50 protein-coding genes and 5 tRNA genes (1 of these 55 running past the window's edge) are annotated in these 57,671 nt (G+C 37.9%); 43 read left to right on the top strand and 12 right to left on the bottom strand.

Features of this window, described 5'->3' with window-relative positions; genetic code table 11:
* The 12 genes from Aru01_RS08080 to Aru01_RS08025 all read left to right on the top strand — a co-directional run.
* A protein-coding gene (locus Aru01_RS08080) for an MBL fold metallo-hydrolase (RefSeq protein WP_040331145.1) crosses the window boundary here: on the top strand, positions 1-655 show its 3' portion. The gene continues 620 nt to the left of window position 1, outside the view; only the last 655 of its 1,275 coding nucleotides appear in the window; the start codon falls outside the window, past its left edge; the stop codon is at positions 653-655.
* 420 nt (positions 656-1,075) lie between these two features.
* Positions 1,076-2,230 (top strand): porin, encoded by a 1,155-nt coding sequence (locus Aru01_RS08075; protein ID WP_016655587.1) that lies wholly within the window; start codon positions 1,076-1,078, stop codon positions 2,228-2,230.
* A 417-nt stretch (positions 2,231-2,647) separates the two neighbouring features.
* A complete protein-coding gene (locus Aru01_RS08070; RefSeq protein WP_016655588.1) occupies positions 2,648-2,836 on the top strand; it encodes a hypothetical protein in 189 nt (62 codons plus the stop codon).
* 152 nt (positions 2,837-2,988) lie between these two features.
* Positions 2,989-3,750, top strand: a complete 762-nt coding sequence (locus tag Aru01_RS08065) for an N-acetylmuramoyl-L-alanine amidase (RefSeq protein WP_016655589.1) — start codon at positions 2,989-2,991, stop codon at positions 3,748-3,750.
* A gap of 112 nt (positions 3,751-3,862) precedes the next feature.
* Positions 3,863-3,939, top strand: a tRNA-Met gene (locus Aru01_RS08060).
* Positions 3,940-4,072: 133 nt separating this feature from the next.
* Entirely contained in the window at positions 4,073-4,282 is a 210-nt protein-coding gene (locus tag Aru01_RS08055) for a cold-shock protein (protein WP_016655590.1), read from the top strand.
* A 453-nt stretch (positions 4,283-4,735) separates the two neighbouring features.
* Complete coding sequence (locus Aru01_RS18855) at positions 4,736-4,963, top strand: RHS repeat-associated core domain-containing protein (protein ID WP_081407227.1); 228 nt, start codon at positions 4,736-4,738, stop codon at positions 4,961-4,963.
* A gap of 262 nt (positions 4,964-5,225) precedes the next feature.
* The gene (locus Aru01_RS08045; protein ID WP_016655591.1) at positions 5,226-6,065 is read left to right on the top strand and encodes a tetratricopeptide repeat protein; all 840 of its coding nucleotides are present in this window, start codon (positions 5,226-5,228) and stop codon (positions 6,063-6,065) included.
* 500 nt (positions 6,066-6,565) lie between these two features.
* Entirely contained in the window at positions 6,566-7,024 is a 459-nt protein-coding gene (locus tag Aru01_RS08040) for a hypothetical protein (protein ID WP_155757935.1), read from the top strand.
* Positions 7,025-7,477: 453 nt separating this feature from the next.
* The gene (locus Aru01_RS08035; protein WP_016655593.1) at positions 7,478-8,218 is read left to right on the top strand and encodes a tetratricopeptide repeat protein; all 741 of its coding nucleotides are present in this window, start codon (positions 7,478-7,480) and stop codon (positions 8,216-8,218) included.
* A 293-nt stretch (positions 8,219-8,511) separates the two neighbouring features.
* A complete protein-coding gene (locus Aru01_RS08030; RefSeq protein ID WP_016655594.1) occupies positions 8,512-9,387 on the top strand; it encodes a tetratricopeptide repeat protein in 876 nt (291 codons plus the stop codon).
* Between the two features lie 840 nt (positions 9,388-10,227).
* Complete coding sequence (locus Aru01_RS08025) at positions 10,228-10,944, top strand: tetratricopeptide repeat protein (protein WP_016655595.1); 717 nt, start codon at positions 10,228-10,230, stop codon at positions 10,942-10,944.
* Between the two features lie 320 nt (positions 10,945-11,264).
* On the opposite strand, the gene Aru01_RS08020 is transcribed toward Aru01_RS08025, so the two are convergent.
* A tRNA-Val gene (locus Aru01_RS08020) sits at positions 11,265-11,341 on the bottom strand.
* A 250-nt stretch (positions 11,342-11,591) separates the two neighbouring features.
* Between Aru01_RS08020 and Aru01_RS08015 the strand changes: the two genes are divergently transcribed.
* The 4 genes from Aru01_RS08015 to Aru01_RS08000 all read left to right on the top strand — a co-directional run bounded on the left by Aru01_RS08015 (position 11,592) and on the right by Aru01_RS08000 (position 15,682).
* The gene (locus Aru01_RS08015) at positions 11,592-12,128 is read left to right on the top strand and encodes a hypothetical protein (RefSeq protein ID WP_016655596.1); all 537 of its coding nucleotides are present in this window, start codon (positions 11,592-11,594) and stop codon (positions 12,126-12,128) included.
* Between the two features lie 143 nt (positions 12,129-12,271).
* Entirely contained in the window at positions 12,272-12,805 is a 534-nt protein-coding gene (locus Aru01_RS08010) for a hypothetical protein (protein ID WP_040331096.1), read from the top strand.
* Between the two features lie 456 nt (positions 12,806-13,261).
* Positions 13,262-14,581 (top strand): NCS2 family permease, encoded by a 1,320-nt coding sequence (locus Aru01_RS08005; RefSeq protein WP_016655598.1) that lies wholly within the window; start codon positions 13,262-13,264, stop codon positions 14,579-14,581.
* Positions 14,582-14,683: 102 nt separating this feature from the next.
* Complete coding sequence (locus Aru01_RS08000) at positions 14,684-15,682, top strand: adenosine deaminase (RefSeq protein ID WP_016655599.1); 999 nt, start codon at positions 14,684-14,686, stop codon at positions 15,680-15,682.
* 281 nt (positions 15,683-15,963) lie between these two features.
* On the opposite strand, the gene Aru01_RS07995 is transcribed toward Aru01_RS08000, so the two are convergent.
* Positions 15,964-16,518, bottom strand: a complete 555-nt coding sequence (locus Aru01_RS07995; protein ID WP_016655600.1) for a cytochrome b — start codon at positions 16,516-16,518, stop codon at positions 15,964-15,966.
* Between the two features lie 228 nt (positions 16,519-16,746).
* Between Aru01_RS07995 and rnhB the strand changes: the two genes are divergently transcribed.
* Positions 16,747-17,355 (top strand): ribonuclease HII, encoded by a 609-nt coding sequence (gene rnhB, locus Aru01_RS07990; protein WP_303621051.1) that lies wholly within the window; start codon positions 16,747-16,749, stop codon positions 17,353-17,355.
* A 73-nt stretch (positions 17,356-17,428) separates the two neighbouring features.
* On the opposite strand, the gene csrA is transcribed toward rnhB, so the two are convergent.
* From csrA to alaS, 3 genes are all read right to left on the bottom strand, one after another.
* Entirely contained in the window at positions 17,429-17,683 is a 255-nt protein-coding gene (csrA, locus tag Aru01_RS07985) for a carbon storage regulator CsrA (protein ID WP_004989721.1), read from the bottom strand.
* 240 nt (positions 17,684-17,923) lie between these two features.
* The gene (locus tag Aru01_RS07980) at positions 17,924-19,204 is read right to left on the bottom strand and encodes an aspartate kinase (RefSeq protein WP_016655602.1); all 1,281 of its coding nucleotides are present in this window, start codon (positions 19,202-19,204) and stop codon (positions 17,924-17,926) included.
* A gap of 63 nt (positions 19,205-19,267) precedes the next feature.
* Positions 19,268-21,961 (bottom strand): alanine--tRNA ligase, encoded by a 2,694-nt coding sequence (gene alaS, locus Aru01_RS07975; RefSeq protein WP_171068160.1) that lies wholly within the window; start codon positions 21,959-21,961, stop codon positions 19,268-19,270.
* 348 nt (positions 21,962-22,309) lie between these two features.
* Between alaS and Aru01_RS07970 the strand changes: the two genes are divergently transcribed.
* The 3 genes from Aru01_RS07970 to Aru01_RS07960 all read left to right on the top strand — a co-directional run bounded on the left by Aru01_RS07970 (position 22,310) and on the right by Aru01_RS07960 (position 26,315).
* Positions 22,310-23,353: a type I glyceraldehyde-3-phosphate dehydrogenase gene (locus tag Aru01_RS07970; protein WP_016655604.1), complete on the top strand. Its 1,044-nt coding sequence runs from the start codon at positions 22,310-22,312 to the stop codon at positions 23,351-23,353.
* Between the two features lie 24 nt (positions 23,354-23,377).
* On the top strand, positions 23,378-23,965 hold the full coding sequence (locus tag Aru01_RS07965; RefSeq protein WP_016655605.1) for a hypothetical protein: 588 nt from the start codon (positions 23,378-23,380) through the stop codon (positions 23,963-23,965).
* A gap of 133 nt (positions 23,966-24,098) precedes the next feature.
* Positions 24,099-26,315 carry a TonB-dependent siderophore receptor gene (locus Aru01_RS07960; RefSeq protein ID WP_016655606.1) on the top strand — a complete coding sequence of 739 codons (2,217 nt, stop codon included), beginning with the start codon at positions 24,099-24,101 and terminating at the stop codon, positions 26,313-26,315.
* Between the two features lie 81 nt (positions 26,316-26,396).
* On the opposite strand, the gene Aru01_RS07955 is transcribed toward Aru01_RS07960, so the two are convergent.
* Positions 26,397-26,918, bottom strand: coding sequence for a MarR family winged helix-turn-helix transcriptional regulator (locus Aru01_RS07955; RefSeq protein ID WP_016655607.1), 522 nt, complete (start codon positions 26,916-26,918; stop codon positions 26,397-26,399).
* Between the two features lie 63 nt (positions 26,919-26,981).
* On the opposite strand from Aru01_RS07955, the gene Aru01_RS07950 reads away from it, so the two are divergent.
* On the top strand, positions 26,982-27,851 hold the full coding sequence (locus Aru01_RS07950) for an EamA family transporter (RefSeq protein WP_016655608.1): 870 nt from the start codon (positions 26,982-26,984) through the stop codon (positions 27,849-27,851).
* Between the two features lie 24 nt (positions 27,852-27,875).
* Here Aru01_RS07950 and Aru01_RS07945 read toward each other — a convergent pair whose 3' ends face one another.
* Entirely contained in the window at positions 27,876-28,298 is a 423-nt protein-coding gene (locus Aru01_RS07945) for an Lrp/AsnC family transcriptional regulator (RefSeq protein WP_016655609.1), read from the bottom strand.
* A gap of 122 nt (positions 28,299-28,420) precedes the next feature.
* Between Aru01_RS07945 and Aru01_RS07940 the strand changes: the two genes are divergently transcribed.
* Positions 28,421-28,984, top strand: coding sequence for a cysteine hydrolase family protein (locus Aru01_RS07940; protein ID WP_016655610.1), 564 nt, complete (start codon positions 28,421-28,423; stop codon positions 28,982-28,984).
* A 57-nt stretch (positions 28,985-29,041) separates the two neighbouring features.
* Here Aru01_RS07940 and Aru01_RS07935 read toward each other — a convergent pair whose 3' ends face one another.
* The gene (locus tag Aru01_RS07935) at positions 29,042-29,833 is read right to left on the bottom strand and encodes a class I SAM-dependent methyltransferase (protein ID WP_016655611.1); all 792 of its coding nucleotides are present in this window, start codon (positions 29,831-29,833) and stop codon (positions 29,042-29,044) included.
* 160 nt (positions 29,834-29,993) lie between these two features.
* On the opposite strand from Aru01_RS07935, the gene Aru01_RS07930 reads away from it, so the two are divergent.
* From Aru01_RS07930 to Aru01_RS07915, 4 genes are all read left to right on the top strand, one after another.
* Positions 29,994-31,160 (top strand): ATP phosphoribosyltransferase regulatory subunit, encoded by a 1,167-nt coding sequence (locus Aru01_RS07930; protein ID WP_016655612.1) that lies wholly within the window; start codon positions 29,994-29,996, stop codon positions 31,158-31,160.
* Positions 31,161-31,223: 63 nt separating this feature from the next.
* A complete protein-coding gene (locus Aru01_RS07925) occupies positions 31,224-32,543 on the top strand; it encodes an adenylosuccinate synthase (protein WP_016655613.1) in 1,320 nt (439 codons plus the stop codon).
* A 191-nt stretch (positions 32,544-32,734) separates the two neighbouring features.
* Positions 32,735-33,052: a hypothetical protein gene (locus Aru01_RS07920; RefSeq protein WP_016655614.1), complete on the top strand. Its 318-nt coding sequence runs from the start codon at positions 32,735-32,737 to the stop codon at positions 33,050-33,052.
* 115 nt (positions 33,053-33,167) lie between these two features.
* On the top strand, positions 33,168-33,953 hold the full coding sequence (locus Aru01_RS07915) for a M48 family metallopeptidase (RefSeq protein WP_016655615.1): 786 nt from the start codon (positions 33,168-33,170) through the stop codon (positions 33,951-33,953).
* A 64-nt stretch (positions 33,954-34,017) separates the two neighbouring features.
* Here the strand turns inward: Aru01_RS07915 and Aru01_RS07910 are convergent, their stop codons facing one another.
* Positions 34,018-35,145 carry a DUF6670 family protein gene (locus Aru01_RS07910; protein WP_040331097.1) on the bottom strand — a complete coding sequence of 376 codons (1,128 nt, stop codon included), beginning with the start codon at positions 35,143-35,145 and terminating at the stop codon, positions 34,018-34,020.
* Positions 35,146-35,242: 97 nt separating this feature from the next.
* Positions 35,243-36,124 carry an ATP-binding protein gene (locus tag Aru01_RS07905; protein WP_016655617.1) on the bottom strand — a complete coding sequence of 294 codons (882 nt, stop codon included), beginning with the start codon at positions 36,122-36,124 and terminating at the stop codon, positions 35,243-35,245.
* A 172-nt stretch (positions 36,125-36,296) separates the two neighbouring features.
* On the opposite strand from Aru01_RS07905, the gene Aru01_RS07900 reads away from it, so the two are divergent.
* The 5 genes from Aru01_RS07900 (at position 36,297) to Aru01_RS07880 (ending at position 39,056) form a co-directional block, all read left to right on the top strand.
* Entirely contained in the window at positions 36,297-37,805 is a 1,509-nt protein-coding gene (locus Aru01_RS07900; protein WP_016655618.1) for a DUF3336 domain-containing protein, read from the top strand.
* A complete protein-coding gene (locus Aru01_RS07895; RefSeq protein WP_016655619.1) occupies positions 37,798-38,622 on the top strand; it encodes a protein kinase domain-containing protein in 825 nt (274 codons plus the stop codon). Before Aru01_RS07900 ends, Aru01_RS07895 begins: the two co-directional genes overlap by 8 nt.
* Before the next feature lie 107 nt (positions 38,623-38,729).
* Positions 38,730-38,814, top strand: a tRNA-Leu gene (locus tag Aru01_RS07890).
* A gap of 44 nt (positions 38,815-38,858) precedes the next feature.
* Positions 38,859-38,932, top strand: a tRNA-Trp gene (locus tag Aru01_RS07885).
* A gap of 39 nt (positions 38,933-38,971) precedes the next feature.
* Positions 38,972-39,056: transfer RNA gene (locus Aru01_RS07880), tRNA-Leu, on the top strand.
* 260 nt (positions 39,057-39,316) lie between these two features.
* Here the strand turns inward: Aru01_RS07880 and Aru01_RS07875 are convergent.
* Together Aru01_RS07875 and gloB are read right to left on the bottom strand one after the other, a co-directional pair.
* Positions 39,317-39,520, bottom strand: a complete 204-nt coding sequence (locus Aru01_RS07875) for a hypothetical protein (protein WP_016655620.1) — start codon at positions 39,518-39,520, stop codon at positions 39,317-39,319.
* 451 nt (positions 39,521-39,971) lie between these two features.
* Positions 39,972-40,703: a hydroxyacylglutathione hydrolase gene (gene gloB, locus Aru01_RS07870; protein WP_016655621.1), complete on the bottom strand. Its 732-nt coding sequence runs from the start codon at positions 40,701-40,703 to the stop codon at positions 39,972-39,974.
* Positions 40,704-40,842: 139 nt separating this feature from the next.
* Here gloB and hutC point away from each other — a divergent pair, with 139 nt between their 5' ends.
* The 12 genes from hutC to Aru01_RS07810 form a co-directional block, all read left to right on the top strand.
* Complete coding sequence (gene hutC / locus Aru01_RS07865; RefSeq protein WP_016655622.1) at positions 40,843-41,592, top strand: histidine utilization transcriptional repressor HutC; 750 nt, start codon at positions 40,843-40,845, stop codon at positions 41,590-41,592.
* A complete protein-coding gene (locus Aru01_RS07860) occupies positions 41,589-42,176 on the top strand; it encodes a HutD/Ves family protein (protein ID WP_016655623.1) in 588 nt (195 codons plus the stop codon). Before hutC ends, Aru01_RS07860 begins: the two co-directional genes overlap by 4 nt.
* A 235-nt stretch (positions 42,177-42,411) precedes the next feature.
* Positions 42,412-44,088 carry a urocanate hydratase gene (gene hutU / locus Aru01_RS07855; protein ID WP_016655624.1) on the top strand — a complete coding sequence of 559 codons (1,677 nt, stop codon included), beginning with the start codon at positions 42,412-42,414 and terminating at the stop codon, positions 44,086-44,088.
* Positions 44,089-44,176: 88 nt separating this feature from the next.
* The gene (hutH, locus tag Aru01_RS07850) at positions 44,177-45,706 is read left to right on the top strand and encodes a histidine ammonia-lyase (protein WP_016655625.1); all 1,530 of its coding nucleotides are present in this window, start codon (positions 44,177-44,179) and stop codon (positions 45,704-45,706) included.
* A 62-nt stretch (positions 45,707-45,768) separates the two neighbouring features.
* Positions 45,769-47,178: an amino acid permease gene (locus tag Aru01_RS07845; protein ID WP_016655626.1), complete on the top strand. Its 1,410-nt coding sequence runs from the start codon at positions 45,769-45,771 to the stop codon at positions 47,176-47,178.
* 132 nt (positions 47,179-47,310) lie between these two features.
* Positions 47,311-48,525 (top strand): imidazolonepropionase, encoded by a 1,215-nt coding sequence (gene hutI, locus Aru01_RS07840; protein WP_016655627.1) that lies wholly within the window; start codon positions 47,311-47,313, stop codon positions 48,523-48,525.
* An 80-nt stretch (positions 48,526-48,605) separates the two neighbouring features.
* On the top strand, positions 48,606-49,541 hold the full coding sequence (gene hutG / locus Aru01_RS07835) for a formimidoylglutamase (protein ID WP_016655628.1): 936 nt from the start codon (positions 48,606-48,608) through the stop codon (positions 49,539-49,541).
* A 36-nt stretch (positions 49,542-49,577) separates the two neighbouring features.
* Positions 49,578-50,846 (top strand): Glu/Leu/Phe/Val family dehydrogenase, encoded by a 1,269-nt coding sequence (locus Aru01_RS07830; RefSeq protein ID WP_016655629.1) that lies wholly within the window; start codon positions 49,578-49,580, stop codon positions 50,844-50,846.
* Positions 50,847-51,371: 525 nt separating this feature from the next.
* Positions 51,372-52,931, top strand: coding sequence for a TolC family protein (locus Aru01_RS07825; protein WP_051145763.1), 1,560 nt, complete (start codon positions 51,372-51,374; stop codon positions 52,929-52,931).
* On the top strand, positions 52,928-55,069 hold the full coding sequence (locus tag Aru01_RS07820; RefSeq protein WP_016655631.1) for a type I secretion system permease/ATPase: 2,142 nt from the start codon (positions 52,928-52,930) through the stop codon (positions 55,067-55,069). The genes Aru01_RS07825 and Aru01_RS07820 overlap by 4 nt, the downstream gene beginning before the upstream one ends.
* On the top strand, positions 55,066-56,256 hold the full coding sequence (locus Aru01_RS07815) for an HlyD family type I secretion periplasmic adaptor subunit (protein WP_016655632.1): 1,191 nt from the start codon (positions 55,066-55,068) through the stop codon (positions 56,254-56,256). Before Aru01_RS07820 ends, Aru01_RS07815 begins: the two co-directional genes overlap by 4 nt.
* A gap of 930 nt (positions 56,257-57,186) precedes the next feature.
* Positions 57,187-57,671, top strand: a 485-nt coding sequence (locus Aru01_RS07810) for a BapA/Bap/LapF family prefix-like domain-containing protein (RefSeq protein ID WP_042111263.1), incomplete at its 3' end; no start/stop codon positions are given.

Genomic DNA, 57,671 nt, shown 5'->3' with positions numbered 1-57,671 from the left:
AATACATACGGTACGCCGTTCTGATGATCATCCAAGAGATTTAACAGGAACAAATGGTCCTGGGATGCTAAACATTATGGCTTTATCTGCGCCCAAAAGTGCGAGTCCTAGCAACATGTCACCTAAAATGAATCCAATACCAGTCTATCAGGATGATTATGTAAAAGTGACTGCTGTTTTGGCGCAACACCCGATGGTTTATCCGGCTTGGTCTTATCGGTTTGATACGAAATACGGATCTGTCACATTTAGTGGGGATACAGCACCCAATAATAATTTACTTCGTTTAGGTCATAACACTGATATTTTGATTAATGAAGTGATGGATGTAAAAGCCGCTTTAGCTGTGTTTGCAGGAACAGCGATAGAGAAAACAATGACGACACAAATTTTAGATGGCCATACTGCAATAACTTCGGGTATAGATCCTCGTAATCATCAGAACACTTTAGGTGTTGGTGCTTTTGCTGCGAAAATGGGAGCGAAGGGGTTAGTACTTCATCATATTTGGCCTGATAATGAAAAAATTACAAGTGACTATTTGCAGACAACAGCAGGACGTGAGTTTAAAGGCCCTGTACATGCGAGTGAAGATCTTGATGTGATAAATGTATCTGAGTTTATCAAGGATAAATCAAATAATCATAAAAAATAGAGTTTATTCAAGATGTTAATATAAAAAACCGAGATGTATCATCATCTCGGTTTTTTATATTTAACTGTTTGAGTTGAAAAGTATAATTCATCAAATGGAGCCATATTTATTTTTAATATAGAATTCTAATTTTGATTGAAAATTTAATATTAGATTCTAATTGTATCGAATACAGCTTTAATTATCGAATAATTAGTTAAAAACACTATGATAAAATTTTAAATATTAAAAAGCGGGAGTGTTAATGAATATTTTTAAATGAAAACTATCATGATTATTTTGAGTCATTAGATTATTTTTAAAATTTAATTATATTTTTATATTATATTGAATTTTATAAATCATGGAAATTTATCATAAACGTTATAAGACTTAGAAAGGATTATCTAAGGCTTAAATCTTAAATACATGGATGTCAAAATGTTAAAAAAAACATTAGTAATCGGGTTTTTTACGATTTTAACTTTAAAAACCACATCAGTATATGCTGAAGTTGTACTTCTACAACAAGACAAAATTTTTTCTGATCAAGATAGTCTAACACTTAAAACTCATGGAAGTATGAGATTACAAGCTTTAAATTTTGATCAGTATAATTCAAGTAATGAGAGTCAAAAATATCGTAGAGATGGTTATAGTGCTGGAAGTCGTATGTATTTTAATCTCAATTATAAATTGAATGAAAATACACAATTAATAGCAGAATATCAAAATTATTTTAATTTACCTAAAATTTTTGATTGGGAAGGTCACTATGCTAAGAGTGATGAGAATTTTACAACAATTCAGGCTTATGCGGGTATTGAGAACAGTCAATATGGAACTCTAAAGTTTGGCAAAATGTATAGCATATACCATGATGTTGTTGGAGCAAAAACAGATCTCTGGGATTACGATATGTTAGGTCAAGTATCGACTTGGAGCCCATTTTCATTTTTTGATGGCACTTTGCTCTCAAGTAGAACTTTACGTTATGAAAAGAAAAATAAGTATGTTGATTTTTATGCAGCATATTTGTTTGGAGATGAAACATCGAAAAATAATTTGCAATATAAGTTGAAATCAGGTGAGGAGTTAGCAGCCGATATTCATTTAAGTAAAAACTTATCTTTAGGTGTTTCTTATAAACATAATGATGTGAGTTTATTTGATTCAAACAATCGTCATGATCTTTCTCAAGAGGCAATTGCTACGGCCTTATATTATTTTAATGGAGAGTGGATGTGGGGATTAGGGGCGGGATGGTATAAAAATCTTGTACCTAATAATTCAGCTCTACAGCAGCCAACTCCAGATAGCTTAAAACTTTATTTGGACACAGAGGCGTATGGCCTTGAATACTATCTTGGATATAAGTTTAAAATTCATAATCATGCTATTCAATCCGTGCAGCCATATGTAATGGGTGATTATATTAAATATACTCAAGGTGATGATTTCTCAAGGAAAGACTACGGTGTAGGTGTGGCATTTCGTTTTGACTATGGTATGGGTTTTGATTATGAACGGTTGTATACCAGTGACAACAAGGGAACACCTAATTTGCACCTATTTAGGCTCAGATACCAATGGTAGTTGCTAATATTCAATATTAAGTTGAATAGTTTTAGTTTTAAAATCTCATTAGAGTTGTTATCAAAGGTCATTCTCTTGTGAGCTTGACCTTTTAAAAAATTGTTAAACCGTGCAATCACACTCTCTATCAGTTTAATCTAAAATCAGGAAAGTCGTATGGTTCAGCAACAGATAGATGAGGTGCTTGAAATAGCGATATAGGTTCTAAAACTAAAAATAGTTATAGACCTATATGGGGGGCTTCAACTATTTAAATTAAGCCCAGCCATGAAGTCTAGGACGTGTCGATCTGGGGGTTTTCTAACTTCGTGAGCAGAGCTTTGTGGAAAGTGATTGCTTGTCTGTAAACGTTATGGCAGAGTAAATGAGCTTATCGTAATTCACTTGAACCCCATTTTAAGTTATTTGCAAACTAATATGACTGAACCTGACCTTGATTTGACTGAAGAATTGAATCAGCCTGAAAAGAAAGAATCTTTTACAGCAGAAGTGCTTTCAGATGCGACGGGCAGGCTTATTCTTGATACACTGATCGAATCAGGCAGCCAAGTGATAGAGGCTGGCAGAGAAATTGTTTCAAGTATTGTGGATAACATAGATATTTAATTTCTTAAAATAATTTATTAGCTCGCATGAATGTGAGCATTTTTTGTAGTTGAAAAAAGTAGTCGCCGAAAAACAATTATTCAAATCACTCAATCATCATTCGCTGCTTTACAAAGCCGATGAATGATTAACTAAAATAAGAAGGAAAAATTATGTTTAATATAGATTATAACTCTTATCGTTCCATCAAAGGATTTAACTATCGGCAACGGTTTTTAGTGTTGCACTATACTGCAGTTGATTTTGCAACATCAATCAATCTGTTAAGTGGTAATGGTAATGTAAGTGCTCACTATCTCATTCCAGATCCAACAGATGAAACCTATAAGTCAGCAGGTTTTAAAGAGCTTCGAATTTTTAATCTTGTCGATGAGCAAGCTCGAGCATGGCATGCTGGTACGAGTAATTGGGCAGGGCGAAGTAATTTAAATGATACTTCTATTGGTATTGAAATCGTGAATAAAGCGAATGAGACAACATATCCACCCTTCAATGCCGAACAGATTAATGCTGTAAAACAATTAGCACTCAATATTCTTCAGCGTTATCCCGATATAACTCCAACTCAGGTCATTGGACATTCTGATATCGCAGTAGGTCGTAAATTTGATCCTGGCGTAGCCTTTCCTTGGCAAGAGTTATACGACGCAGGGATAGGCGCTTGGTATGATGAAGGTGCGAAAAAAAAGTTTGTAAATAGTTTCACACAGTTAGGTCTTCCAACAAATGCTGAAATTACCAATAAATTATCTCATTATGGGTACGATGTTTCAGAAGCAAGTTCAATGGCTGGCTTTACAAAACTGATTAGGGCATTTCAGTACCATTTTAGGGCATCAAAATATGATGGAGTCGCTGATATCGAAACAGCTGCGATTATCTATGCTTTAGTGGAAAAATACTTTTCTACTTGATCAGGTTCAACCTAAATCATGTTAGAAGGACGATCTTTAAGCGAGTTTTTGCATTTAATTAAAATAAACATTGTTTTTATGTCAAATTACACGTATAAAGTCATTTCGTTGATGCGGGATGGAGCAGTCTGGTAGCTCGTCGGGCTCATAACCCGAAGGTCGTTGGTTCAAATCCAGCTCCCGCTACCAACGGAAAGATTTGAAGTTAACAGCCTAGTTTACTCCATGTATTCTAGGTTTTTTTATTTAGTTAGATTTTATAATTATTAATATAGTTTCTATTTTTTAGTTATTATCATTATTAATTTTTTGAGAAGTTTATATGTCAGATATTAGCACTGGTACAGTTAAGTGGTTTAATGAAACTAAAGGTTTTGGTTTTATTGCAACTGATGAAGGCCAAGACGTTTTTGCACATTATAGTGAAATTCAAACAAGTGGTTTCAAGGTTCTTCTTGAAGGCCAACGTGTTCAATTCACAATTACTGCTGGAAAAAAAGGTGCGCAAGCTAGCGGCATCACAATTATCTAAGCAATTGCTTAGATATAAACAAAGAGCTCATCGAAAGATGGGCTTTTTTGTTGCGGGTAGCTTTAGCTGGCTTGGCGACTCAATTTTGGTATATTGATCATGACCAAATTGAATCAAAATGATGAGAGATCATATACTCATGTTAAGTGAATAAATTAAAGGTTGAAGTGAAAGCAAAGTTACACTGACTGAACAACAATGATCTGAACCATTGTTAAATGTATAGTGAAAAAATAATATGTTTAATCCCATTAATTACGTCATTATAGGGTGACTAAAACTATATATCATGGTTGGGATAGTGATACTTTAGCTTATGAAAGCACCTCTTTACACACCAAATATGATCTGTATGAGCCGAATAGTTTTGAGCCTCTAGTATAAACGGGGTATAGCGGCTTCATTGAACTATTTGATACTCTTTACTATTATCAGTATCAAACATAAGCTTATATACAAGATCAAATCCATTCTGAAAAACACATACTTGTTATAAACGCATGGAAATCGAAAGGGCGGTATTTAGCTAAAGAAACAGGCCTATACTATAATCGCTATCGTTATTATGAACCGCATATTGCATGGGATATCGGCAAAGACTGGATTGGTTTAGATGGTGGGATGAATACTTCAGCTCATGTGAGTAATCCGAATGCTTGGGTCGATCCAATGAGGTTATGAAGCCGTAGACAAAGCTATAGTTCTGCTTTTCACCCATATTCAAGATATAGCCTTGTATTTCCAAGTACACCGAATATTAATGCAAAGACACTTTTAAGTTTTAATAGTTTATATAATCACGGCCGAGTAGGAGTAGGTGTACATCCAAATTTCAGACTATTGAATCCTTAAAGAGAATTGGTTTCAATGTGTATTCCACAAGGAAATTTAAAAAGATGACAGCCGTCTTGTTATTAGAGTCCTTTTATACGGATTAAGTGAGATGATTAAAAATTTAAAATATATGTTTTTATTTTTTATGGTTGGTGGGTGTGTTAATAATGTACATAAAAGTCAAATACCTCTTGAAAACGGGTGTGTCATGAATCTATATTTTGCAAATAATATTGCTGAGTCAGTAGATTATGCATTTAGTTGTGGTAATACTTTTGAAGCATTTGAAATTATAGATAAAAATAAAAATAATGAAAATAGTGTATTTAATGCTGAACTGGGTCAAATATTATTTCATTATGGTTATACTGATCAAGCTGTAGTATATTTTAATAAAGCTATTAAGCTTAATGAGGCTCAAGGATATTATGGTTTGGCGAGTATTTACAATTTGAGTGGGAGTTACAAAGATATTGGGAGAGTGATTGAACTGCTTAATCGGTCGATTGATTTAGGGTATGATGATGCATACTATAATCTAGGTATGGTGTACTTGGATGAGGAAGAATTTAAAGATATTGAAAAGGCAGAAAATTATTTAAATGAATCGCTAAGAACTGGAAACCCAAGAGCATTTTATGGTTTGGGAGAGGTTTCTATAGAAAATAAAGATTTTAATAATGCTGAAATGTATTTTAAAAAGGCGGTAGAGTATCAGGTTTTCTTAGAGGGTTATCAAGGTTTAATGTTTTTATATGGATTTTATCCAGAATATCTAGGTTATGATTTGGATAAGTCTTTTTATTATATGAATAAAACTCTTGAACTTACAGATGATGAATTTGTGTATCAATCAGCTAGTGAGTTTTACGAGCTTGAAGGGAAATATAAAGATAGTAAAAAATCAGCATATTATGCGAAATTAGCAAAGGAAAAGGCTGTTAATTAATATGAGGAAAAATTAAAAGCACATATAGGTATTCGACTGCCATATTTTGTCTTCTCTACTGTTATTAACATATATCAATATTATTACTATACTTAATTCTAAGCTTTTACCAAGGAATAAAAGTTAAATCCATGAATAGAATTTATGATCACTCATTAACTTAAAAAATCAGAAAGGATTTGAGTTGCAATGTATATTATCAATGAAAATGATCCATAAATTAGAAGTGATGAAATAGTTAGCCTATTGAAATTAAAAAATTAGAAAAAATATTGATATAAATACTGGCAAAAAGAGATGGATGAATGTAAAAGTAAGGGTAGAAATTTTGAGGTTGAAAGGTTATGCTCTCTTAGATGGGATCCAACTAGTAGGATAAGTGGACTAATAATATTAGGTGAAAAGAAATATAATGGCAGGAAAAATACTTTATGAAATATTTTAGAAAGTATACTTTATTGGTCTTATCTGTGATTTTTATTTATGGGTATGATAATAAAATGTCTAAAGCAGAACAGATAAATATAGTTACATCAGATAATAGACTAGAAGATGAAGATAAAAAGATATTGAACGAAATTGATGAAATTACAAACCTAATTTTTGGTAAAAAAACCAAGCTTAATGATCCAGATTTAAGGAATACATATGAAAAAATATCAGTTAATTTTGATATTAATATGGATCAGTTTAATGAAAAATTTCTTTTAGATGCCCAGAATGTTATTCATACTAAGCTAAATGGTAAACTTCTGAAAGACAATAAAAAAGGAGCTTTTATTTATTGTTTAGGTAATAACAAAACTTTTGAAATACACAAGCCACTAGTTATTAGTAAGCAAATTTATGATATGAATGATCTTAATGAAAATGTTAGAGTCTTTAAAATTACTCAATTGGAAAATAGATGGGATGTTAGTATCACTGTTTATAAAACACGCTATGATGAATGTAGCTAACACCACTAATTAGAATAATGTTTGTTGAGTAAAGATTTAACTGAAAGTAAGAAAGTTTTATTATGGAAAATAGATAAATACTCATTATAAACAATGAGAAATCGAAAGGGCTATCTTTTATCATTGTGACAAAGTTTGTATATCACAAAAATTGAGATTGAGATGTGAAATAGTCTAGATACACGCCTAAATACATGAGAGTAAGCACAGGGAATAAGGTCAGTAATTATCTAGTGGAACAAGCCATTATTCATTTTAAATGTTTGCGTTAGACTAGACCCACCTTCAACTCTGAGAGTATGTGACTCTGTAGAGAGAGCTACTATAATTGGAGATAATACTAAATCTTAAACTTAAGTAGCAAATGTTGCAGTTAGAGGAACCATTGGTGCCTCAGGATTTACCTGTTACGCTGTAAACTATTGTAGATAATTCAAATGCTGGATTAAAAAAGTGAAGTTAAAATGTGCGTTACTGTCAGTATTTTTTCTAATAAATTGTACAGGTAGTGGAAAAGATTTGGTCAATGCAGAATCTCTTGAATCTGAGTGTGAGATTGCCGGTTTAGGAAGTAAGCAGTGTCAAATTAATGAATTAAAAGATTATACTTTGGATGAAAAAGAAGCTTTGTTAGGTTGGTTATACATGAATGGCGCGGAAAGCTTTTCACCAAATTATGAAAAAGCTGAATTTTGGTTAAAGAAAGCATCAGAAAATAATAATCCAGAAGCTTTTAATTCTTTGGGTATGATGTACTTCTTAGGTTTAGGGCAAGCAATAAACTATCATCAGGCAGAAAAGTATTTTTTATTAGCAAATCAATATGGAGAGAAAAAAGAAGCTAAAGTTAATTTAGCAGAATTATATCGCAGTAGTCCTGCATTTGGTATATCACTTGATTTTGAAAAGACAAAACAGTGGTATATTTTAGCTGAATCAGAAAATCCATCAAGAGCTTACGAAGGATTATCTAAATTATATTTAACTCAAAATAATTATAAGGAAGTCTATAACTATGCATCAAAAGCAGCAGTTCTGGGCAACCAAGAATCACAATATAATTTAGGTGTTTTGTATGAAAAAGGGATTTATGTAAAAAAAGATAAAAAACAAGCTGAGTATTGGTACACTCAGGCCGCAGAACAAGGTCATGCTAATGCAATTCATAATTTGAAAGGGCTCAAGCAAGAATGAAAAATATTTTATAAAATTATAAATAGCTCCGCAAATAATTTTGTGTAAGTTAAGATAGAGATAAATATCTATAGATCGATAAGAATATAAAATATTCAACTATAAGTTTGAGCATCTCTGTAGCTTGGTGCTCAATTAATATGACTTCGTTAGTTTTTAGAGTGATGACTTGCATCTGCCTTTGAAAATTCAAGTAAGAAGTTTATTATCTGTGAAACATTAGTTTGCAAGGTTGATGCATCGCATCTTGGTTTCAACAATACCTAGACAATGTAGAACATTTGGAAATTTAAATGACCCATAAAATTTTTATCTTATTTTTGTTACCCTTACTTTTAGCTTGTTCAAAGCATAATGAAATTAATTTGGATGTATTAAAAACCTGTAAGGATGATAGTGAGAAGTATATATTAAATGGTTATCTTTTAAATGATCTATTTAGATGTAAAAGAGATAAGGATGCCCTTACCTTAATAAAAGAAAATGAAAAAGTATTTAAAATTCAAGATTACTCTGTAACTGGTGGCGTTTTATTAATGAATAATTACATTGAGGAGGCTATTTATTATCTAAATATTGCAATTGATGGTGACGATCCTATAGCTTACGAGAGGCTAGGTGAGATCTATACTTATAATTATCATTACAAAAACTTAGAGAAAGCAATCGAGCTTTTAAATAAAAGTTTGGATAAAGGCAATTATTATGCTGCATCTTTATTGTCTTATATCTATTTATTTGAAGATAAGTATATAGATTTAAGTAAATCAATATACTATTCAGACTATGCAATTAAACATGGTCATAATTTGGGTTATTACTATAAAAGTATAGCTTTGGCAGAACAAGGTTATTATGAGTCGGCAATGGATAATTTAAATAGAATAGATGATAAAGAATATAGTGAGTATAAAGATTTGGCACTAAGTAAGCTATATGCATATTATAAAAATTATAATGGTTATAATTCAAAACGGTCTAAAGATATTTTAGAAAATTTGGTTGATACATCATCAAACAAAGATCGTTTTTCTTGGCTGGCTGATTTTTATATGTTGGATAATGAATTTAAAGATGAGAAAAAGGCATATGAATTATATAAAAAAGGTGCAGATGCAGGTGATTGGTATAGTGAGAGGGTTTTAATAAATTGGCCTAATAAAAGTTAATATTGTTAATTATTTAGATTAATTTATAGCGGCTTTTATGTACATAGACTTAAACGTCAAAGATTTTCTACACTATTTAACTTCAAGATATAACTTGGGCATTGAGATTATTCATTCCTGTAAGTTAATTTTGAACCACCACGCATGAATCTTATTTAATAGATTCAGAAAGTTTCTGGAACAAAGCTTGTCGACTAATAGTTTGATGCATTATATCTTAAGCATTATTAAAAACAGTAGAAGGAGTATGGTTATAGGTGGTAATTCTCAAACATATAACATGGTGGATTGTAGATATATTAATTGAGATGGATTACGAACAGGTACTATGGAAGCTGTTTATGATTTATGGAGTGTGAGATGGCTAATTCTGCAAACATAACACATAGAGAGGTATCGTTAAAAAATATATTATAAATTTTTTGCAGGTTTTTTTGGCAATGATTCAATGTTATTTTAGAAATAGAAAGCTGTTACTTTCACAAATCCTATTGTTTTAGTCCTTTCATTTATAACAAATTTGATAAAATCCATATTCTTTATGATTTGTGCATGATTAGACCTACAAATGCATAATAAAACATAATATTTTGAATTTTAAAAGAGATTTTGATTCACCAATATTTAATTAAATATTGGTGAGTTAATTGTGATGATAATCAAAATATACATGATGATCTTCAGGTTTTTCGCAGTCAAATAAGGCAGTTGAGTTGAATGTTTAATAAGATAGAAAGTCAGTAAGAGATTTCAAAGAACCTATGAAAGGAGTGTCATCTGAGGTATTCTTAAGATTTGGATACTATTATTATCATTTACTGAACCAAGGGTTATAAAATTATGAAAAAAATATTAATTTCAATTTTATTATTAAATAGTTTATGGTTATCATTATGCTCAGAATCATCACAAATAAATGATAGTACTCCAAACATAGACGTAATTGAGAAAGAAGCATCAAACGGTCATGTTCTTTCGCAGTATAATTTGGGCATTTTATATCTTCAAGGTATTGGTGTAGCTAAAGATATAAATAAAGCTATTTACTGGATTACTAAGGCAGCGGAGGCTGGTGATTCTGATGCACAATATAATTTAGGTGTCATTTACTCTGAAAAAGAATATGAGAGTTTTAATAATTTTGAAAAATCTTATTATTGGTATAAAAAATCAACTGAAAAAAATAATAAAATGGCATTAAATAACCTCGCTAATTTTTATAGAGAAGGCACTGGCAATATACAAAGAAATTATAGTGAAGCTGTGAGGTTATATAAGCTGTCTGCAGATCAGGGGTATGCTCCAGCACAAGTAAATTTAGGTAGTATGTACTTAAATGGTTATGGGGTTTCTGTAAGTATTACTAAAGCATTGGAGTTATATAATATGGCGGCTCAACAAGGTGATGCCGATGGACAGTATCTATTAGGGAGTGTGTATGCAGAGGGTATAGGGGTGAAAAAGGATATTGAGAAAGCAAAATTTTGGTTTCAGAAATCGAATAATCAAGGGAATGTCGCTGCTCAGGAAAGACTAAATTTATTGAGACAAAATTAAGAGATCTTATAAATTGTTATGTTTCGTGGTTTAAATAAATTAATATAAAACATTGTGTTAATTTATTTTAGCAGACGTAATCTCCACCAAAATTGAGTAGCATGGTTAATTTATATCGATTAATTTTAATTTAAGAAAAATATTGGGTAGGTTACCACAAGAGGGCCAGTGGATAGATTCTTTATCGGTCATTAAACTCATACCTACCACTATATCAACATATAGGAGCGACTTAATTTCCTGAATAAACCCCAAAATACCCCTAATAAAAAAGCCCACTTTAAAAGTGAGCTTTGATATGTTGATTGAACAACAAAATTTGGTAGGCATGACCAGATTCGAACTGGTGACCTCTACGATGTCAACGTAGCGCTCTAACCAACTGAGCTACACGCCTAAGTGGGATGCATAATAGTGAGTTTTTAATGGGTTGACAAGAGCTTTTAAAAAAAATGAAGTTATACGCTGATTCTTTAAACAAAAATGAGTGTGCTTCTAAAACTCAGTCAGTTTATTGGTGGATTTTTGAGCAGGATTTGATTTAATGGACTTTTGATCTGACTGTTAAAGTGCAATGGGATATTTCATCTTGCATAAATTACAACTTAAACTAAACTCTTGATAACCAATAAATTAGTTTATGTATTATGTCATATGAAGATATATTTACGCTGATCGTTGACCTTTGTACAATTGCAGCATTTATTGTTGCTTTTGTCGCATGGAAAAACTGGAAAAAACAACAGAACTATACACTGATCTTAGACCAGATTTTTGAGTTTGAGGTTGCACTCAATGCTTATTTTAGTTTAGAGCTGGCATTGATTGAAATTGAAATGGAGCATGTAAAGCAATATCAAGCCAAGAATAAATTTCTACGTTGGCCATTTTTATTGTATTTGGATCGTTTTAAAAACAAGTTCCGATATAAGTCAATTGAAAATAAAATTCATAGCTATAACGATGCATTGTCGACATTGCAAATTTTAGATATCCAATATGATACTTCTAAAATACAAAATGCTGCACATTATGAACATCGCATTTCACGTTTATATCAGGAACTAGACCGCTTAAGCTCCATAAATGAAATATACGCAAAATGTGATGAAATTCATCAATACATTTTGCAAAATATGCAAATTGCTTTAAATGAAGTTAAGGCGATACGCAAGGCTGTTTAAAATGGCTTAAATTTAATAGGATTTGTGCTTGGTTCAATTTGAGAATAGATCGAATGTCATTGGATTGACTCAATCATATTGAACAAATTTGTCAAAGAGGGATTGCTGTGCATTTTAAGACAATCTTGATGGGGTGTATCTTGATGATTGCATCGAGCCTTAGTTATGCACAACCCTTACGTTGTAAACAAGATTTTAATAAAATCCAAGAAATAGTTTTAAAAGAGAAAGAGATATTTGATCATGGTACTTTTGAAGAGTTGATTGTTCACACTAAGCAATTTGAATATGACGAGTTATTTAAGCGTAGTCATCCTCAGCAAAAATATATGGACGGTCGATGGAGTGATGAGGATGAATATTACTCAAGGTTAAAAGAGAGTTTTGATTTTTTTCATGGACAGCAGTTTAAATTTGAATTGGTAATAAAAAATACGGATCAGAACTTTCGTTTGGGCCAGAAAGAATTATGTATTTTTAATGTCCAATTTGTGCCCAATAAGAAAATCAATGGTGAAGGCTTTGAAAGCACATATATTGCTATAAGGCTACTTACCAATCAGAATTGGCGCTTATTTTTAGTTAATGAAAAAATGAGTGAAAAAGATTTGAATGAATTTTTTCCAAACTTTCCCAAAAATGTAATCATTAAAGCACTCGATTATACTCATAAATAGTGAGCATAAATTGAGAAGATCGTTATATAGTTTATGTATGCGCATCTATAAAAAATAATTTTAGTGATCAGTAGAATAAAGCGTACTTAATCTTTCTGAATGAATTAAACAGACTCATTGGTACGTCAAGAGGTGAGTGAACCGTGGTTCTAGTTTTAAGCAGGTAGGTAACTGACTGAGCAATCAAGATTGACGGTAGGCCAGATAGATTTATTTTATAGTGTACTGTGCTATAATTATCGCGTTTTAAAATCGAAGCCGTGCACAGTCTTTAACGCAAGATTTAAGGTTATATATGAAAAAGCTGCCTAAATAAGCAGCTTTTTTTAGTTTCATCTTAAGTTGGAAAATTGAATGTCCTAGTACGTTTTGTGTATATAAAACAATTTAATAGCAACGTGTTTTATGTTGTTTAGATTTTCTATTTTATAGCTCAACGTTCACAGGAGCTCAGCCATGGCACATCCAAATTCAGCACCGAATTTGTTAGAACGCTTATTTAAACTCAGTGAGAATAATACTAATTTTAAAACTGAACTACTTGCTGGTTTTACTACATTTTTAACCATGTGTTATATCGTCATCGTCAATCCGAGTATTTTGTCGTTGACACAAATGGACTTTGGTGCAGTATTCGTCGCAACGTGTTTGGCTGCTGCCATTGGTTGTTTTGTGATGGGGCTCATTGCAAACTATCCAATCGCGCTAGCACCTGGTATGGGCTTAAATGCTTATTTTACCTTTAGTGTCTGTCAAGGAATGGGTGTTCCTTGGCAAACTGCTTTAGCTGCGGTATTTGTTTCAGGTGTGATTTTTATCAGCATCAGTATGTTCAAAATCCGTGAAGCGATCGTTAATGCGATTCCTATGTCGTTGAAGTTTGCGATTGGCGGTGGTATTGGATTATTTCTAGCACTGGTTGGTTTAAAAAATGCTGGGATCATTGTGCATAAGGAAGCGACTATTGTCGGTTTAGGCGACATTACTCAACCATCAGTTTGGTTGGTCGTTTTGGGCTTTTTTATGATCGTTGTATTGCATCATTTTAAAGTGCGTGGTGCGATTATTATCAGTATCTTGGCCTTGACCGTAATTGCTACACTCATGGGGATTAATGAGTTTAAAGGGATCTTTGGTGAAGTTCCATCTCTTGCTCCTACCTTTATGCAAATGGACTTTGCTGGCTTATTTGAAGCCAGTATGATCGGGGTCATCTTTGTTTTTTTCTTAGTTGATTTATTCGACTCAACAGGTACTTTAGTGGGTGTTTCACACCGCGCTGGATTATTAAAAGATGGTAAATTACCACGTTTGAAAAAAGCACTCTTTGCAGATTCTACAGCAATTGTTGCAGGTGCAGCTTTAGGTACATCTTCGACTACACCTTATATTGAGTCATCTTCTGGTGTGGCGGCTGGTGGACGTACAGGCTTAACTGCTGTGTTTGTTGGACTGTTTTTCTTACTTTGTTTATTCCTTGCTCCCTTGGCCCAATCTGTACCAGCATTTGCTACAGCACCAGCGCTGATGTTTATTGGTGTGTTGATGATTCAGGGGATTACCAATATTGATTGGGATGATATTACAGAAGCAGCCCCTGCATTTTTAACGATCGTATTCATGCCATTTACCTATTCTATTGCAGATGGTATTGCAATGGGTTTTATCAGTTATGCAGCGATTAAGTTGTGTACAGGTAAAGCGTCAACTGTACCTTATATGGTGTGGATTATTGCGGTACTTTGGATTATAAAATTCATCGCATTTGGTGGTTAAACATATTTCTATGGGTAGATATAATCTGATTTATATCTGCCCAATTCGTACTATTTTCTAGTTTTAATATTTTGATTCATTTAGTTATTTTTCGGAGTTTGCATGCAGCAACTTGAGCTTATTCGTGCCATACCCAAGGCGGAGTTACATGTCCATATCGAGGGCACATTTGAACCCGAGTTGATGTTTGAAATTGCGCAGCGCAATCAGATTGCTATTCCTTATAAAAGCATTGAGGAAATTAGAGAAGCATATAATTTTCATAACTTACAGTCTTTCCTTGATATTTATTACGCTGGTGCTGCGGTACTTATTCATGAGCAAGACTTTTATGATTTAGCTTGGGCGTATTTTAAAAAATGTCATGAAGATCAGGTGGTCCATACTGAAATTTTCTTTGATCCACAAACGCATACAGAGCGTGGTGTTGCGTTTGCGACATTCTTCAATGGTTTTATGCGTGCTTGTGCAGATGCAAAGACTCAGTTCGGTATAAGCTCACATTTGATTATGTGTTTCTTAAGACACTTAAGCGAAGAAGCTGCATTTGAAACTTTGGCTCAGGCTCAGGCATTTAAAGACGATATTATTGCCGTTGGTTTGGATTCGAGTGAATTAGGCCACCCACCTGAAAAGTTTGAACGTGTCTTTGCAGAAGCAGCACAGCAAGGTTATTTATTGGTTGCCCATGCTGGTGAAGAAGGCCCAGCAGAATATGTTTGGCAGGCTTTGGATGTGTTAAAAGTGAATCGAATCGATCACGGTGTGCGTTCAGAAGAAGATCCTGTGTTACTTGAACGTTTACGTGCTGAGGCGATGCCTTTAACTGTATGTCCTTTAAGTAATCTGAAATTATGTGTGGTTGATGATATGCAGCAACATAATATTCAGCGTTTATTACAACAGGGCTTATGCGTAATGGTCAACTCTGATGATCCATCCTATTTTGGTGGGTATATGAATGACAACTTTATTGCGATTGCTGAGGCACTCAATCTGTCAAATGAGGAAATTAAACAGTTGGCAATTAACTCATTTAATGCATCGTTCATCGATAGTGATCAGAAGACAAAATGGATTGAGAAGATTCAACAGTTGTAAAATATTTTATTTTTTCTGTCTTCGCTGGCCATAGCCAGTGAGCGAAACTTAGCTTTGCTAAACACACAAGCAAAGTATGTGGTTATTTAAAGCTCCATTTGATCAAATCAATACTTTTATAACTACAGATCACACTGCAAGTTGAATATAAAAAATCCCTCCCTTGGATAAGGTGAGGGATTTTTTATATTCAATTAAAATACTGACGTTTTGGATAAGTTTTTAAGCTATAACTAGCTGGTTACTCGAGATGTATGAATATTCATGGTTGAGTAAATTTATTATTGATCACGTCCAATCATACTTTTTAATACATGGTCTTTATCAATAAAATGATGTTTTAATGCAACCAATACATGTCCAGCAATCAATAGACCCGCAAACCAAGAAAGATATACATGTAGTGGGCGTACAATTGCAACGATTTCAGGGTTTTCTTGTAGTAGACGAGGAAATTCTGTCAAATAGATAATCGGCACAGGATGTCCTGCACTCCAGCTAAATAGTGCGCCACTGATTGGTAAGGCAAGTAACATCAGATAAAGCATAAGATGTCCTAAATGCGCTAATTTTTGCATTAAAGGTGACATTGTCGCTGGTAGGTCTGGAGCAGGATGGGTGTATCGCCAAAAAATACGTACAACGACTAAAAAGATAATCAGTACAGCAACGTTTTTGTGCAGGGTAATCACTTCACCTTTAAAACTACCATCAGTGTCGTAACTCAGAAAGTTACCACTATAAAACCCAATTACCCAAGCGGCGATAAAAATAATCGCCATAATCCAGTGCAGGAATTGGGCTGTACGGGTGTAATATTGCGTTTTTGTATTCATTCTTTTGAGGTCCATATGATGAATAATTGCATTTGTCGCATCTTAAAGAATGTTGCGGTATTGAAAAAGAAGCAAATCGTTAACGATGAGACTCATTTTTGCAACGATGATATTATTTTTTCAGCAACTACGAAGTCTAAGTAGATCTCCACGTCTTTAGCCTAGATTTTCTCAAGGTTTTTTAGCCATGTTCGTTGGTGCTTCGTGTTAAAATACCTCGCTTAAAATATGGTGAGATATAAATTAAACATGAAGCAAATCTATATTGCAGGGGTGGATGAGGCTGGACGTGGTCCACTGATTGGATCAGTCGTTGCAGCTGCTGTTATTTTAGATCCTTTGCAACCAATCGAAGGTTTGACAGATTCTAAGAAATTGACCGCAAAAAAACGTGAAAAATTATTTATTGAAATTCAAGAAAAAGCTTTAGCTTGGTCAATTGCTGAAGCGACGCATACAGAGATTGATGAGCATAATATTTTACAAGCAACTTTTCTTGCGATGCGCCGTGCAGTTGAGGGGTTAAGTATTCAGCCGAACAAAGTTATTGTGGATGGTAATCAAATTCCCAAGGGCATAAGTATTGACTGTGAAGCTATCGTTGGAGGGGATTTGAGTCATGCAGAGATCAGTGCTGCCAGTATATTGGCCAAAGTAACACGCGATCAACAAATGGTTGAACTTGATCAGTTATATCCAGATTATGGATTTGCTAAACATAAGGGTTACCCAACTAAAGCGCATTTTGAAGCGATTGCTGAGCATGGTGTGATTGCTGAGCATCGTCGTAGCTATGCACCTGTGCGTAAAGCCCTAGAGGCTGAAAAAGGGCAGTAAGTTCAACAGAGTGATCTTTAAAAAAGTTTAAAGCGGCTATAAAGCCGCTTTAATCGTGGAGAACATTGAATTCTTAGCGATTGAAATTGTTCTGTGAGAAATTATCGTCTTCAAAAGAAGGTTGATAATCCTGATCAAGGTGCTGTAGGTGCTCATGCATCGCACGCTCGTGTTGAATTCGTTGATAGATTTCTTCACGGTGTACAGAAACTTCTTTTGGTGCATTCACACCAATACGAACTTGATTACCCTTAACACCAAGCACAGTTACACTGACTTGATCCCCAATCATTAATGTTTCTCCGACACGACGGGTCAGAATCAGCATGTTTATCTCCTTGCTTAAGCGCTAAACCTGCGATAGTTTTTTTCTAAATTGAAAATAACAACCTCGGTATCAGACGAAATTCTAACAGTTTATTGTGACGAATTACTCGATTTTTCAATGACTGTTGGAACTTTCTAAAACTACGCGTTCTAATATATCAGAGCCACCATAAAAAAAACTATGCTGGCTCTACTTTTTGTTGAGATTTAGAGCGATAAACAGGGCTTATCTGTTTAATAATTAAGCACGTGCGCTTGATTCACCGTGTTCACGATCTAAACCAAAAGTTGTGTGCAAAGTTCGTACAGCCAACTCCAGATAATTTTCATCAATAATTACAGAGATTTTAATCTCTGAAGTTGAAATCATAAGGATATTAATACCTTCTTCTGCAAGCGCTGTAAACATTTTACTTGCAACACCTGCATGAGAACGCATTCCCACACCCACAATTGATACTTTGACAATGTCGTTACGCGTTGCTACTTCACGTGCTCCGATATTGTTTGCAGTTTCTTGTAGGATTTTAGTTGCTTTTGCCAAATCAACACGATTTACCGTGAAAGTGAAATCAGTCGTACCATCTTCTTCAACGTTTTGGATGATCATATCGACTTCAATATTCGCAGCACCGATCGGTGCTAAAATTTTAGCAGCAATGCCTGGTTCGTCTGGAACACCTAAAATAGTAAGTTTAGCTTCGTCACGATTAAACGCAATTCCTGAAATGATTGGCTGTTCCATATTGTCTTCCGATTCAGTAGTAATGAGTGTGCCGACGTTATTCTTAAACGTCTCATCAAATGCACCATCTGTGTCATTATCAAAACTAGAAAGTACACGTAGCGGTACTTGATATTTCCCTGCAAATTCAACAGCGCGAATTTGTAAAACTTTCGAGCCTAGAGACGCCATTTCGAGCATTTCTTCAAAAGAAATGCGGTCAACTTTTTTCGCCTTTGGTGCAACACGTGGATCAGTGGTGTAAACACCATCAACATCGGTATAAATCTGACATTCATCAGCTTTTAAAGCAGCCGCAATTGCAACACCTGTTGTATCTGAACCACCACGACCTAAAGTCGTTGTATTGCCTTCATCGTCAACACCTTGGAAACCAGCAACTACGATGACTCGACCTGCATTCAGATGCTGCATCATCACTTCGTTATCGATTGATTCGATACGAGCCTTATTAAAGGCATTGTCTGTTTTGATGCCAGCTTGGCGGCCGGTTAAAGACTGAGCTTCTACACCAATGGTATTGAGCGCCATCGCTAACATGGAAATCGTCACTTGTTCACCGGTAGACACCATTTGATCGATTTCACGTGGGTCTGGGGTGTCGGTAATGGCTTTAGCAAGCGCCAATAAGCGGTTGGTTTCACCACTCATTGCCGAAACCACCACAACCACCTTATGACCGTGGTCGTGCCAGCGCTTAACACGACGAGCAACATTTAAAATGCGCTCGGGTGTTCCCATTGAAGTACCGCCATATTTTTGAACGATTAAAGCCATAGTTGTTCCATATAAGCCATGATCTCGGTGGCCACACCAAGATCAATTACACAAAAGGTGAAATTAGTGCTGTGCTAGCCAAGCTGGGAGATTAGCCATCACTGCATCAAATTTCTCGTTAAGTGGCGCGCCACCTTGTGCCAAGTCAGGTTTACCACCACCTTTACCACCAAGCTCAGTTGCGAGGTGTTTGATGATGTCACCTGCTTTAATGTTTGCAGTATAAGCTTTAGCAACAGAGGCGATCAGGCTGATTTTGTCAGCATCGGTTGCAACTAAAACAATCACTGCATTGTCTAATTTAGACTTAATACCATCATGTAAGTGACGTAATGCTTTCGCATCCATCCCTTCTACATGGGTGATCAGAGTAGAACGACCTGCAATAGTTTGAACTTGGCCTAAAAGTTCATTTGCTTGTAAGTTTGCCAACTTTTGGTTGAGCTGTTCAATATGCTTTTGCAATAGAGAGTTTTGTTCTACAGCAGCTTGAACACGTTCTACAGTTTGATCTTTTTGGGCTTTGAGGAAGCCATTGATCTGTTGGATATCGCTATCCGCTTTTTGCACCAATTCAAGTGCTTTGCTACCAGTTACAGCTTCGATACGACGAATACCAGCAGCAACACCACTTTCTGAAGTGATTTTAAACAGACCGATATCACCCGTACGTTTTACGTGGATACCACCACAGAGTTCAATCGAGAAATTTTTCTCATCAATGATCGATCCCATTGAAAGTACGCGAACTTCGTTGCCGTATTTTTCACCGAACAACATCATTGCGCCTTTTTCTTTTGCAGCATCAATAGCTAATAGTTCAGTATTGACAACTGAGTTTGCAATAATTTCAGCATTAACTAGACGTTCGACCTGTTGCAGTGTTTCAAAGCTCACAGGTTGGTCGTTAGCAAAGTCAAAACGCAGTACATCACTTGCAACCAATGAGCCTTTTTGTTGTACATGCTCACCTAAAATTTGGCGAAGTGCGGCGTGTAATAAATGTGTTGCAGAGTGGTTGCGTGCAGTAGCAACACGGAGGTCAGCTTGTACTGTTGCTTCTACAGCCTGTTGAACTTTCAGGCTGCCCATGGTGACGATACCTTGGTGTACAAAAGCTGCACCTGATTTTTTGGTGTCTTGCACTTCAAAAATGCCACTGTCATTTTTAAATAGACCAGTATCACCAACTTGACCACCACTTTCTGCATAAAATGGTGTTTGATCAAGTACGATCAGCGCTTCATCACCTTCATGGACTTCATTTACTTCTTGACCATCTTTATATAAAGCAATGATTTTGCCCTGACCTTGGGTAGCGTCATAGCCTTCAAACTGAGTTTCGCTGTCTACGTTCACAACACTGTTGTAGTCAACAGCAAATTTACCTGCATCACGAGCGCGTTGACGCTGTGCGGCCATTTCTTTTTCAAAGCCAGCTTCATCGATTTCAAGCCCACGTTCACGGGCGATGTCTGCGGTTAAGTCAGTTGGGAAACCATAAGTATCATAGAGTTTAAATACTGTTTCACCCGCAATGACTTTTCCTTTGAGATTTGCCAATTCACCTTCAAGCAATTTAAGACCTTGCTCTAATGTTTTAGCGAATAACTCTTCTTCACGAATTAGGATGCTTTCAATGCGTTCACTAAGCTGCTCAAGTTCTGGATAAGCTGTACCCATAACTTCAATCAATGGCTTGAGCATTTTATAGAAGAAAGTTCCTGTTGCGCCCATTTTGTTACCATGACGTACTGCACGGCGAATAATACGACGCAATACATAACCACGACCTTCATTTGATGGATTTACACCATCAGCAATGAGGAAACAACATGAACGCGCATGGTCAGCTACAACTTTAAGTGAGGCAGGGTAGTCAAATGCTACGCCTTTCTGGGCAGCTTCTGCTTGTAGTGCAGTAACATCTACAGCAATAATTTCAGCTGCAGCTTTAAGCAGGTGCTGAAATAGGTCGATTTCATAGTTTGAGTTGACGTGTTGCAATACCGCAGAAACACGTTCAAGTCCCATACCAGTATCTACAGATGGAGCAGGAAGAGGGTGTAATACGCCATCAGCAGTACGGTTAAACTGCATGAAGACGTTATTCCAGATCTCAATAAAACGGTCGCCATCTTCTTCAGCTGAACCAGGTAGACCGCCCCAGATATGATCGCCATGATCAAAGAAGATCTCAGAACAAGGACCACAAGGGCCAGTATCACCCATGGCCCAGAAGTTATCTGATGCGTATTTTTCGCCTTTATTATCACCGATACGAATAATGCGTGAAGCATCTAAGCCGATGTCTTTATTCCATATATCAAATGCTTCGTCATCGGTATGATAAACCGTAACGTAAAGCTTATCTTTAGGTAGACCTAACCACTGTTCCGAGGTTAAGAAGTCCCAAGCAAATTTAATGGCATCTTGTTTAAAATAGTCACCAAAAGAAAAGTTACCAAGCATTTCGAAAAACGTATGATGACGCGCAGTATACCCAACGTTATCAAGGTCGTTATGTTTACCACCAGCACGTACACATTTTTGTGAAGATGTTGCACGAACATAATCACGTTTCTCTAGGCCCAAGAAGCAGTCTTTGAACTGGTTCATTCCGGCATTGGTAAACAAGAGCGTAGGATCGTTAGCTGGCACTAAAGAGCTCGATGCGACACGCGTATGTCCTTGTGTTTCGAAGTAGCGCAAAAAGGCTTCACGGATTTCTGCAGATGTCATAGAACGAGTACTCACGACCAAGTCACTCCATATTTTTTGAATTTGGCTAAATGCATATCTTATCGCAATTGTACTTTGCTTTGAAAAAAGTAAAGTGCAATACAGCAAGATATACGCGGCTTATAAGTTAAAAACGACGAATTATAACGGAAAAAGCTAGTGTGACCAACGATTTTCAGTTGTTTCGTTGACAATTCTAAGGTTTTCTCAGTTGCATAAGAATGACAACTCTAAACTTCTTGTATGGCACTCTTGAACGTTTGTGAATTATTGCATGAATATGACCAACATAATTGTCTGTAAGCATTAAAAATCCGATAACATAGCAGCGACTTGAATATGGTTTAAGGCGGAAGAAGACTGATGCAACGTGTGGCTATCAATGGATTTGGTCGAATTGGACGCAATGTACTGCGTGCGTGGTTTGAAAACCCGAAAAACTTTCAATTTGAAATTGTGGCCATTAATGATATTGCAGATGTAGAAACCTTAGCGCATTTATTTCGTTATGACAGCACTCATGGACGGTTTCCTGGGTCAGTAGAGATATTACGAGAATCTGAAAGTGATTATCTATTGATTGAGAGCGTGGGGCTTCGTGCAAGAGTTGAAGTTCTACGTGTTGAACTTCCAGCCCAATTGCCATGGCAGTCATTAGACGTAGATACTGTATTAGAATGTAGTGGTTTATTTCGCTCTCGTGCTGCAGCGAGCCAACATTTACACGCAGGGGCAACTCGTGTGGTGATTGGAGCAGCCCCATTTGATAGTGTTGATGCAGCGATTGTCTATGGGGTCAATCATCATGAATTAAAAATGAGTGATCAAATCATCTCAAGTGTTTCTTGTACCACGCAGGCACTGGTACCTTTGGTTAAAATCATTGATGATGCGTTTGGGATTGAAACAGCACTAATGACAGAAATCCATGCAGTTACTGCGGATCAAACCGTACTGGATCAAGCACATCGAGATCTACGCCGTGCACGTGCTTCAGGACAGAATATTATTCCAACGACATCATCAGCATTAGGTGCATTAAAGCAAGTTTTACCTAAAATGGATAATCGTATCGATGGTTATTCGATTCGTGTACCCACGATCAATGTTGCGGCTATTGATCTGAGTTTTGTGGCACAACAGGCGATAGATGTTGAACGTTTAAATGAGGTGCTTGTCCAAGCCGCTCATCATGAATATGCTGAAATTATGCAAGTTACAGATGAGCCTTTGGTCTCAAGTGATTTTAATCATTCACCTTATTCTTTGATTGTAGATTTAGGGCAAACCATGATCGTGGGGCAACAAGCCAAAGTTTTTGCTTGGTATGATAACGAGTGGGGGTATGCTAATCGCTTGCTTGATTTATGTGATGTTATCAGTTGTACCATTGCTGCGGATGTTTAAGGGATTTAAGCAAGTTTATTGTGTATGAAACTTTTAATTATTACTGGTGCTATAGCGTCTGTACTCTTGGGGCTATATCTACTTTATCGTGCTTTTGTCCTAGTATTTAAGGTTTTTCGTGCGCGTGTCTTAGAAAAGGTGAGCTTAAATGCCTTACCGCTACGCTTTAACATGAAACAAACTATGACGATTGCGATTTGGCTTGAGGGCCCAATCGGTCAACGGTTACCTGAAGACTTTTCTAAACCAAGTATTGTTGAGTGTTCAACAGGACGCGAGATTAAATTACAGCATTCAATCGGGCGCGCAAGCAAAAATAGTTTTAGCCATGCGAGAACATTGTTGTTTTATGCAGACTTAGCAGAAGGTGAGTATCAGTTGATTCAGTCCGATCAACCTTTGGTTTCGCCTGTTGAAGAAAAAGTTTCAACGGCTATTCAACGCAGCCTGAGTTTATCTACTGCGAAGTTAAGTCAATGCTGTATTTTACTTACAGAGGCGCTTTCTCGTCGTCAACGACTGAGCATGATTGTTTTTGTTTTCTTAGGAGTTTTTGCTTTGATGACAGGGATTCTGAAGTTGTTTGAGCAATGCCTTGCAACAACTTTATAAATAAAATAAATATTCTGAACGTATTTATCTAAATTTCTAATTTTATTGATACTTTTTCATTTAATAAACGACAAATCCATAAGACCTAAAAACTTGTTGTGAGTTTTTATATTCTCACTTTATGGAAATTTCTATGTTTATATTGAATGTTAATGGGAAAGAAAACACGATTAAACCAATAGTTAGAGCGATACAGCTTGCACTATTTTCAGTTTGGGCTGTGAATCATGTCGTTTATGCTGATACTGCTTCAGCATCTTTATCAGAGGATAGTGTACAACTTCCAACGATTACGTTATATGCCAACAAAGAAGAGGGTTATAAAGCCAACAAGCTCTCGCTCGGCAAGTTAGAACAATCTATAAAAGAGAATCCTCAGTCTGTAAGTGTTATTACCGCTAAAAGAATAGAAGATAGTGGCTGGGCAACAGTTGATCAGGCTATTTCACAGACCACAGGAATGACAGTGCAAAGCTCAGGCAACGTCAATGCAACCTATTATAGTCGGGGCTTCGAGGTTGCTGTACAAAAAGATGGTATGAATTCTGGTTATGCTTCTGGTGCTGAGCGCGAAATAGATAGTCTGGCCATGTATGAGCAAATCGAGATTCAACGTGGTGCAGCAGGTTTATTAACAGGGGCAGGACAACCAGGAGGTGTGATTAACTTGGTTAGAAAAAAACCTTTGGCTGAAGATCAAATCAATGTTGCGTTAAAGGCCGGCTCTTGGAGCACTTGGGGAGCGACATTTGATATATCGAATACCTTCTTAGAAGACAATCGCTTGCGTAGTCGTTTTGTTGCTGACTATGAAAACAAAGACTATTTTTATGATGTTGCTGAAAATGAAAATTTAGCTTTATACGGTATTGTTGAATATGATTTATTGCCCAGTACAACTTTAACATTCGGAGCAACATATGACCGTCGTGAAGCAATACCTGAAATAACCGGTGTCCCACGAAATGCAGATGGGAGTGACAGCAAAATTGATAAAACTAAATACCTAGGTGCAGCATGGAATCGTTGGGAGATTGATTCACATTCGTTATTTGCAGGTATAGAACACCGATTTAATGAGGATTGGTCGTTTAAAATCAATGGACAATATGAAAATCGGATTTTGAATTATCAACGTGCTTTTTATGATGGCAATAATCTTAATCTCGATACACATGTATTTGATCAACTTACAGGTTATTTTAGCGGAGACATGAAAATTGAAGATTATGGCTTTGATGCCGCTTTAAATGGTCAGTTTAAGGCATTTGGTCGAAGTCATGATGTGGTATTGGGGTATAACATGCAGCGCTTAGAGGAACCTCGTCCTTGGCTAATGTTAGATCCAATTAAAATTCCAGCGGTGAGCTTGGAAGACTTTGATCCGTATAATGTGTATCGTCCTGATATGCCGCATGTTCCAACGACGACACAACGAGAAACCACTCAAAAAGCTTTTTATGCCATGACACGGCTAAATCCAATCGAACCTTTACACGTTGTAATCGGAGCGCGTTTAGGTCATTGGAAGTTTGTAAATCGAACAATTTCGACTGGCGCTAAAACCAGTGCATATGAAGATCGAAATGTCTTAACTCCCTATGGCGGTATTGTTTATGAGCTCACGGATCAGCTTTCAGTGTATGCAAGTTATGCTGATACTTTCAAAGTGCAAACCAATTACTATACGCTTGAGGGTGATCCTTTAGATCCAGCGGTAGGCGCAAATTATGAATTAGGCATGAAGCAAGAGCTATGGAATGGTAAGGCCATGATCACGGCTGCGTTATTTCGTATAGATGAAGATAACCGTGCTTTGGCAGTCCCAGATACAGAACTGAAGTGTCCTGCGGTGAGTGGTCAATGCTATGCCAATGCGGGCAAAGTACGTAGCCAAGGTTTTGAAACTGAATTTACTGGGGAGTTGTTGGATAATCTACATTTAACTGCGGGTTATACTTTCAATAAAACTGAGTATCTCAATGATATAAAATTTCAAAGTGGCGATACTTATAGTCCCTTCACACCTAAACATATTTTTAAACTTTGGGGGAGTTATACTTTGCCGATGTATGACCAACGTCTAACGCTTGGCGGTGGTGTGAGTTTACAAAGTGAAACCAAGAATATTGCCCAAAATAAGGCGAAGGAACAAATAGATATCGTACAAAGTGGCTATGGTTTATGGAATGCATTTGCAAACTATAAAGTGTCCGATCAAATTAATGTCAGCGTAAATGTAAATAATATCTTTGATAAAACTTATTATAAAAAACTCGGTTCACTGGGCAGTGGTAATTACTATGGTGATCCACGCAGTTTTATGTTGACTCTACGAGCAAAATATTAATCTTTAAACTGTAGTTGATGTTTGGATCAATTGGGGCTCACAGTCGTCTTTGACAATATGACTGTGAGCCTTTTCTTGATCTCAAGACTGACGTTGAGCCTCTAATACACTTAATAACTTCGCTAATTGTTGATCTAAGAGCTCAATATCGGCATGGCTCATGTCTGCGAGTATATTTTGTTCATTTTCCACGTGTCCAGTAATCATTTGGTCAATCAACTTTAGACCTTGCTCCGTTAATTTGACCAACATGCTTCGTGCATCAGCGGGATTGGCAACACGTTGAATTAAACCAGTACTTTCCATACGTTTTAAACGATGTGTCATCGTACCTGAAGTCACCATCAGTGTTGAAAATAATTCTGTTGGGCTCAAGCAGTAAGGCTGACCTGAACGGCGTAAGGCAGCCAACATATCAAACTCCCACAAACTGAGGCCATATTGGGCAAAATGTTGATCAAGCTGTATTTGTAAAAGGGCGGCACAGCGTTGAATTCGCCCAATCGCAGCCATGGGGCTTAAGTCGAGTTCAGGTCGTTCACGAGACCATTGCTTTAAAATTGCATCTACTGCATCGCTTGTTGGAGAATCTTTTTTACTCATTTGTCTTGACTTCAAGATATATTTAAATCAATCTGTATTTTATCTTGAATTGAAGATAAAATCATGCAAAATTCTCAATCCACTACATATATCCGCGATATTTTATTGACAGCCTTGGCGCCTATGATTTGGGGGTCAACGTATATTGTTGCTTCAGAGCTTTTACCTGCAGACCGACCTTTTACTGCAGCTTTAATACGCGTACTGCCTGCTGGCTTAGTATTGTTGTTATGGGCTAGACAATTTCCCCGCAAACAAGATTTCTGGCGATTAACTGTGTTAGCTATTTTAAATATTAGTGCTTTTCAAGCCTTACTCTTTGTGGCTGCATATCGTTTACCAGGTGGTTTGGCTGCGGTTTTAGGTGCTGTGCAACCCTTAATATTGATGGGACTGATATGGGCTGTGGACAGTAAAGCACCCAATAAAATGGCTTTAATCGCGGCGAGTATGGGGGTAGTGGGTATGGCGGTTTTACTTTTGTCGCCAGAAACAGTATTTGAACCGATAGGTATGCTTGCTGCGCTATTGGGTGCAACGAGTATGGCCGCAGGCGTGTGGTTGACTCAGCGCTGGAAGATTCCAATGTCAGTACAAGCTTTAACAGGTTGGCAATTGTTATTGGGTGGCCTGATGTTATTCCCAATCGCTTATGTATTTGACCCAGCTTTACCTGAACTCAATCGCCATCAAATCATGGGTTATGTCTATCTGTGCTTGATCGGGGCATTATTGGCTTATGTACTTTGGTTTCGTGGCGTTGCCCGTTTACCCGCTGTTGCTGTGGCATCGCTTGGATTACTGAGCCCTTTAACAGCGATCTTGTTGGGTTGGCTATTTTTATCGCAAAGTATTACTGGTGTAGCTTTACTGGGTCTAGTTGTTGTACTGATTAGTGTTTTTGCTGTGCAATATAGTGCGAGTAAAGCTTAGCTCTGTACTGAGTACTTTATTTGGCTAAACGGGATAGGCATCTGTCCCGATCTCTTTAATCACAGTATCTACTGAATAATGCCCCCAGTGTGATAACTGTTCAATAAAAAAACGGAATTCAGTTTCAGTGAAATGGGTGATGATCATATAGCAAGCTGAACCAGAGGTTTTGTAGCATGCTGTGAGTTGTTCTTGCTGATTAATAAATTGTTCAAAACTTTCAAATTGATTGTTTTGCATCATGAGTCGAATGAATTGAGTGTGTTCATGTTGGACTTGTATCGTATATTTCTGAATATATCCGAGCGCTTGCAGCCGACTAATTCGTTGGCCAACGGCCTGACCAGTGCGATGAACTCGTAGGCCAATATCCTTATGGCTCAAGCGAGAGTTGCCTTGTAAGAGTTTTAAAATTTTACGATCTGTAGTATCGAGTGGTAGAGACATATTGATTCCTTTATAACGAACTTTCAGTGTGAAAGGCTTGAGGAATGATCTCTTTCATCAAGTTATTCATCACTATGATTTTCCCTGCTAATTTAAATACTTAACCTGATGAGTATAGCCTAATGAAAAAAACTGCATTATTGGTGATTGATGTACAAAATGATTATTTTGCCAACGGTAAGATGGAGCTACATCATCCAGAAGATGCTTTGAACAATATTAATCGATTAGAACAGCACTTCATTCAAGCAAAACAACCTATTATTTATATACAGCATATTTTTAAAGATCCTGATGCTGCATTTTTTGTGCAAGATACGGATGGTGTTAAGTTGCATGCTGATCTTAAGATTGATGAAGATTCAACAATTATTATCAAGCATTTTCCGAACAGTTTTTTCCAAACCACATTACAACAGCACCTAAAACAGATGGGGGTGAGTCAACTGCTCATTACTGGAATGATGACGCATATGTGTGTTGATGCGACTACACGAGCTGCACTTGAGTTGGGTTATGAAACTGTTGTGGTGAGTGACGCAACAGCGACTAAATCCCTTCAATTTGCCGAACATGCAGTGGATGCCCAAACAGTCCAATATACACTTCTTGCTGCATTGCAAATGATTAGTGAGTTAAGTTTGACTCAAGACGTGCTCAATACAATTGATCTGAGTACAGTTTAAGGCCTTAAGCTTGATTCATTGGACTGATTTTATGGAAAGACATAGCATGATAAGCTGTTATTCATTGAGCTTTATACTGCGTGTTGCGATGAAACTCGGTATATACTTTTCAATTTCGAAGCGGGGATATGGTTGCATTTCTTCAAAGTAATCAGCCAGTACTAAACCTGTTTGTAGCTGTCCCTGAATTTGACTGAGCAGGCTATGTCCAAAGATCATGGCCTGTTGTTGCTCAATTTTATGTTGTAAGGCAGCGGGTTCAAGGTCATTTATATCGGCATAGGGAAGTTTATAACAGGGTTTAATTAAGCCTTGTTCAGCGTAACTTGGGTCGCGATCGGCAATAAAAATGACTGGATTAAAAAAGCTAGATAATAATGCGCCACCAGCTTTAAGTACGCGATGGCATTCTTTCCATACACGTTCAATATCAGGTACATACTGATTGGAAATTGGATGAATGATCAAATCAAAACTGGCATGAGCAAAGCGTGATAAATCCTGCATATCACCTTGTTCCAGTTGTAGAGCTAAGTCATCACGTGTAGCCACCATTTTATCTTTGGCCAATTGCTCAGCAGATAAATCAAATACTGTTACCTGCGCACCAGCTGCTGCAAGAATCGGTGCTTGTTGACCGCCTGCGGAAGCCAAACACAGGATATTTTTGCCTTGAATATTGCCTAACCATTTGTGTGGAAGCGGGGAAGGTGTGAGATGGATTTGCCATTCACCTTGACGTGCTGCAGCAACTTGCTCTGAGCTAACTGGTTGAGACCACGGGCTATTTTGTTTGGATTGCTGATCCCAAGCAGTATTATTGTGTGCGATTAAGTCGATTGATGGCATTGTTAGTTTCCTTTGTTTGGGATGAACTTGTATAAATCAATAATAATATAAAAACTCTGATGCATGGTTTGGTTGATCGTGCTAGACTTAGAGAAATCGGGTGTGTTCCCGATTTTTTTATGCGGAAACGACCGCTTTGGCAAATATTTAGGTTTACAACATGCCGATTGCAGAGACCTGGTTATTACCTGATGGTGTAGCTGATGTACTACCAGAGCAGGCGCAAGTCATAGAAACTTTGCGCCGTAAAGCATTGGATTTCCTCGCTCGTCGAGGTTATCAGCTGGTGTATACCCCATTTATTGAATACATCGAATCACTTTCTTCTATTAGTGATTCAAATCAAGATTTAGATCTTGCCACATTTAAAATTATCGATCAGCTCAGTGGTCGTTTGCTTGGTGTACGTGCGGATATGACGCCGCAAGTTGCACGCATCGACGCACATGTGCATCCAGTCGAAGGCATTGCACGTTATTGCTATGCAGGTACTGTCTTACATACTAAACCACAAGGTTTTAATACCAACCGTGCACCCTTACAGTTAGGTGCTGAGTTATTTGGTTCAAGTTGTATTGATGCAGATGTTGAGCTTGTAGATTTGATGCTGAGTTTACTTGAGCATGCAGGCTTTGCTGACGGAATCCATTTGGATTTAGGTCATGTGGGTTTATTTAGAAGCTTGGTAAAACATGCCAACTTAGATAAAGACGCAGAACAACATTTGTCTGATCTATATCAGCGCAAAGCTCTGCCTGAACTTGCTGCCTACACACATGATTTACCTTGTGGTGCAGATTTTAATGCATTAGGGCGTTATGCCAGTGATTTAAATGCATTGCGTCAAAACTTAAGTCCACAAGTGTGGGCGGATGATGAGTTTGCGATGGCATTTAATGCTTTAGCAACGACAAGTGCTGAAATTCAAAAGCGTTGGCCAAATCTACATATTGGTATAGATGTGGTCGAGCTGCGTTCTTACCACTACCACACTGGACTGACCTATGCCGTGTATGCACCCCATCGTGCAGCACCTTTGGCCCAAGGTGGTCGTTATGATGGTATTGGTAAACACTTTGGGCGTGCACGTCCAGCGACTGGTTTTAGTTGCGATCTTTATGCGCTGTGTGCAGGTCAGTTTGAACCTGTTTCAGTGGTGGTTGCTCCTAAGGGAAGCCAGCAAGATCTATTGGAAGCAATCGCTCAATTGCGTGCAGAAGGCCGCAATGTGATACAGCTTTTAGGTCAAGATGATGTGGATTCGGTTGCCTATGCGACGCATCGACTACAACACATCAATGGACAGTGGGCCGTTGAACAAATTTAATGACATGGTGGGCAAGTTGCCCACTAGGTTGCAATTTTAACAGCATGATGTAATGAGGCTATTATGGGCAAGAATGTTGTGGTACTCGGTACCCAATGGGGTGACGAAGGTAAAGGTAAAATCGTCGACCTGCTCACCGATCAAGCGGCTGCGGTAATTCGCTATCAAGGTGGTCATAACGCGGGTCATACACTCGTAGTTGGTGGTAAAAAGACTGTATTACACCTCATTCCGTCAGGTATTTTGCGTGAAAACGTGATGTGCTTAATCGGTAATGGTGTGGTACTTTCACCAGCAGCATTGATCGAGGAAATGAACATCCTTGAACAAGAAGGTGTACCAGTTAAAGAGCGCTTACGTGTGTCTCCAAACTGTCCATTGATTTTACCGAACCACATTGCTTTAGACCAAGCACGTGAGAAAAAACGTGGAAATGCCAAAATTGGTACAACTGGTCGTGGTATTGGTCCAGCGTATGAAGATAAAGTTGCGCGCCGTGCAGTTCGTGTTGCTGACTTGATTCGTGGTGGTGAACATTTAAAAGCACTTTTAGTTGAGTTGCTTGAATACCATAATTTCCAATTGACTCAATTTTACGGCGTTGAAGCTGTTCAACTTGAAGATGTATTGGCGCTATGTGATCAATGGCGTGAAGTTTTAGCTCCATTAGTAATTGATGTAATCAGTGAATTGCACACATTACGTAAAAATGGTGAAAACTTGATGTTTGAAGGTGCACAAGGTTCTTTACTTGATGTTGACCATGGTACATATCCGTATGTTACATCTTCAAATACCACTGCTGGTGGGGTAAGTTCTGGTTCTGGTCTAGGTCCATTACACCTTGACTATGTCCTTGGTATTACTAAAGCATATACAACACGTGTAGGTGCAGGTCCATTCCCAACTGAGTTGGTTTATGACGCTGCGAATGACGTGGGCGATGCAATTGGTAAACATTTAGGTACAGTAGGCCATGAATTTGGTGCTTCTACTGGTCGTCAGCGCCGCTGTGGTTGGTTCGACGCAGAAATTCTACGTCGTTCAGTTGATGTAAACTCATTGTCTGGTATTTGCTTGACTAAACTTGATGTACTTGACGGTTTAGAAGAAGTGAAAATCTGTGTAGGTTATGAGTCTGAAGACTGTGGTTGTGCCGGCTCTTCTGATGCTTTGGCATTTGAAACTTTAAAACCAATCTATGAAACTATGCCAGGTTGGAGCGAGTCTACAGTGGGTCTAACTCAAGTTGACCAACTTCCAGCGAATGCTTTGGCTTATGTAAAACGCTTAGAGCAATTGATCGAATGCCCAATTGATATTATTTCAACGGGTCCTGATCGTGCTGAGACCATTGTTATACGTCATCCATTTGACGCATAATATGTGCTTTGGGCTGAACTTAAGTTGAGTTTGGCTTTAAGTAAAATGAAGCCCTGTGAATACAGGGCTTTGTTGTTTTTGATCTTGATGTAAAAATATTCAGTTAAAAATAAGACTTATCAGACTAAAGTCCAGTGTTATCTGTTTGTGCTCATCGATCAAACTCAGTACAAGCTTATGAGTGTTTAAAGATGAAATTACTGCCTAATATTTCCAAAACAATTTTTCATTCCTTTATTTTCGCTTTAGGAGGAGCACCGACAATTGCCATGTGGCTCAGTACAGAGCGTGTAGCTGATCCTGAGTTGTTTTTTAGTGCATTTATTAGTCTTACGGTTTTGCTTGCATGTGTCCTATTGCCGATTATTTTTATACAGAATATATTCTTACTCATTAAAAGACAGAGTCCTATCGTTGAAGATAAGGTTGCTCATTTAAGTTGGTTTTATTTGATATTGAATGTAATTTGTCTTATATATTGGTTACTTAGAGTGGCAAATTTAATTTAGAACACTATGATTTTACATAACGTGTATATGTTCTCCATAATGTGATGATTTTAATGATTTAATATTTTGTCTATAATATTGAAAAATATAAGTAATATTTATCTGGAGTTTAGATATGTGGAATAAATCGGCCATTGCTGTGTTGCTTGCTGGCTTGGTGACTTTGTCTGGGTGTACGACGATGGCCGATCTGGCAGGAGCTGACACTCAAAGCCTAAATGCTATGTCAGCCAAAGCATTTAATGAGACCATTGTAAAAGCTCAAGCAGATCGTACTTTAGACACCAGCTCTAATACTTATCGCCGTGTTAATGCAGTGTTTTTACGTATGAAACCTTATGCTGATCAGCTCAATCAAACCGGTGCACCCTTTGACTGGAAATTGGCTGTATTAAAATCAAATACGATGAATGCTTATGTTGCCCCAGGAGGCAAAGTGGTGTTCTATACTGCGATTGTAGAAAAGGTCAAACTTACTGATAACGAAATTGCTGCGATTATGGGTCATGAAATGACACATGCATTAGAAGAGCACTCTAAAAGTAAGATTGGTGCACAGGCCTTGACCAGCCTTGCCATTGGGATTGGTTCTAGTTATGCAGCAGGTGCTGGAGCTGGCAACCTCGGTTCTGCTTTAGAGTTAGGTGGCTTAGTTGGAGTAGGTTTGCCGTATTCACGTAGTTTGGAAAGTCGTGCTGATGTTGGTGGTTTAATGCTTATGGCACGTGCTGGATATGACCCTAAAGCTGCTGTGACTTTATGGGAAAAAATGGAAAAGATGGATGGTGCTCAAGGTTCATCATTCTTATCGACTCACCCAGCAAACAGTAAACGTATCGATGATATGCGTAAAAATTTACCTGCAGCACAGCAGATTTATAATGCGAGCTCACGCAGGTAAAACAGCAATTCAAAAGAATATATAATTTAATTAAACCCAGTTCACTGAACTGGGTTTAATGTTTTTAGATTTCGACTTCGGTAATTTCTTCAAGATCGTCTATAAAGCTTTTTTGGTCTTCAACATTAATGTACTCCATATAGCCACGGCCCTTAATTTTTTGTTGATGAAAATGGCCGTTATATTGAAAACTACTGACATAGCCGCGGCCACGACCGTAGTGAAACGGTGCATCAGCAGTGGCAAAAATTTCAAAAAACTCGTTGCCTTGTTCATCAAGAGCTTGCCAAGAAAAGTTCTTGGGTAGGCGCATTTTTTCGCCACTCGGTGAGCTGAACTCATCTAAATGATGGGCAATGACCTTGAAAGTTACTTGCTGATAAACCTCGTTATTTTGGTTGAGGCGACGTACATGCATACTCACCACAGCAGGTGTGTTAATTAGGTTGGCTTGTGTGAGTATAATCTGAGTCTGTTCATCAATATTAATGATTTGGTGGGTAAAAAAATCGATAGGGATTTTATACTGATCACTAATTTTTGTTTGAATTAAGCTGTGCAAACCTACAGCACGTGCGTACTCATAACTACACAAACCCTTTTGTTCAATGCGCTGTTGATTATATTCAATATGACCATGATATTGGCTGAGTAAGCTGAAATGATCATATACCGGGGTTTTAATAAACCAAGATACTTGGTTGCTAATATGTAGAAAGAAATGGAATTTAAGTTGGTTGTATTCTCCATGAACTTCAATATGTGGCAATGCACCACTGATGGTAATTTCTTTACCAAACTGTAGTAGGTGGCCATCATTTTGAATATGTGTTTCCTCTGGAATCACATATGCCTTGAGCAAGGGTTGTGCTGTATTGGCTGTACTGGAAAAAACAGATGCATGTTCTCGAGGGGATTGTTGATCATCTTCTGTTGCATCAAAGGCAAGGGCACTCGGTGTGCCAAGTAAAATAACAATATTTAAATAACGAAATGGCTCATCCAAAACGGGGAAAAAAATGCCGTATTGTGTCCAGCTATAATACTTTTCGTCTAATCGCGGCAAAATAATATTGTGTTGTTGAAAGGGCTGAGTGGAATGAGACAGGGCACTATCTACCAGTGGTTTTCCCCATAGCATGCCCAGCCCCATTACCTTACTCAATATTGATATTGGTGGATTTACTTTCATTTTTATTTCCATACGCTGGCATAGTCTTTTTAGCGTATGGATAAGTTAAGTATTATTCCAATATCTTTCAGGACAACAATAAGGCATTTTAGGACAATTACTGTGTATTTTTGCCTTGCAGTGATTGTGAACCAATCCAATGCTTAGAAAATTGGTATGCTGCACGGCCACTACGTTGTCCACGTGCTTGGCACCATCTTAAACTCTCTGCACGTACATGTTCATCAAAAGCCAAACCTGCACGTAGAAGATAATGTTCAATAATTTGCAAGTATAACTGCTGATCCATGGGGTAGAAAGACAGCCAGATACCAAAGCGGTCAGATAAAGAAATTTTTTCCTCAATCGCTTCTTGTGGATGCAATTCTTTATACTGCGGCACGCCAACTTGAGTAATAGGTGTGTTCTCAGACATAAACTCAGGCAGTAGATGACGGCGGTTACTGGTCGCATAAATAATGAAATTATTTGCACCTGACTGTAATGAGCCATCTAAAACACTTTTTAAACTTCGGTAGTTTTCATCTTCAGCATTAAATGCCAAATCGTCACAGTACACGATAAATTTTTCAGGGCGGTCTTTAATGAGTTTTTGAATCAGCGGTAGATCTGATAGGTCATCTCGTTCGATTTCAATTAAGCGTAAACCTTGATCATGATAATGACTCAATAGTGCACGTACCACAGAGGATTTCCCAGTACCACGTGAGCCTGTGAGTAAGATGTCATTGGCAGGTAAGCCAGCTAAGAATTGTTCTGTATTTTGCAGAATAATTTTCTTTTGACGATCGATACCCATTAGGTCATCTAATTGAAATTGTTTTGGTTGAAAAATAGGTTTCAGTTGTTTTTCCTGCCAGTAAAAAGCTGGCGCAGAAAAGTCCGGTTGTTGTATAGGTGGGGGGAGGACCTGTTGGAGTTGTCCTAATACTATCGATATAGATTTTAATAAATCTTCTGGTAAATCAAGGCTTGCCATAAAATTCTTCACTTATTTAAAATCCATACATAGTAGCAAACCTTGAAAGTGATGTGCAGCTTAACGGAAGTGGAAAAAATAATACTTTAAGCTTGGGCAATATCCTTATATGATCGCTAGGGTAAACAGGAATTGATTAAATTGATAAATCGAAAAATGTCAAGAGGTACATATGATCTTAGACTACAACCATGATCTGAATCCGCATCAAGCGTACCGTATAAAAAAATTAAAACGCCAACTTAATCAGGCTCAAAATTATAACGAATGGAAGTCTATTGCGTTAAAACTGGATGAGGAGACCGGTGCGCAAGAGTGGAAATATGATAACAGTTCACCTTATTTTGATACTGAAATTATTGCTTATCGCTTAAATATGTTGCGGCGTTATCGTAGTCAAAATCGTATTACGGATTTAATCTATATTTTACGTGAAGGTTTTAGCTACGATATCGGGAATATAGGCCATCCAATGTTGTATGGTTCGACCTATATCGGGACTAAAAAAATTATTGAAGATTATATTGATGAAGTCAGTGACTCCTTACTTTTTATTGCCTCTGCTGCTTGTAGCAGCCTGAGTTTAGAAGAAAAACTTAACTTTTTTAATAACTGTAGTAAAGCCTATGGTCAACCTGCAATTATGTTTTCAGGTGGTGCAACATTAGGTTTATTTCATACAGGCGTATGTAAGGCCTTACTTGAACAAGATCTTTTGCCAAAGGTTTTGTCTGGATCAAGTGCGGGGGCAATTATGACTGCCATGCTAGGAACACGCGCACCAGAAGATATTCAGGCAACACTTAAAGGGGACTACTTTTATAGTGAGGCTTTTAAGTTCCGCTCATTAAAAGATATGTTAAAGGGCAATGGTGGTGTTGCAGATGTACGTTACTTAAAGAAATTTTTAATTGAGAATTTAGGTGATGTAACTTTTGAAGAGGCCTATCAGCGTTCGGGGCTTGATATCAATATTACCGTTGCTCCTTATGATGTGTCACTTGAAGGAGCAAGGATTATGAATAAATATACTTCCCCTGATTTGTTGGTTTGGAGTGCTGTGCTCGCTTCGTGTGCTGTACCAGTGCTATTCCCGCCAGTACGTTTAACCAGTAAACGCTATGATGGCGTGCATACACCATATATGGCGAAGACACGCTGGGTGGATGGAAGTGTTCAAAGTGACTTCCCGCAAGAGCGCATGGGTAAACTGTATAATTTAAATTACACCATTGCCTGTCAAGTGAATCCACACATTGTGCCATTTATGCAAACCGATGAAGAACGTTACCGTAAAGACCTGCTGAGTTGGCCTGAACGTATTATTCGTGAGCAAGGTAAGAGTATTGCGATGAGTACGATGGATTTTACCCGAAGCAGAATGTCTCGGTTGCCATCTTTACGCCGTATGCTTGATCAAGGTTATGGCATTATCGATCAGCGCTATTATGGGGATGTTAATATTATCGGTCAGTTTAACCTAAAGCATTATATGTATATGTTGCAAAACCCTAGACCTAATTTATTTAACTCCTTGCAACGCGAAGGAGAGCAGGCAACTTGGCCGAAAATATCTAGTATTGAAACACATGCGCGTATTGGTAAAACCATTGAGCACTGTCTAGCGGACATCAATACAAAACTTGAGGAGTTACAACGAGAACATACGGCTGGTGTTTAATCCAAAAGCGTATTTGCAACTGAATCCTGCGCAGAATATGAGCCATCATCTTGCTACGGGACGTTTACTTTATTACTGTCAGGATCAGCAGCCTGCTTATTGGTTGAAATTACAAGTAAAAGGAGTGGATGTAAAAAGTGAAACTTCTTTTGAGCATGAGTTAGGGGTTTATCAAAAACTACAGCTTTTGCATCAGCAGAAATTACTGATGAAGCCGAGCGCAGCATCTGTTTGCTTAACGCATCAACTTATCCCGTCTACACATATACTTGGCGGACCTGAACATCTTGTATCCCACGCGTTGATGCTTGCGGATAGTCAGGCGTTGTTTGTGCCTACAGAGCTCAATTTTGCAACCCAACTGCATCTTTTAATTCAAAGTTTAAATGTATTGGGACAGCTGCACGATGAAGGTTATGTACATGGTGATTTAAAAACTCAGCATTTTCGGCGACAACAACAGCAGTGTTATTTGATTGACTTTGAACAATGTGTCGAGATCGGAGTGCAGGTTGAGAATACAGTAACTGCGACACCTCGCTATATGGCACCTGAACTTTTCCATGCCAAGAAAAAAACCATTCAGACTGATATCTATGCGTTAGGCGCAATATGGTTGCAGTGGCTGAATCATGTACGTTGGCCGAGTCGGAGTTACATCGATTGGGCTTATTGGCACTGTCAGTTTTTATCTGTAGAGCTTGATCGAGATTTTGCTATGTTACAGCCGATCTTAATGCGTATGTTGGCTAAAAATCAGTCGCAACGCTATCAGCATATTGAAGAAATAAGGCTTGATTTGGCGAGAGTTGTTTGAAAAATATATGAAAAACACATTTTTGTTTTATATTTAAGCAAACAATAATCTTTTTTGAGAAAAAAGCTTGTCAGCTCTGAGTGATCTCTATAATATACACAGCCATCGGGGGCGTGGCGAAATTGGTAGACGCACTGGATTTAGGTTCCAGCGCCGCAAGGTGTAAGAGTTCGAGTCTCTTCGCCCCCACCAACTTATATCATGAAGTGGCTTTAAATCACGATGTTAAGTTAAATAGAGGATTGGTGTAATGGTAGCATGACGGTCTCCAAAACCGTTCGTCAAGGTTCGAATCCTTGATCCTCTGCCAGATTAAGTTGTTAATATTCCAAATATATAGTTTTATATTGGGGGCGTGGCGAAATTGGTAGACGCACTGGATTTAGGTTCCAGCGCCGCAAGGTGTAAGAGTTCGAGTCTCTTCGCCCCCACCATTTTATAAGGACAAGATCACTATCTTGTCCTTTTTTTTATTCTTTATTTGCTGAAAAGCTGATTCTAAATTAAGTAAAAGTGCGCACCATATATAAAAAAGGCACTACGATGAGGTAGTGCCTAAATAGGGAACTTCGTTTTAAAATAATGATGTGATGAAGATTACATATGTAGCTAATGTCCAACAGGTATAAAATCAATCAAAATCTTGCAAGTACAGCACATATATCCAGATGATATTGAGTCATAATAGATAAATTTAAGCTTTCAGGTGGTCCTCAAACTCTTCACCTAATTGAACAGCCAATGAATTACCAGCCAAATCACAGGTGACTAAGCCATATTCTTTCTTAAAACTAAAGGTAAAACCTTTACCATCTGCTAAGTTTTTCACCGAGTATCCTAGCTTTTCTAACCAAATTCTAAATGCAATTAAGTTTTTTGCTTTAACGACTTTTTTCATCCTAAATCTCCTTCAAGCTTGCATGGGAAATTAATAAGGGTTATCTACAAATTTTTAAAGGGTCAATGAAAGTTATCATACGCTTAACTGGTCAAAATACATCAGAATGTTCGTATCAAAATAAAAATAATGCTACAAAAAATCAATGTATTTGAAATTTGCATTTTCAACAATATTGTTTTTAAACAATGGCTTGTATTGTTATTTTTGCTCAATTCTACTTTTTTTATGCAAAATGAGGACACTGATATTTATTAATTTTATTTTATTGATTTTATTGTTGAAAATGTAAAGAAAAATGTCAGTGTAAGCCCTTGGTAACAAAATAGCTGAATCACGTTAGTGAAAATGACACAGAGGATTAAATCAATGCACTGAAAATAAATATGATGCTGTGCAGTTTTATGCAACAGCAGCATATTTTGATCAAAATAGACGCAAATTTTAAGGTTTAAAAATGATCCTTACGTTGTCTAAGCTCGGTGAAGTCCGCTAGATTTTCAGCGCGTAAAAACGGATTGGTCGCCAATTCAAGTTCAATGCTACTTGGTAGAGTGATTTCAGAATATTGGCGCTGTTTGCGGACTTGATCTAGACGTTGTTGAAGTGCAAGGTTGTTGGGTTCAACTGTGATGGCAAACTCGGCATTGGAAAGCGTATATTCATGTGTGCAATAGACTTGTGTTTGTATGGGTAATGCTGCCAGTCGGTTCAAGCTATGAAACATTTGTTCAGCAGTACCTTCAAACAGGCGACCACATCCCATGGCAAATAGGGTATCCCCACAAAATACGCTTTCTAAGCTTTCAATAAAATAAACGATATGTCCAAGGGTATGACCAGGGACAGCAATAATATCGACACGAAGATCATGAAAATATACTTGATCTTGGTCGTCAAGTGGATGATCAATAAATGGGATCTTACTGAGTTCGGCGCGTGGTCCATAGACTGAAATATGTTGTTCTGCGATCAGTTGTGGTACGCCACCAATGTGGTCTTTATGCCAGTGAGTTAGCCAAATTTGTTTTAGGGTGAGTTGGTGATCACGACAAAATTGTTGTACTAAATGCGCTTCAGTTGGATCGATTGCAATGACTTCACGGCTAGCTTGGTGCTCAATTAGCCAAATATAATTTTGTAATGCATTCTTAACATCAATGACATGAATTTTATAGGCCATACAGATCTTCCTTGTGAGGCAAGTAACATTGCATATGAACAATGGCGATAATGGATTTAATCTCATGTAATCTTGTATATACAACTACAATGAACATAGACTAAACTCAGTATAGCATTAAGAGAAATTGAGTTTGAGCATGTCAACCGAATTAAGCCTAGATGATTTTAATTTATCAACAAATGATGAACCTTTACCGATCTATGCTCGCGTAAAAAAACAGATTCAGCAGCGGATCAATGACGGGAGTTGGAAGAGTAACGATAAAATACCTTCTGAGAGCGATTTTGTTAAGCATCTAGGTTGCAGTCGTATGACCATCAATCGGGCATTACGTGAACTGACACAAGAGGGTTTATTGCTGCGTATTCAGGGAGTTGGTTCTTTTGTCGCTGAAGGGCAACGCCATAGTGCCTTATTTCAGATTAATAATATCGCAGATGAAATTGTTGCTCGTAATCATGTACATCGTGCTGAAATATTGGTTTTAGAAAAAATTAAAGCCAATGCTGAGCAAAGCATGTTGATGCAAAAACGAGTGGGTGATGTGTTATTTCATTCTGTGATTTTACATTTTGAAAATGATGTACCTGTGCAAATTGAAGACCGTTTGGTGAATGCAGCTTTACTGCCAGAATATTTGCAACAGGATTTTCATCAAATCACGCCGAATGCATATTTGATGGCCAACACACCGATGACCGAAGGTCAGCATGTGGTGGATGCAATTTTGGCGACAACCGAACAGTGTAAATGGTTAAAAATAAATAAATCAGAGCCTTGTTTGCAGATTCGTCGCCGCACTTGGTGTAATAAGCAGTTGATATCTAGTGCAAGACTGATTTACCCAGGAAGTCGTTATAGTTTAGAGGGGCGGTTTGTATCATGATACAAATATTGACATCCGCTAATTATAAGACCATGCCATGGAAAAATGGTTTGGGCAGTACCATTGAATTGGCACGAGATGCAGGGCAGGACATGCAACAGTTCTTGTGGCGTATTTCCATGGCAGATGTCTCTACGAATGGTCCATTCTCAATTTTTCCTGATCGGCAGCGCCTGTTGAGTATCTTAGAGGGCGAGGGGTTAAGATTGAATTTTGTGCAGCGAGGTTTGCAGCAAACGGTTAAGGGCTTAGATGTATGTGCTTTCTCTGGGGAGGATGTAATTGAGTCTGTACTGCTTGATGGTCCTGTTCGAGATTTTAATTTAATTTACAGTGCAGCACACTTTTCGGCGCAAATGAAAAAATTTAATGGCGACCTAACAGCTATTGAATTGAATAGTGGTGCTGAGATCATTTTAATTTATAACCATGCACAGCCAATAACCTTAGAACTCGATCAGCAATACTATCCATTAAACTCTGGGGAGAGTCTGAAAGTTGAAAAAAATAGTGATATACAACTAATAAAATTTCTTAAAAATACACCTTTTACAGGGGTGATCATCGAATTATACGCACGATAAGTCGCTTTATAATTTTTTAAAAAATTTAAAAAGCATCATTGTTGTCTTATTTTTAAAATATAAATAAATAAAAAACAGTACCTTATTTTTAATTAATCATTTTTTTATTTCAGCATCTTCACAAGAGCTTATTTTGCTGTGTATTATGTACTTGTATAGATAAGTAAATACATATTCATGTATGTTAATTAAGGTAAAGTTTTAAGGTTCAACTGTTCAATAAGGAGTTTTGACAGTGTCAAAGGAAATTACAAAATATAGAGATGTGGAAATCAGAGCACCACGAGGTACAACACTGAACGCCAAAAGTTGGCTAACAGAAGCACCATTACGTATGCTCATGAATAACCTAGATCCTGATGTCGCTGAGAATCCTAAAGAGTTGGTGGTTTATGGTGGTATTGGTCGTGCCGCGCGTAACTGGGAATGTTATGACAAAATCATTGATACATTAAAAAATCTGGAAGATGATGAAACATTATTGGTGCAATCAGGTAAACCAGTAGGTGTTTTTAAAACGCATGCTGACGCACCTCGCGTATTGTTAGCCAATTCTAATTTGGTACCACATTGGGCAAATTGGGAACACTTTAATGAACTAGATGCAAAAGGTTTGGCTATGTATGGCCAGATGACAGCTGGTTCATGGATTTATATTGGTAGCCAAGGGATCGTTCAAGGAACTTACGAAACCTTCGTCGAAGCTGGTCGACAACATTTTAATGGTGACTTAACTGGGTGTTGGGTCTTAACTGCAGGTCTAGGTGGGATGGGTGGTGCGCAGCCACTGGCAGCAACTTTAGCGGGTGCTTGTTCTTTAAATATTGAGTGTCAACAAAGTAGTATCGATTTTCGCTTACGTACACGTTATGTCGATGAGCAGGCCACTGATCTAGACGATGCTTTAGCAAGAATTGAAAAATATACGCAACAAGGTAAAGCGATTTCAATTGCACTTCATGGAAATGCGGCAGAAATTTTACCTGAATTGGTACGCCGTGGTGTACGCCCAGATATGGTCACGGATCAAACCAGTGCACATGATCCACTTAATGGTTATTTACCAATAGGTTGGACATGGGAAGAATACCGCCAACGTTCCAAAACAGAGCCTGATGCGGTTGTCAAAGCAGCCAAACAGTCTATGGCAAAACATGTTCAAGCGATGTTGGATTTTCAAGCAATGGGTATTGCGACTTTTGACTATGGCAATAACATTCGTCAAATGGCAAAAGAGCAAGGTGTGACCAATGCCTTTGATTTTCCAGGTTTTGTACCAGCATATATCCGACCATTATTTTGCCGTGGGATAGGGCCTTTCCGTTGGGTGGCTTTGTCAGGAGATCCTGAAGATATCTATCGCACAGATGCTAAAGTGAAAGAATTAATTCCTGATGATGCACATTTACATCGTTGGTTAGATATGGCACGTGAACGTATTAGTTTCCAAGGTTTACCTGCACGTATATGTTGGGTTGGCCTTGGTCTACGTGCCAAATTGGGCCTAGCTTTCAATGAAATGGTCCGTAGCGGTGAAGTTTCTGCTCCGATCGTCATTGGTCGTGATCATTTAGATTCAGGTTCTGTTTCAAGTCCTAACCGTGAAACTGAGGCCATGCAAGATGGCTCAGATGCTGTATCGGATTGGCCATTATTAAATGCATTACTCAATACTGCTGGTGGAGCAACTTGGGTGTCTTTACACCACGGTGGTGGTGTAGGTATGGGCTTCTCACAGCATTCTGGGGTAGTGATTGTGTGCGATGGTACCGATGAGGCCGCTGCACGTATTGCAAGAGTATTGACCAATGATCCTGCAACAGGCGTTATGCGTCATGCCGATGCAGGTTATGACATCGCTGTACAATGTGCCAAGGAACAAGGCTTAAAGCTTCCAATGATCACAGGTTAGTGATAAAGCAAAGCTAAAAACCTAAACAATAGCCCAAAGACCCGTTATTGTTTAGGTAAAAATAATCGAAAAACATCTGGAAATTACAATGAATATACTTTTACACCCAGGACAATTAAAACTCGCTGATCTACGCGAAGCGTATTTAAATCCCATTAAAGTTGAACTCGATCACAGTGCACACGCTGCGATTGAAGCAAGTGTTGCTTGTGTTAATGCAATTGTTGCTGAAGGACGTACAGCCTACGGTATCAATACGGGTTTTGGTTTATTGGCCTCGACAAAAATTGCCAATGAAGATTTAGAAAAATTACAACGCTCATTGGTATTGTCCCACGCTGCTGGTGTAGGTGCGGCATTAGATGACAACATGGTGCGTTTAATCATGTTACTCAAAGCCAATAGTTTAGCTCGTGGTTTTTCGGGTATTCGTTTAAAAGTTATTGAAGCGCTATTGGCATTAATTAATGCTGAAGTTTATCCACATATCCCATTAAAAGGGTCTGTGGGTGCTTCTGGTGACTTGGCGCCTTTGGCTCATATGTCATTGGTTTTACTGGGTGAAAGTAAAGCACGTTATAAAGGTCAATGGTTGCCTGCGGTTGAAGCATTAAAGATTGCTGGACTGGAGCCAATTTCATTGGCTGCAAAAGAAGGCTTGGCACTGTTAAATGGTACTCAAGTTTCAACTGCTTATGCTTTGCGTGGTCTGTTTGAAGCTGAAGACCTATTTGCGGCTGCAACAGTTTGTGGTGGTCTGAGTGTTGAAGCAATGCTGGGTTCACGTGCACCATTTGATGCACGCGTACACGCGGTACGTGGTCAACAAGGGCAAATTGATGTTGCAGCAGCATATCGAGATTTATTGACCGAAGGTAGTGAAGTTTCTGAATCACATAAAGACTGCTCTAAAGTACAAGATCCGTACTCACTGCGCTGCCAACCTCAGGTGATGGGCGCATGTTTAACTCAAATTCGTCAAGCTGCAGAAGTGTTGGCTATTGAATCGAATGCTGTATCTGATAACCCATTGGTATTTGCTGCAGAAGGTGATGTGATTTCAGGGGGGAATTTCCACGCTGAACCCGTTGCGATGGCAGCAGATAACTTGGCATTGGCGATTGCTGAAATTGGTTCACTCTCAGAACGTCGTATCTCTATGATGATGGACCGACATATGTCACAATTGCCGCCTTTTTTAGTGGCTAATGGTGGGGTAAATTCTGGCTTTATGATTGCACAGGTGACTGCAGCTGCTTTGGCGAGTGATAACAAAGCATTGGCACATCCAGCAAGCGTAGACAGTTTACCAACATCGGCTAACCAAGAAGACCATGTCTCAATGGCTCCAAATGCAGGTAAGCGGTTGTGGGAAATGGCTGAAAACACGCGTGGTGTTTTGGCTGTGGAATGGTTAGGTGCTTGTCAGGGTCTCGATTTTCGTGAAGGTTTAAAGAGTTCGCCTAAACTTGAACAAGCAAGAAAGATTTTAAGAACACAAGTTCCTTATTACAGTGAAGATCGTTTTTTTGCCCCTGATATCGAACAAGCAAGTGAATTGCTTGGCAGTGGCTGCCTAAATACTTTATTGATCGCTGATCTATTGCCGAGTATTTAGCACAGCATGGTGTGATCAAAGGAATAGCATTAAACATTAAAACTTCAAGGACTGGAGATGACATGTCAAATAATTCTAAGTTAGCGCGTGGTCTAAACACGCGTCATATTCGATTCCTCGCTTTGGGATCGGCAATTGGGACGGGTTTGTTTTACGGTTCTGCGGCAGCGATAAAGATGGCCGGGCCATCAGTATTACTGGCGTATATTATTGCAGGTATTGCGATTTATATTGTGATGCGTGCACTGGGTGAAATGGCAGTTAAAGATCCTGTTTCAGGATCATTTAGCCATTATGCGACTCGATATATTGGTCCACTTGCTGGGTTTACCACAGGCTGGACTTATGTATTGGAAATGATCATCGTGGCACTTGCAGATGTCACTGCATTTAGTATCTATATGGGCTTCTGGTACCCAGATGTACCTCGATGGATTTGGATTTTATCTTTAATCATGTTCTTGGGGGCCATCAATTTAATTCACGTCAAGGTTTTTGGTGAGTTAGAGTTTTGGCTTTCGATTATTAAAGTCACTGCAATTGTTGGCATGATTTTAGGTGGCTTGGTACTGATGTCTTATGGCTTTCAGGTCGATCACCATACGGTAGCAACAGGTATACAAAACCTATGGATTCATGATGGTTTTATGCCAAATGGGATTATGGGATTCATTGCCTGTTTTACAGTTGTCGTATTTGCTTTTGGTGGTATTGAAATCATTGGGATTACCGCTGGAGAATCGGCTGATCCGAAGACTTCAATTCCTAAAGCGATTAATGCTGTCCCTGTGCGTATCTTACTATTTTATGTACTAACAATTTTTGTATTGATGTCGATTTTCCCATGGAATCAAATTGGTAGCCAAGGCAGCCCATTTGTACAGATCTTTCAAAATTTAGGTATTGAATCTGCTGCTACAATTTTAAATATTGTGGTGATTACGGCGGCGGTATCTGCGATTAACAGTGATGTTTTTGGTGCAGGACGCATGTTGTACGGAATGGCAAGTTCAGGTCAAGCGCCACGCGTTTTCCAGAAAGTGTCTAAAAATGGTGTGCCGTGGATGACTGTAGTCATGATGGTTGTGGTGCTACTCGTCGGTGTTGTATTAAATTATTTGATGCCTGAAGACATTTTCTTATTGATCGCTGCAATCGCAACTTTTGCAACGGTTTGGGTATGGTTGATGATTTTGGTTTCACAGGTGTTTATGCGCCGTAATATGTCAGCCGAAAGCGTTAAACAGCTAGGTTTTCCAATTATCGGTTGGCCGTATGCCCCAGCACTTGCAATCATGTTTTTGTTGGCAGTACTTGGCATGATGGCTTATTTCCCTGATTCACGACCTGCAATTTATGTTGGATTTGGCTGGTTGGCATTACTCAGCGTTACCTACATGATTTGGATAAAACCGAAACAACATATGATTGAACAAACCACTAAAACTTTGAAGCCTGAAGCAGAGTCTTAGTTATTGATTTAAATAGATCAGTTCCACTGTAAACGAGCAAACATCAATGTGTTAGAGAGTGATCAAGCTTGATTGCAGTGGAGCTTATTGTCTGCTCATTGTAAAAATTAAATCTTGGCCATGGAGTGAGTCATGAAAAAGTACTGGCACAACTGCCATATAGCGACTATGCAAAATGGTCGATATTCAATCATTGAAAATGCAGCTTTAATTACAGAAGCACAGCAGATTCAGTGGATTGGAACAGCTGCTGATGCAATGACTCAGCTCGATTTAAGCACTGCTGAAACAATTGATTTGGATGGGGCATGGTTAACACCTGGTTTAATTGACTGTCATACACATAGCGTATTTGCTGGCAATCGTAGTATCGAGTTTGAACAACGGCTGCAAGGCTTATCTTATGCTGAGATTGCTGCGCAAGGTGGTGGCATCATGAGTACTGTACGTGCAACACGGCAGGCAAGTGAAAGTGAGTTATTGCTGAGTGCACGGCAAAGGATTGAACAACTGCGTTTGGAGGGTGTGACAACCATTGAGATTAAATCAGGCTATGGCCTAGATTATTTGTCTGAACGTAAAATGTTAAGAGTAATTCGTCAGTTAGCTGTGGAACTACCCTTGACGGTTAAGAGCACTTGTTTAGCAGCACACGCACTGCCACCTGAGTTTGTCGGGAGGAGTGATGAGTATATTGATTATATTTGCACAGAAATGTTGCCGAAACTGCATGCAGAACAATTGGTTGATGTTGTAGATGCTTTTTGTGAACATCTAGCGTTTCAGCCTGAGCAGGTTGAACGTTTATTTCAAGCAGCACACGCTTTGGGCTTACCAGTTAAGTTGCATGCAGAACAATTATCTGCATTAGGTGGTTCGAGTTTAGCTGCGCGTTATCGAGCTTTGTCAGCAGATCATCTGGAGTATATGACAGAAGCTGACGTTCAAGCCATGGCACAATCTGGAACGGTTGCTGTACTCCTACCAGGTGCTTTTTATTTATTACGTGAAAAACAATATCCACCACTTGAAAGTTTAAAGCGACATGGTGTGGCGATTGCAATATCTACTGATCTGAACCCAGGAACATCCCCTGTTTTATCCTTACGTTTGGTCATGAATATGGGGTGCACCTTATTTGAGTTAACACCTGAGCAAGCCTTAGCAGGGGTGACGCTACATGCTGCAAAAGCTTTAGGGATTGAAACGCAATATGGAAGTTTAGAAGTGGGGAAAAAAGCGGATTTTGTCGCTTGGAAGATTCAACATCCTGCCGAGATAAGTTATTGGTTAGGTGGGGATTTATCAAAACGTATTATTCGACATGGACAAGAAGTGCTGTTTTAACTAGTTTTACAGCTTTATACCTGTATACAGCAACTTATAAGTCCTTTAAATGCAAATAAAAAGAATAGTGGATTATAGATATGCAACAAGATTTTAAATGGCAAGGTCGACATGATGGTGATGGGCCTGCACATTGGCGTATACATCATGTGATGAATCAAACGATACAACCACAATATGTATTACTTGGTTTTGCTTCAGATGAAGGTGTACGACGTAATCAGGGGCGAGTCGGTGCTGCCGCAGGACCGCAGGCAATTCGAAAACAATTGGCCAACTTACCCGTACATACTCCTTTAAATATTGCTGATTTGGGTGATGTGACTTGCCAAAATGGTCAATTGGAACAAGCACAAACCGAACTGTCTGCAGTCCTTATGCAAAATTTAGCAAAAGGGTTTAAGCCTATTGTTTTAGGTGGTGGTCATGAGGTTGCATTTGCAAGCTTTCAAGGTTTGTTTGATTACAACCGTCGGCACCATCCACAGCGTCGAATTGGCATCATTAATTTTGATGCACATTTAGACTTGCGTCGTGATCCGGTGGCAAGTTCAGGTACACCGTTTTTTCAAGCTGCACAATTGAGCAAACAGCGTGGTCAGAGTTTTCATTATTTATGTCTGGGAGTTGCTCAACATTCCAATACAAAAATACTGTTTGATACAGCTCACGATTTGAATTGCCAATATGTATATGATCATGAGTTTAATAGTACAAAAAACTTGGAAATAACGACCAAAGTAGAACATTTTATTACAGAGCTTGACGACCTATATGTCACGATTGATCTCGATGTTTTTAGTGCTCATATCGCCCCTGGTGTAAGTGCCCCAGCGGTGAGAGGGATTGACTTAGCAAGTTTTGAGTGGGTTTTTGAACAGATTGTACAAAGTGGAAAAGTACGTTTACTTGATTTTGCTGAATGTAATCCCTCTTTTGATACGGATAATAAAACTGCGCGCTTAGCTGCGTATATTATTTATCAGTATCTATTTATGAATCAAAAGCTTGTATGAACTAAAGTTTAAATTTTTGTGTAAAGGACGGTAAATATGGATCTTTCTTATGGCAATGACAGTCATGGTGCTTGGCAGACATACCTTGCGCAAATTGATCGTGTTGCTCCTTATCTGACACACTTATCAGATTATATTAATACACTAAAACGACCAAAACGTTGCTTAATCGTAGACGTACCGATTGTGATGGATGATGGTACTATTCAGCATTTTGAGGGTTATCGTGTACAACATAACTTATCTAGGGGTCCAGGCAAGGGGGGGATTCGTTATCATCCCGATGTTGACTTAAATGAAGTTATGGCATTATCTGCTTGGATGACAATTAAATCCGCAGTCGTTAATTTACCCTTTGGTGGTGCCAAAGGTGGTGTTCGTGTAGATCCAAGTAAACTATCAAAACGTGAACTGGAACGTTTAACTCGTCGCTTTACGGCAGAAATTAGTCCAATTATTGGGCCGCAAAAAGACATTCCTGCACCTGATGTTGGTACAAATGGCAGCATTATGGGGTGGATGATGGATACTTACTCTTCCTCAGTGGGTTATACCGTTACAGGTGTGGTCACAGGTAAGCCTATTCATTTGGGTGGTTCGCTTGGGCGCGTTAAGGCAACTGGGCGTGGTGTATTTATTACTGGTCGCCACATTGCAAATCGGATTAACTTACCTATTCATGGTGCTAAGGTTGCAGTACAGGGGTTTGGTAATGTTGGAAGTGAAGCTGCATTATTATTCGCTGATGCGGGCGCTATCGTGACTTGGGTACAAGACCATAGTGGAACGATTTACAATGAAAATGGTTTAGATCTTCCTAAACTTGTACAGCATGTTGCCGAGCATCGTGGAGTCAAAGGTTTTGCAGATGCCCAAGTTGCTGATGATGAGGATTTCTGGGATGCTTCAGTTGAAATTATGATCCCTGCTGCTTTGGAAAGTCAGATTACTGTTGATCGAGCACAGCGCTTGAAAGCAAAAATCGTGCTTGAGGGAGCCAACGGGCCAACTTTACCAGCAGCAGACGATGTGTTGGTTGAGCGAAATATCGTTGTTGTGCCTGATGTAATTTGTAATGCCGGTGGTGTAACGGTGAGTTACTTCGAATGGGTACAGGATATGGCGAGTTACTTCTGGACAGAAGAAGAAATTAATGAACGCCTAGATAAATTACTTATTCAAGCAATTAACGATGTGTGGAGTAGTGCTGAAGAACATCAGTGTACATTACGTACAGCTGCCTATATTTTGGCATGTGAGCGTATCTTAGAAGCTCGTCAAGAACGTGGTATTTATCCTGGTTAAGTACTAAATTTTAAAATTTAAACTTAATTTACTCAGCCTCCTTAAAATTTAGGGAGGCTTTTTTTTGAAAAAAAATTCACTTGATTAACGCTGAGTTTACGAACTGATTTGCTTTTAGCATGGTGTTAAGTTTTTCTAAAAACTATATTGCATTAATTCAACATGCATCACATATTATTAAAGAGAAATGCATTATATTTAGCCCAAAAAGGATTTTATTTTAGATTAACTGATGAGTTTATTAGTTTTGTGGTGTAGCTTATATAAATTAAATATTTTTAATTTTTAATTTAAATCTTTATAACACATTGATAATTATGGATTATTATTTATATTTCATTTTAGTGTTTAAGAAGAATATTGTGTCAACTTAATGATTAAATTAATAAATATAAGTAGGATTAAAATATTAATAATATGTATAATTCGTGCATTATAAGTGTAAATATAGTTTAGAGAATTTACGTGCTCGGTCATCATCACTCATTTTTAACTAAAAGATTAAGTGTATGTGTACTGTTTTTGATGTTATATCCCTGCACAGCATTAGCTCGTAATGGCACAGAACAGGCACGTCCAATAAATCTGCAAGATATTCCTCTTGAACAAAATTCTAGTCAATCTTCTTTTGAGCAATCAGCGTTTGGAACATCGTTAAAAACTGGCTTCAATCAGTTAAATCAGCTTTTGGCACCAAAAGCAAATGATGATTACAAGACGATCAATCTAAATCGATTGGCTAAATATGAATTTGACCAGACACAAGTTGATCGTTTACCGACAATTGGTTATCAAGCGAATACAGGTTCAGTCAAACAAAGCAATCAGGCGCTGTACATGCAGCAGTCTGCTTTTGAGAGTCTAGATTTTTATAGTGCAATTCAAAGAGCTGTGACACGTCATCCACAGATTAGTCAGAGTATAGCCAATTTATCGTCACAAAATGCCAATATAGATGTCGCAAAGTCCAACTACTATCCGCAAATTTCAGGTGGTATCTCCACGGGGGATATGAGTCATGGCGAAGGTGGGCGACAGCTTATTAGTATTAATGCCACTCAAATGCTTTATGATTTTGGTAAAACCAAAAGCTTGGTGAGCGAGCAACGGGCAAAACTGTTAGTCAACCAAGCCAATGTGTTGATCAATATAGATGATATCGCAAGTCAAACCGCAGATGCGCTGGTTAACATCAACCGCTATCAAGTGTTATGTCAGATTGCTCAAGATCAAATTGCTGGTATTGCACGCATAGCCGAAATTGCTGATCTACGTGCTAAAGCTGGTATTAGTAGTCAAGCCGATCCAGTACAAGCACAGTCTTATTTACAAGCAGCACGTTCTAATTTGATTTCACAGCAAACTCAATTAGCGCTTTACCAAGAAAAATTACGTACGTTATTGAATTTCGATGCACGTGGTACAGCATGGAAATTACCCGATGGTTTATTGCAGAACTCTAAGGTTTTTGAACCTGCGGAGTTCAGTAAAATACCTAAGATGATGGCAGCACAAGCTGAAATTGAAGTTGCCAAACTGCAGAAACAACAAGTTGATTTGAGTCGTTATCCAACATTGAATGTAAAAGGCTCTCTCAGTCAGGCAGTCAATGGTGTTAACCCCAATAACCGCGAAGATAATGGAATGTATAATTCTATTATGCTTGAAGCCAATAGTAATTTTTATCAAGGTGGTGCAACGGCATCACGTTCTCGTTCAGCCAGTTATGCAGAACAGGCCGCACGTGCGCAAGTGAATGCCGTGCAATTAGAGGTACTGAATCAGGTACGTTCTACCCGTGAAAATATTGAAAATAAAAAACGGCAAATGGATGTACTGATTCAACAACAATCGATTTCAGTTCGTACCAAAGAGTTATACCAAGAACAATATAAGTTAGGCACACGTACCGTGGTGGACCTACTTAATGCTGAACAAAGTATTCATAGTGCCAGTATGCAAATTGAAACTAACCGCTATGACATTTATAGCAGTTTAGTGCAGTTTATTGCGATTAGTGGTAATGCACGTGATGTTTATCAGCTGAATAATTTAACCATTCAAGGGGTAGAGGTCAGACCATGAGTAATAAAATCAATACCCAGCCGTGGTTACAAGCGATTATTACTGTTGCAAAACATTATCGGATTGAACCATCTGAAGAGCGGATTCGCTTAGAGTTAAATTGGGGTGATCATCAAACCTTAGATGATGCTTTGCATATGATTACTCGTCAGGTCGGGCTCAGTATACGAAAGGCTGAATTTAGCGTTGATTTATTAAATCCGTGGCGTTTACCCCTTGTGGTTGGATTTAAAGATGGTCAGGTGGGAGTCATTGATAAAGCTGATGATCAAGGTAATCTCAGTGTTCAAATGAGTGGTGATCAAGGTTTAGCGCAAAGTTTTAGTACAGTCGATTTACTGGAACATATTGCAGTTGCTTATATTCTTCGTCCTGAAATATCGGTAGCTGATGCCCGAGTAGATGAATATATCAAACCTTTTGAGAAAAACTGGTTTTGGAGCATTGTTCTTAAAGACTGGAAGCGATACATCGATATTTTATTTGCCTCGTTATTGGCAAATATTCTCGCACTTGCGACGATTGTATTTTCAATGAACGTCTATGACCGAGTCGTACCTTCACAGTCTATCCCAACACTGTGGGTATTATTTAGTGGCGTTATCTTGGCTGCGGTATTTGAGTTTGTATTGCGCTTAGCTCGAGCCCATATCTCAGACATGATTGGTAAACGAGCTGATTTAAAGATTTCTGATCGTGTGTTTGGCCATGCATTAAGAATTACCAATAAAGAACGCTCTAAGTCTACGGGTACTTTTATTTCACAGATTCGTGAATTGGAAAATATACGTGAAATGGTGACCTCAACCACTATTTCAGCGATTGCTGACTTACCTTTCTTTTTCATGTTCTTGGGGATTTTCTGGTTAATCGGTGGCAATCTATTTTGGGTGATTGTGATTATTGTGCCATTGATGATCTTACCAGGTATTTTGGCGCAAAAAACTTTGGCTAAGTTAGCACAAGAGGGGATGCGGGAATCTTCCATTCGTAATGCGATCTTGGTTGAATCTGTACAAGGTATTGAAGATATTAAACTGTTGCGTGCTGAATCACGTTTTCAAAATCAATGGAATCACATGAATGAGGTTTCAGCGACCATCAGTATGAAGCAGCGTAAGATTACGCATTTTATTTCAACATGGACACAAAAAATACAAGGCTTAACTTTCGCTATTGTTGTCCTTGTTGGCTGTTTTTCTGTGATGGAAGGTGATATGACGACAGGTGCATTGGTTGCTTGCTCGATTTTATCATCGCGTATGCTCGCCCCGATTGCGAATATTTCTTCAGTTTTGGCACGCTTACAGCAGTCTAAAACAGCAAAACAAAGCTTAGATGAACTGATGCGTAGGCCAGTCGATCAGCCAGATCGTGCACAGTTGATTCAGCGTGCAGCGATTAATGGTCAATATCAGTTTGAAAATGTTTCATTTAAGTATGCTGAAGATGATCCTAGCCCAAGTCTGATGATTCAAAAATTAGAAATTAAACCAGGAGAGCGTATTGCTATCTTAGGTCGCAATGGTGCTGGTAAATCAACCTTATTGCAGTTGATGTCAGGAATGCAGCAACCAGATCGAGGAAATTTACAACTCGATGGTGTAGATCTACATTTGCTTGACCCTGCTGATGTACGCCGTGATGTCGGTTTATTAAACCAAAATGCCCATTTGTTTTATGGGACGGTTCGAGAAAACTTGACATTGGGTGCACCATTAAGCAGTGATGATGATATTTTAAAAGCACTCAATATTACTGGGGCCTTAGGTTTTGTTCAGGCTAAAAAAGAAGGTTTAGAGCATATCGTTCTTGAAGGCGGTGGTGGTTTTTCTGGTGGTCAGCGTCAAGCATTATTACTGACGCGTTTATTACTTTGTCAGCCCAATGTATTGTTGTTAGATGAACCTACTGCTTCTATAGATGATGTTACTGAGAAACAATTAATTGATCATTTGAAAACTTGGTTAGGTCACCGCACTTTAGTGGTTGCAACGCATCGCCGGGCAGTTCTTGAGTTGGTTGACCGTATTATTGTGGTTAATAATGGCCGAATCGTTATGGATGGGCCACGGGATCAAATTTTAAATAACAATCAAGCTAAACCTGAGACACCTACCACTGGAGTACAAGCATGAGTGGTTTGAATAAGAAGAGTAAAAATACGCTGCAACTCAGCCATAAAGAACCGCCTTTACCTAAAGCCAGTTATTTGATTTGGATTATTTGTATTGGTTTGGGAGCATTGTTAACTTGGGCGGCGATATTTGAGCTTGAGGAAGTTTCCACAGGTACAGGTAAAGTTGTGCCGTCCTCAAAGGATCAGATTATTCAATCACTAGAGGGCGGAATCTTAACCAAACTCAATGTAAAAGAAGGTGATATGGTTAAGGAAGGGCAGGTTTTAGCTGAGCTTGATCCAACACGTTTCGCTTCGAATGTTGATGAATCGAAGTCATTGTTACTTTCTGCACAAGCAACAGCAGCGCGTTTACGCGCTGAAGTAAATGGAACAAAATTGGTCTTTCCTGACTCGGTTCATAGTGAACCTAAATTGATGCAGGAAGAGACTTTGCTATATCACACTCGACGTGAAAATTTAACATCTTCACTGGCAGGTTTAAAGCGTGCGTTGACTCTGGTTGAACAGGAGTTAAACATGACTGAGCCTTTGGTTGCTAAAGGGGCAGCCAGTGAAGTTGAAGTGCTGCGACTTAAACGTCAAGCCAATGAACTGCGTAATCAGATGAGTGATATTCAAAATCAATATTTTGTAAAAGCGCGTGAGGAATTGGCTAAGGCGAACACAGATATTGAACAACAAGGTCAGGTGGTGAAAGGTCGCTCTGATGCGTTGAATCGAGCTGTATTTAAAGCGCCAGTACGCGGAATTGTGAAAGAAATTGATGTGATGACTATTGGTGGTGTTGTTCCACAAAATGGTAAATTAATGACGATTGTACCGTTAGAGGATCAATTGTTGATTGAGGCCCGTATTTCACCAAGAGATATTGCTTTTATTCGTCCAAATCAAGAGGCTTTAGTTAAAATTACTGCTTATGACTACTCAATTTATGGTGGCTTAAAAGGTAAGGTTAAAGTGATCTCTCCAGACACTATTCGTGATGAAGTTAAACAAGATCAGTTCTACTATCGCGTATATATACGTACCGACACAGATAAGCTGCAAAATAAAGCAGGAAAGTCATTCTCAATTACGCCTGGTATGGTGGCAACAGTAGATATTAAGACAGGTGGAAAAACTGTCTTAGATTACTTGTTAAAACCATTTAATAAAGCCAATGAGGCATTACGAGAACGTTGATTTCTAATCCGATTTTAAAGCATCTGATACAAGTGATCAGGTGCTTTTTTTATGGCTTTACGAATATCGTCTACGATTTTGAAAATGTTGGTGATCTATAAAATAGATCATTATTTGAGTTACTCATTCTATTTTTTGATAATTCATTACTAAAGTTACAAAAAAAAAGTTTAATTGATCAAAAAATAATCAATTTATTGATTATTTTTTAGCTAATTCTGTTTATTTTAATCGGGAATTCCATGTGTTTTATATTTCATTAAACTATATAAGTGTGATGTGTTGCACTTAATATTATTTGATAATATTTTATTTAATTTTATTATTATTAAGATTTATTAAGTAGTGTATTTTTCATTAATAGATAAACTATATTCTGTGATAACTACTTTAGTTCAAAGGGTTAGCCGATTTAATTCAAAAATATTTGCATTTAGAATCAAAAAAAGAGAAATCCAACTGATTTAGTCAGGATATTTGAAAAAATATAGTAAAAATTAATCTCAGATGATTTGATTTAAAGCGATAGCGCAGTATTTTATGTGTAGGGTATATATTTTATTTAAATCATTTTATTCTGCGTGATAAATATATTAATTAAGAAAAAATAAATATTTGGTAATTTAGCTAAGAATATTTTTCATAATCGATAGCTTTTAATCTGAACATATAGGTTGTTTTGAATAATAATTGGATTTTTGTTAAGTTACTTTAAAATTTTACAACTAAAAACAATGGGTTATGTTTAATTTTGTTTTTTATTTTTAATCTTAAGTTTATAAAAAGCCTGCCTGATCTGTATAAGTCCTATGTATTATTTTGTTTATACATATGTGTTTTAATAGTAGTTTTAAAATACATGTTTATTAAGTCGCTATGTTTTAAATCAGGGGATGGCTCTTTAATTAAAACTATAGTGCTAGGATATTTATGGCAGATATTAAAGTTGTAGCGAAAGGTAGTCATGACACCTTAGCTACTCTTTCTGGGACATCTGTGAAATTAAAAGAACCATCCGTGGTTCTTATAAAAGTTTCGCCGAATGATGTTTTGGAAGTAAAAAGAGAAGGTACTAGCGTAGTTATTCACCTCAAAAATGGTGAAGTAATTATTATCGAAGATTTCTTTAGTGAAACAGCAGCAACAGATAATAGCTTAGTTTTTGGTGATGAATCAGATCAGTTGATTTGGGCGCGTTTTACCAATGACGAAGGTTTATTGTTAGACGCAGTAAATTACCAACCATTAGAAAATATTGAACCATTATTATACGGTGATAATTATAATCCTTTAGCTTGGGCGGCTATTCCAGTAACTGCAGGCGGTATCCTCGCATGGGCAGATAGTGGATCAAATTCTACTGACGAAAGTGACTCTGACAGCGACTCCGACTCTGATTCAGACAGCGACTCTGA

This window comes from Acinetobacter rudis (assembly GCF_000829675.1).
In the GTDB taxonomy this organism is placed as follows: Bacteria; Pseudomonadota; Gammaproteobacteria; order Pseudomonadales; family Moraxellaceae; genus Acinetobacter; species Acinetobacter rudis.
This window is presented reverse-complemented; position numbering and strand designations above follow the sequence as displayed.

Excerpts from the sequence above, each read along its gene's own strand:
- Aru01_RS08075 (WP_016655587.1), top strand. The coding sequence starts at position 1,076 with ATGTTAAAAAAAACATTAGTAATCGGGTTTTTTACGATTTTAACTTTA.
- Aru01_RS08070 (WP_016655588.1), top strand. The coding sequence starts at position 2,648 with ATGACTGAACCTGACCTTGATTTGACTGAAGAATTGAATCAGCCTGAA.
- Aru01_RS08065 (WP_016655589.1), top strand. The coding sequence starts at position 2,989 with ATGTTTAATATAGATTATAACTCTTATCGTTCCATCAAAGGATTTAAC.
- Aru01_RS08055 (WP_016655590.1), top strand. The coding sequence starts at position 4,073 with ATGTCAGATATTAGCACTGGTACAGTTAAGTGGTTTAATGAAACTAAA.
- Aru01_RS08045 (WP_016655591.1), top strand. The coding sequence starts at position 5,226 with ATGATTAAAAATTTAAAATATATGTTTTTATTTTTTATGGTTGGTGGG.
- Aru01_RS08040 (WP_155757935.1), top strand. The coding sequence starts at position 6,566 with ATGTCTAAAGCAGAACAGATAAATATAGTTACATCAGATAATAGACTA.
- Aru01_RS08030 (WP_016655594.1), top strand. The coding sequence starts at position 8,512 with ATGACCCATAAAATTTTTATCTTATTTTTGTTACCCTTACTTTTAGCT.
- Aru01_RS08025 (WP_016655595.1), top strand. The coding sequence starts at position 10,228 with ATGAAAAAAATATTAATTTCAATTTTATTATTAAATAGTTTATGGTTA.
- Aru01_RS08015 (WP_016655596.1), top strand. The coding sequence starts at position 11,592 with ATGTCATATGAAGATATATTTACGCTGATCGTTGACCTTTGTACAATT.
- Aru01_RS08010 (WP_040331096.1), top strand. The coding sequence starts at position 12,272 with ATGATTGCATCGAGCCTTAGTTATGCACAACCCTTACGTTGTAAACAA.
- Aru01_RS08005 (WP_016655598.1), top strand. The coding sequence starts at position 13,262 with ATGGCACATCCAAATTCAGCACCGAATTTGTTAGAACGCTTATTTAAA.
- Aru01_RS08000 (WP_016655599.1), top strand. The coding sequence starts at position 14,684 with ATGCAGCAACTTGAGCTTATTCGTGCCATACCCAAGGCGGAGTTACAT.
- Aru01_RS07995 (WP_016655600.1), bottom strand. The coding sequence starts at position 16,518 with ATGAATACAAAAACGCAATATTACACCCGTACAGCCCAATTCCTGCAC.
- rnhB (WP_303621051.1), top strand. The coding sequence starts at position 16,747 with ATGGTGAGATATAAATTAAACATGAAGCAAATCTATATTGCAGGGGTG.
- csrA (WP_004989721.1), bottom strand. The coding sequence starts at position 17,683 with ATGCTGATTCTGACCCGTCGTGTCGGAGAAACATTAATGATTGGGGAT.
- Aru01_RS07980 (WP_016655602.1), bottom strand. The coding sequence starts at position 19,204 with ATGGCTTTAATCGTTCAAAAATATGGCGGTACTTCAATGGGAACACCC.
- Aru01_RS07970 (WP_016655604.1), top strand. The coding sequence starts at position 22,310 with ATGCAACGTGTGGCTATCAATGGATTTGGTCGAATTGGACGCAATGTA.
- Aru01_RS07965 (WP_016655605.1), top strand. The coding sequence starts at position 23,378 with ATGAAACTTTTAATTATTACTGGTGCTATAGCGTCTGTACTCTTGGGG.
- Aru01_RS07960 (WP_016655606.1), top strand. The coding sequence starts at position 24,099 with ATGTTTATATTGAATGTTAATGGGAAAGAAAACACGATTAAACCAATA.
- Aru01_RS07955 (WP_016655607.1), bottom strand. The coding sequence starts at position 26,918 with ATGAGTAAAAAAGATTCTCCAACAAGCGATGCAGTAGATGCAATTTTA.
- Aru01_RS07950 (WP_016655608.1), top strand. The coding sequence starts at position 26,982 with ATGCAAAATTCTCAATCCACTACATATATCCGCGATATTTTATTGACA.
- Aru01_RS07945 (WP_016655609.1), bottom strand. The coding sequence starts at position 28,298 with ATGTCTCTACCACTCGATACTACAGATCGTAAAATTTTAAAACTCTTA.
- Aru01_RS07940 (WP_016655610.1), top strand. The coding sequence starts at position 28,421 with ATGAAAAAAACTGCATTATTGGTGATTGATGTACAAAATGATTATTTT.
- Aru01_RS07935 (WP_016655611.1), bottom strand. The coding sequence starts at position 29,833 with ATGCCATCAATCGACTTAATCGCACACAATAATACTGCTTGGGATCAG.
- Aru01_RS07930 (WP_016655612.1), top strand. The coding sequence starts at position 29,994 with ATGCCGATTGCAGAGACCTGGTTATTACCTGATGGTGTAGCTGATGTA.
- Aru01_RS07925 (WP_016655613.1), top strand. The coding sequence starts at position 31,224 with ATGGGCAAGAATGTTGTGGTACTCGGTACCCAATGGGGTGACGAAGGT.
- Aru01_RS07920 (WP_016655614.1), top strand. The coding sequence starts at position 32,735 with ATGAAATTACTGCCTAATATTTCCAAAACAATTTTTCATTCCTTTATT.
- Aru01_RS07915 (WP_016655615.1), top strand. The coding sequence starts at position 33,168 with ATGTGGAATAAATCGGCCATTGCTGTGTTGCTTGCTGGCTTGGTGACT.
- Aru01_RS07910 (WP_040331097.1), bottom strand. The coding sequence starts at position 35,145 with ATGAAAGTAAATCCACCAATATCAATATTGAGTAAGGTAATGGGGCTG.
- Aru01_RS07905 (WP_016655617.1), bottom strand. The coding sequence starts at position 36,124 with ATGGCAAGCCTTGATTTACCAGAAGATTTATTAAAATCTATATCGATA.
- Aru01_RS07900 (WP_016655618.1), top strand. The coding sequence starts at position 36,297 with ATGATCTTAGACTACAACCATGATCTGAATCCGCATCAAGCGTACCGT.
- Aru01_RS07875 (WP_016655620.1), bottom strand. The coding sequence starts at position 39,520 with ATGAAAAAAGTCGTTAAAGCAAAAAACTTAATTGCATTTAGAATTTGG.
- gloB (WP_016655621.1), bottom strand. The coding sequence starts at position 40,703 with ATGGCCTATAAAATTCATGTCATTGATGTTAAGAATGCATTACAAAAT.
- hutC (WP_016655622.1), top strand. The coding sequence starts at position 40,843 with ATGTCAACCGAATTAAGCCTAGATGATTTTAATTTATCAACAAATGAT.
- Aru01_RS07860 (WP_016655623.1), top strand. The coding sequence starts at position 41,589 with ATGATACAAATATTGACATCCGCTAATTATAAGACCATGCCATGGAAA.
- hutH (WP_016655625.1), top strand. The coding sequence starts at position 44,177 with ATGAATATACTTTTACACCCAGGACAATTAAAACTCGCTGATCTACGC.
- Aru01_RS07845 (WP_016655626.1), top strand. The coding sequence starts at position 45,769 with ATGTCAAATAATTCTAAGTTAGCGCGTGGTCTAAACACGCGTCATATT.
- hutI (WP_016655627.1), top strand. The coding sequence starts at position 47,311 with ATGAAAAAGTACTGGCACAACTGCCATATAGCGACTATGCAAAATGGT.
- hutG (WP_016655628.1), top strand. The coding sequence starts at position 48,606 with ATGCAACAAGATTTTAAATGGCAAGGTCGACATGATGGTGATGGGCCT.
- Aru01_RS07830 (WP_016655629.1), top strand. The coding sequence starts at position 49,578 with ATGGATCTTTCTTATGGCAATGACAGTCATGGTGCTTGGCAGACATAC.
- Aru01_RS07825 (WP_051145763.1), top strand. The coding sequence starts at position 51,372 with ATGTTATATCCCTGCACAGCATTAGCTCGTAATGGCACAGAACAGGCA.
- Aru01_RS07820 (WP_016655631.1), top strand. The coding sequence starts at position 52,928 with ATGAGTAATAAAATCAATACCCAGCCGTGGTTACAAGCGATTATTACT.
- Aru01_RS07815 (WP_016655632.1), top strand. The coding sequence starts at position 55,066 with ATGAGTGGTTTGAATAAGAAGAGTAAAAATACGCTGCAACTCAGCCAT.